Annotated in this window: 45 protein-coding genes and 2 pseudogenes (1 of these 47 running past the window's edge); 15 read left to right on the forward strand and 32 right to left on the reverse strand. The window is 72.3% G+C overall.

From position 1 onward, the window contains the following. Positions 1-102 (forward strand): annotated as a pseudogene (locus ACFVZH_RS18130) (ATP-binding protein); the annotation flags it as partial. Positions 103-269: 167 nt separating this feature from the next. On the opposite strand, the gene ACFVZH_RS18135 reads toward ACFVZH_RS18130, so the two are convergent. From ACFVZH_RS18135 to ACFVZH_RS18150, 4 genes are all read right to left on the reverse strand, one after another. Beyond that, positions 270-470: an acyl-CoA carboxylase subunit epsilon gene (locus ACFVZH_RS18135; protein ID WP_384898357.1), complete on the reverse strand. Its 201-nt coding sequence runs from the start codon at positions 468-470 to the stop codon at positions 270-272. 47 nt (positions 471-517) lie between these two features. After that, entirely contained in the window at positions 518-2101 is a 1584-nt protein-coding gene (locus ACFVZH_RS18140) for an acyl-CoA carboxylase subunit beta (protein ID WP_384898358.1), read from the reverse strand. Between the two features lie 237 nt (positions 2102-2338). Then, positions 2339-6199 (reverse strand): endo-alpha-N-acetylgalactosaminidase family protein, encoded by a 3861-nt coding sequence (locus ACFVZH_RS18145; RefSeq protein ID WP_384898359.1) that lies wholly within the window; start codon positions 6197-6199, stop codon positions 2339-2341. A gap of 135 nt (positions 6200-6334) precedes the next feature. Then, positions 6335-6844, reverse strand: a complete 510-nt coding sequence (locus tag ACFVZH_RS18150; protein ID WP_384898360.1) for a hypothetical protein — start codon at positions 6842-6844, stop codon at positions 6335-6337. Positions 6845-7069: 225 nt separating this feature from the next. Between ACFVZH_RS18150 and ACFVZH_RS18155 the strand changes: the two genes are divergently transcribed. After that, positions 7070-7681 carry a YceI family protein gene (locus ACFVZH_RS18155; RefSeq protein ID WP_384898361.1) on the forward strand — a complete coding sequence of 204 codons (612 nt, stop codon included), beginning with the start codon at positions 7070-7072 and terminating at the stop codon, positions 7679-7681. 228 nt (positions 7682-7909) lie between these two features. Here the strand turns inward: ACFVZH_RS18155 and ACFVZH_RS18160 are convergent, their stop codons facing one another. Further along, a complete protein-coding gene (locus ACFVZH_RS18160; protein ID WP_384898362.1) occupies positions 7910-9061 on the reverse strand; it encodes a serine hydrolase domain-containing protein in 1152 nt (383 codons plus the stop codon). Positions 9062-9233: 172 nt separating this feature from the next. Here ACFVZH_RS18160 and dnaN point away from each other — a divergent pair, with 172 nt between their 5' ends. Continuing rightward, a complete protein-coding gene (gene dnaN, locus ACFVZH_RS18165) occupies positions 9234-10337 on the forward strand; it encodes a DNA polymerase III subunit beta (RefSeq protein ID WP_384898363.1) in 1104 nt (367 codons plus the stop codon). Between the two features lie 29 nt (positions 10338-10366). Here the strand turns inward: dnaN and ACFVZH_RS18170 are convergent, their stop codons facing one another. The 5 genes and pseudogenes from ACFVZH_RS18170 to ACFVZH_RS18190 all read right to left on the reverse strand — a co-directional run. Beyond that, entirely contained in the window at positions 10367-11704 is a 1338-nt protein-coding gene (locus ACFVZH_RS18170) for a hypothetical protein (protein WP_384898364.1), read from the reverse strand. A 42-nt stretch (positions 11705-11746) separates the two neighbouring features. Then, on the reverse strand, positions 11747-13363 hold the full coding sequence (gene cimA / locus ACFVZH_RS18175; RefSeq protein WP_384898365.1) for a citramalate synthase: 1617 nt from the start codon (positions 13361-13363) through the stop codon (positions 11747-11749). Between the two features lie 435 nt (positions 13364-13798). Next, positions 13799-14338 (reverse strand): TetR/AcrR family transcriptional regulator, encoded by a 540-nt coding sequence (locus ACFVZH_RS18180; protein WP_384898504.1) that lies wholly within the window; start codon positions 14336-14338, stop codon positions 13799-13801. A gap of 117 nt (positions 14339-14455) precedes the next feature. Beyond that, positions 14456-15472, reverse strand: coding sequence for an agmatine/peptidylarginine deiminase (locus ACFVZH_RS18185; RefSeq protein ID WP_384898366.1), 1017 nt, complete (start codon positions 15470-15472; stop codon positions 14456-14458). Positions 15473-15489: 17 nt separating this feature from the next. Further along, positions 15490-15756, reverse strand: a pseudogene (locus tag ACFVZH_RS18190) (urease subunit alpha); the annotation flags it as partial. Positions 15757-16011: 255 nt separating this feature from the next. On the opposite strand from ACFVZH_RS18190, the gene ACFVZH_RS18195 reads away from it, so the two are divergent. Continuing rightward, positions 16012-17433, forward strand: a complete 1422-nt coding sequence (locus ACFVZH_RS18195; protein ID WP_384898367.1) for a cytosine permease — start codon at positions 16012-16014, stop codon at positions 17431-17433. 3 nt (positions 17434-17436) lie between these two features. On the opposite strand, the gene ACFVZH_RS18200 is transcribed toward ACFVZH_RS18195, so the two are convergent. The 3 genes from ACFVZH_RS18200 to ACFVZH_RS18210 form a co-directional block, all read right to left on the reverse strand. Further along, on the reverse strand, positions 17437-18525 hold the full coding sequence (locus ACFVZH_RS18200; RefSeq protein ID WP_384898368.1) for a branched-chain amino acid aminotransferase: 1089 nt from the start codon (positions 18523-18525) through the stop codon (positions 17437-17439). A 256-nt stretch (positions 18526-18781) separates the two neighbouring features. After that, positions 18782-19822 (reverse strand): 3-isopropylmalate dehydrogenase, encoded by a 1041-nt coding sequence (locus ACFVZH_RS18205; protein WP_384898369.1) that lies wholly within the window; start codon positions 19820-19822, stop codon positions 18782-18784. A gap of 89 nt (positions 19823-19911) precedes the next feature. Beyond that, entirely contained in the window at positions 19912-20043 is a 132-nt protein-coding gene (locus ACFVZH_RS18210; RefSeq protein ID WP_017235997.1) for a hypothetical protein, read from the reverse strand. 300 nt (positions 20044-20343) lie between these two features. Between ACFVZH_RS18210 and ACFVZH_RS18215 the strand changes: the two genes are divergently transcribed. Further along, positions 20344-20685, forward strand: coding sequence for a PadR family transcriptional regulator (locus ACFVZH_RS18215; protein ID WP_384898370.1), 342 nt, complete (start codon positions 20344-20346; stop codon positions 20683-20685). Beyond that, entirely contained in the window at positions 20682-21401 is a 720-nt protein-coding gene (locus tag ACFVZH_RS18220) for a hypothetical protein (protein WP_384898371.1), read from the forward strand. Before ACFVZH_RS18215 ends, ACFVZH_RS18220 begins: the two co-directional genes overlap by 4 nt. A 16-nt stretch (positions 21402-21417) precedes the next feature. Here the strand turns inward: ACFVZH_RS18220 and ACFVZH_RS18225 are convergent, their stop codons facing one another. Next, entirely contained in the window at positions 21418-21954 is a 537-nt protein-coding gene (locus tag ACFVZH_RS18225) for a GNAT family N-acetyltransferase (protein WP_384898372.1), read from the reverse strand. A gap of 112 nt (positions 21955-22066) precedes the next feature. Here ACFVZH_RS18225 and ACFVZH_RS18230 point away from each other — a divergent pair, with 112 nt between their 5' ends. Then, positions 22067-22945 carry an alpha/beta fold hydrolase gene (locus ACFVZH_RS18230; protein ID WP_384898373.1) on the forward strand — a complete coding sequence of 293 codons (879 nt, stop codon included), beginning with the start codon at positions 22067-22069 and terminating at the stop codon, positions 22943-22945. A 55-nt stretch (positions 22946-23000) separates the two neighbouring features. Here the strand turns inward: ACFVZH_RS18230 and ACFVZH_RS18235 are convergent, their stop codons facing one another. Beyond that, the gene (locus ACFVZH_RS18235; RefSeq protein WP_384898374.1) at positions 23001-23456 is read right to left on the reverse strand and encodes a MarR family winged helix-turn-helix transcriptional regulator; all 456 of its coding nucleotides are present in this window, start codon (positions 23454-23456) and stop codon (positions 23001-23003) included. A 131-nt stretch (positions 23457-23587) separates the two neighbouring features. Between ACFVZH_RS18235 and ACFVZH_RS18240 the strand changes: the two genes are divergently transcribed. Beyond that, a complete protein-coding gene (locus tag ACFVZH_RS18240) occupies positions 23588-24604 on the forward strand; it encodes a zinc-binding alcohol dehydrogenase family protein (RefSeq protein WP_384898375.1) in 1017 nt (338 codons plus the stop codon). Between the two features lie 95 nt (positions 24605-24699). Here ACFVZH_RS18240 and pruA read toward each other — a convergent pair whose 3' ends face one another. Beyond that, the gene (pruA, locus tag ACFVZH_RS18245; RefSeq protein ID WP_384898376.1) at positions 24700-26340 is read right to left on the reverse strand and encodes an L-glutamate gamma-semialdehyde dehydrogenase; all 1641 of its coding nucleotides are present in this window, start codon (positions 26338-26340) and stop codon (positions 24700-24702) included. Positions 26341-26370: 30 nt separating this feature from the next. Next, positions 26371-27297, reverse strand: coding sequence for a proline dehydrogenase family protein (locus ACFVZH_RS18250; RefSeq protein WP_384898377.1), 927 nt, complete (start codon positions 27295-27297; stop codon positions 26371-26373). A gap of 183 nt (positions 27298-27480) precedes the next feature. Here ACFVZH_RS18250 and ACFVZH_RS18255 point away from each other — a divergent pair, with 183 nt between their 5' ends. Then, positions 27481-28593 (forward strand): PucR family transcriptional regulator, encoded by a 1113-nt coding sequence (locus ACFVZH_RS18255; RefSeq protein ID WP_384898378.1) that lies wholly within the window; start codon positions 27481-27483, stop codon positions 28591-28593. Between the two features lie 36 nt (positions 28594-28629). Here the strand turns inward: ACFVZH_RS18255 and ACFVZH_RS18260 are convergent, their stop codons facing one another. Next, complete coding sequence (locus ACFVZH_RS18260; RefSeq protein WP_384898379.1) at positions 28630-31647, reverse strand: CHAT domain-containing protein; 3018 nt, start codon at positions 31645-31647, stop codon at positions 28630-28632. Between the two features lie 96 nt (positions 31648-31743). Between ACFVZH_RS18260 and ACFVZH_RS18265 the strand changes: the two genes are divergently transcribed. Continuing rightward, entirely contained in the window at positions 31744-32094 is a 351-nt protein-coding gene (locus tag ACFVZH_RS18265) for a hypothetical protein (protein WP_384898380.1), read from the forward strand. Further along, positions 32091-32924, forward strand: coding sequence for a hypothetical protein (locus tag ACFVZH_RS18270; protein WP_384898381.1), 834 nt, complete (start codon positions 32091-32093; stop codon positions 32922-32924). Before ACFVZH_RS18265 ends, ACFVZH_RS18270 begins: the two co-directional genes overlap by 4 nt. Before the next feature lie 13 nt (positions 32925-32937). Here the strand turns inward: ACFVZH_RS18270 and ACFVZH_RS18275 are convergent, their stop codons facing one another. From ACFVZH_RS18275 to ACFVZH_RS18305, 7 genes are all read right to left on the reverse strand, one after another. Further along, complete coding sequence (locus tag ACFVZH_RS18275) at positions 32938-33519, reverse strand: TetR/AcrR family transcriptional regulator (RefSeq protein WP_384898382.1); 582 nt, start codon at positions 33517-33519, stop codon at positions 32938-32940. A 78-nt stretch (positions 33520-33597) separates the two neighbouring features. Beyond that, complete coding sequence (serA, locus tag ACFVZH_RS18280) at positions 33598-35187, reverse strand: phosphoglycerate dehydrogenase (RefSeq protein ID WP_384898383.1); 1590 nt, start codon at positions 35185-35187, stop codon at positions 33598-33600. Between the two features lie 237 nt (positions 35188-35424). Further along, positions 35425-36426: a ketol-acid reductoisomerase gene (ilvC, locus tag ACFVZH_RS18285; RefSeq protein WP_384898384.1), complete on the reverse strand. Its 1002-nt coding sequence runs from the start codon at positions 36424-36426 to the stop codon at positions 35425-35427. Between the two features lie 119 nt (positions 36427-36545). Next, positions 36546-37073 carry an acetolactate synthase small subunit gene (ilvN, locus tag ACFVZH_RS18290; protein ID WP_030216183.1) on the reverse strand — a complete coding sequence of 176 codons (528 nt, stop codon included), beginning with the start codon at positions 37071-37073 and terminating at the stop codon, positions 36546-36548. Between the two features lie 41 nt (positions 37074-37114). After that, on the reverse strand, positions 37115-38965 hold the full coding sequence (locus tag ACFVZH_RS18295) for an acetolactate synthase large subunit (RefSeq protein WP_384898385.1): 1851 nt from the start codon (positions 38963-38965) through the stop codon (positions 37115-37117). 228 nt (positions 38966-39193) lie between these two features. Next, positions 39194-42031: a putative bifunctional diguanylate cyclase/phosphodiesterase gene (locus ACFVZH_RS18300; protein ID WP_384898386.1), complete on the reverse strand. Its 2838-nt coding sequence runs from the start codon at positions 42029-42031 to the stop codon at positions 39194-39196. Positions 42032-42584: 553 nt separating this feature from the next. Beyond that, positions 42585-43550 carry a 2-hydroxyacid dehydrogenase gene (locus ACFVZH_RS18305; protein ID WP_384898387.1) on the reverse strand — a complete coding sequence of 322 codons (966 nt, stop codon included), beginning with the start codon at positions 43548-43550 and terminating at the stop codon, positions 42585-42587. Positions 43551-43625: 75 nt separating this feature from the next. Here ACFVZH_RS18305 and ACFVZH_RS18310 point away from each other — a divergent pair, with 75 nt between their 5' ends. From ACFVZH_RS18310 to ACFVZH_RS18320, 3 genes are all read left to right on the forward strand, one after another. After that, positions 43626-44648: an aldo/keto reductase gene (locus ACFVZH_RS18310; RefSeq protein WP_384898388.1), complete on the forward strand. Its 1023-nt coding sequence runs from the start codon at positions 43626-43628 to the stop codon at positions 44646-44648. A gap of 100 nt (positions 44649-44748) precedes the next feature. Beyond that, entirely contained in the window at positions 44749-45885 is a 1137-nt protein-coding gene (locus tag ACFVZH_RS18315) for a PQQ-dependent sugar dehydrogenase (protein WP_384898389.1), read from the forward strand. A gap of 14 nt (positions 45886-45899) precedes the next feature. Then, a complete protein-coding gene (locus ACFVZH_RS18320) occupies positions 45900-46205 on the forward strand; it encodes a DUF6191 domain-containing protein (protein WP_384898505.1) in 306 nt (101 codons plus the stop codon). Here ACFVZH_RS18320 and ACFVZH_RS18325 read toward each other — a convergent pair. From ACFVZH_RS18325 to ACFVZH_RS18355, 7 genes are all read right to left on the reverse strand, one after another. Continuing rightward, complete coding sequence (locus ACFVZH_RS18325) at positions 46089-49145, reverse strand: AAA family ATPase (protein ID WP_384898390.1); 3057 nt, start codon at positions 49143-49145, stop codon at positions 46089-46091. The two genes, ACFVZH_RS18320 and ACFVZH_RS18325, sit on opposite strands and share 117 nt — an antisense overlap. Positions 49146-49152: 7 nt before the next feature. Further along, positions 49153-49350, reverse strand: coding sequence for a hypothetical protein (locus ACFVZH_RS18330; RefSeq protein ID WP_384898391.1), 198 nt, complete (start codon positions 49348-49350; stop codon positions 49153-49155). Positions 49351-49510: 160 nt separating this feature from the next. Further along, positions 49511-50107 (reverse strand): hypothetical protein, encoded by a 597-nt coding sequence (locus ACFVZH_RS18335; protein WP_384898392.1) that lies wholly within the window; start codon positions 50105-50107, stop codon positions 49511-49513. Positions 50108-50142: 35 nt separating this feature from the next. Continuing rightward, positions 50143-50706, reverse strand: coding sequence for a GNAT family N-acetyltransferase (locus ACFVZH_RS18340; RefSeq protein WP_384898393.1), 564 nt, complete (start codon positions 50704-50706; stop codon positions 50143-50145). After that, positions 50684-52930, reverse strand: coding sequence for an MMPL family transporter (locus ACFVZH_RS18345; RefSeq protein ID WP_384898394.1), 2247 nt, complete (start codon positions 52928-52930; stop codon positions 50684-50686). Before ACFVZH_RS18345 ends, ACFVZH_RS18340 begins: the two co-directional genes overlap by 23 nt. Positions 52931-53115: 185 nt before the next feature. Further along, positions 53116-55206 carry a phosphocholine-specific phospholipase C gene (locus ACFVZH_RS18350; RefSeq protein ID WP_384898395.1) on the reverse strand — a complete coding sequence of 697 codons (2091 nt, stop codon included), beginning with the start codon at positions 55204-55206 and terminating at the stop codon, positions 53116-53118. A 157-nt stretch (positions 55207-55363) separates the two neighbouring features. After that, positions 55364-55942 (reverse strand): isochorismatase family protein, encoded by a 579-nt coding sequence (locus ACFVZH_RS18355; RefSeq protein WP_384898396.1) that lies wholly within the window; start codon positions 55940-55942, stop codon positions 55364-55366. A gap of 164 nt (positions 55943-56106) precedes the next feature. On the opposite strand from ACFVZH_RS18355, the gene ACFVZH_RS18360 reads away from it, so the two are divergent. After that, positions 56107-57032: the 5' portion of a protein kinase gene (locus ACFVZH_RS18360; protein WP_384898397.1), read on the forward strand. It continues 1009 nt past the right edge of the window; only the first 926 of its 1935 coding nucleotides appear in the window; it begins with the start codon at positions 56107-56109; the stop codon falls past the right edge of the window.

The raw sequence follows: 57032 nt of genomic DNA on the forward strand, positions 1-57032 counted from the left end.
CCCGACACCCCCATCATCACCACCGACGCCCGCCACCGCGCGGACGCCAAGAGCGCGCTCATCACCCTCGTCGAGCACGCCCTCATGGCGCGACTGCGGTAAGTCCCGGCGGACGTCCGTAAGGATGTGAGAGGCCCCGCGCACCGGACCGGTGCGCGGGGCCTCTTCCGTGTCCGCCCGTACCCGCCCGTACGCGCCCGTACGCGCCCTCATACGCGCCGAAAGGCCCCCGCTCCGGGTGGAGCGGGGGCCTTTCGGCGCGTCGGGGGTCAGCGCCAGCTGTGCGGGGCGCGGAAGCCGTGCTCGCGCTCCAGGCGGCGCCAGCCGGCCGTGGTGCGGGCGCGGTGCTCCGTGGCGGCGTCGTCGGGCCGGGCGGCCGCGCGGGCGAGCAGCACGGCCGTGATGGCGGCGAGCTCCTCGGGGTCGGCGTGGCCCTTTTCGACGCGGAGGAGGTTGGCTGATGTGGTCACGTGGATGACTCCTCTGGCTGGGAAGTCCTGCGGAGGGCGGGGAAGTCCTACTGCGGCGGGTTGCCGTGCTTGCGCGACGGCAGGTCCGCGTGCTTCGTGCGGAGCATCGCGAGGGACCGGATGAGCACCTGGCGGGTGTCGGCGGGGTCGATGACGTCGTCGACCAGGCCGCGCTCCGCCGCGTAGTACGGGTGCATCAGCTCGGCCTTGTACTCCTTGACCATGCGGGCGCGCATGGCCTCGGGGTCCTCGGCTTCGGCGATCTGCTTGCGGAAGATCACGTTGGCGGCGCCCTCGGCGCCCATGACCGCGATTTCGTTGGTGGGCCAGGCGTACGTCAGGTCGGCGCCGATGGACTGGGAGTCCATGACGATGTAGGCGCCGCCGTATGCCTTGCGCAGGATCAGTGAGATCCGGGGGACGGTCGCGTTGCAGTACGCGTAGAGCAGCTTCGCGCCGTGGCGGATGATCCCACCATGCTCCTGGTCGACGCCGGGCAGGAAGCCGGGTACGTCCAGAAGGGTGATGATCGGGATGTTGAAGGCGTCGCACATCTGCACGAAGCGGGCGGCCTTCTCGGACGCCTCGATGTCCAGGACACCGGCCAGCGTCTGGGGCTGGTTGGCGACGATGCCGACGACCTGGCCGTCGAGGCGGGCCAGGGCGCAGATGATGTTGCGCGCCCAGCGCTCGTGGATCTCCAGGTAGTCGCCGTCGTCGACGAGCTCCTCGATGACCTTGTGCATGTCGTACGGGCGGTTGCCGTCGGCGGGGACCAGGTCGAGCAGGACCTCGGAGCGGCGGTCCGCCGGGTCCTCGGAGGCGACGGTCGGCGGGTTCTCGCGGTTGTTCTGCGGGAGCATCGAGAGGAGGTAGCGGACCTCGGCGATGCAGGTCTCCTCGTCGTCGTACGCGAAGTGCGCGACGCCGCTGGTGCCGGCGTGGACGTCGGCGCCGCCGAGGCCGTTCTGGGTGATCTCCTCGCCGGTGACCGCCTTGACGACGTCCGGGCCGGTGATGAACATCTGCGAGGTCTCGCGGACCATGAAGACGAAGTCCGTCAGGGCGGGCGAGTAGGCCGCGCCGCCGGCGCACGGGCCGAGCATCACCGAGATCTGCGGGATGACTCCGCTCGCGCGGGTGTTGCGCTGGAAGATGCCGCCGTAGCCGGCGAGGGCGGAGACGCCCTCCTGGATGCGGGCGCCGGCGCCGTCGTTGAGGGAGACCAGCGGGGCACCGGCCGCGATGGCCATGTCCATGATCTTGTGGATCTTCGTCGCGTGGGCCTCGCCCAGCGCGCCGCCGAAGATCCGGAAGTCGTGTGCGTAGACGAAGACCGTCCGGCCCTCGACCGTGCCCCAGCCGGTGATGACACCGTCGGTGTACGGCTTCTTCGTCTCCAGGCCGAAGCCGGTGGCGCGGTGCCGGCGCAGCTGCTCGACCTCGCTGAAGGAACCGGGGTCGAGCAGCAGCTCGATGCGCTCGCGGGCCGTCAGCTTGCCCTTGGCGTGCTGGGCCTCGGTGGCGCGGTCACTCGGGCCGCGGAGTGCCTGCTCACGCAGGACGTGCAGCTCGGCCACTCGGCCACGGGCGTCAGCGGGCTCGCTCGGGATCTGGTCCACAACGGTCATGTACCGACCCTACGAACTCACCCAAGAAAACTCCGCCGTCGACTCCGTACAGTCTCGCGTGTCGATTCCTGGTGGGGCTGGACAGAACCATCACCTGCCCCGGCCGAGTCGACAGCCAGGCACCCCCTGTGTTTGTAGGGGTTCCACATAGACGGGAAAGACGGAAAGACGATCACTTCCCGGTGGCCCGGGAGAGCGACCGCCTGACCATAACGCCTCACGGGCGCCGCGGTGGGCTCAGTCCGCGCAGTGGAAGCGCGCGTTCCCCCAGTCGGCGTGGTCGTTGCCGTTGCCGTCGCCGCCGTCGTCGACCACCAGGTCGACGTAGGAGGCTCCGGTGACGTCCGCCGTGAGCTGCCAGGCGCTGTCCGTGGCCTTCAGGCCCGGGGACTGCGCCTTCTGCGTGCCGTCGGCGAGGACGCCGAACCGGACGCTGCCGCGGCTGGTCTGGACGTCGTCGACGCCGACCTCGGCCGTGAGCGAGGTGCACCGGCCGCCCAGGTAGTAGCGGACCCTGGCGGGGGCGTGGCTGCCCAGGCCCTTGGCGTACGCCACTCCCCCGACGCGCAGCGGGGAGCCGTCGCCGGTGCCGGTCTCCCCGTTGGAGAGGTCGCGCTCGACGGGTCCCCAGCCGTTGGTCGCCGAGGTCCACTCCAGGTCGCTCGCCCAGCTGTCGGCGGTGGGCGGCGGGGGCAGGGTGCGGACGGTGGTGGCCCGCGTCAGGCTCCGCGCGCCTCCCCCGACGGTGTAGGTGAGGCCGGCGCCCAGCGTGTACGGCTGGTGGGCGGCGTCCGCCGGCGGGGTCACCTGCCAGGTGGCGGTGGCCCGCGCGCCCGGGGCGACCGTGCCGAGGTCGACGGGTGCGGCCGGTTCGGCCGTCCAGCCGGCCGGGAGGGTGAGGGCGGCGACGGCGCCGGTGGCGTCGGCGGCCTCGTCGTTGGCGAAGGTGGCCGTGACCTCGTTGGGCCGGCCGGGCTCCAGGGTCTCGGGCGCGGTGACGGTGAGCGTGCCGCAGGCGGCGCGCTCGGCGGCCGGGCCGAGGTCGGTCACGGTGAAGGCGTCGAGGACGAAGTCGGCACCTTCGGGGGCGTCGTCGCGCTTGCGCAGTCCGGTCCAGGTGTCGCCGCAGCCGGCCGTGACGGTCTCGGCGAAGTGTCCGGTGGTCCGCTGCTGCCCGATCGGGGTGCGGCGGGTCTCGACGGGCGCCCCCTGGCCGTGCGTGCGGTCGTAGCCGGTGACCCACTCGTACGCGCCCGCGTGGCTGGACTGGTAGTCGTACTCCACTCGGTAGTCGTGGCCGTCCTTCATGGGGACGGTCCAGGGCGCGGTCCGGTAGACCAGGCCGCTGTTCTCGTCGTGCGACTTGAGCGACTCGGCGCCGCCGATGACGTCGTCGATCGGCTTTCCGTTCCAGCCGGCCTGGGTGTACGGGGCGTGCAGCTGGGCGATGTGGGTGCGCGGGTCGGTCGTGCCGCCCGCGTCGCCCTTGAGGAAGGGGCCCCAGCCCTGGTCGACGGCCTCGAAGTCCTCGTACACCGCGGCTCCCGCCTTGGCGGCGGGGGCGTTGGCGACGATCCGTACGTCGTCGATCCGGACCGCGGCCGCGCTGCCGGCCGCCGCCTGGACCGTGAGCCGGGTGGAGCCGTCGGCCGGTGCGGTGAAGGTGACCTTGGCGCGCTGGAAGCGGGTGCCGTTCCGGTCGGAGGCGGCGACGCGGTCCTCCAGCGAGGACCGCTCGACCGTGACGGCCCGGCCGCCGACGGTCAGGGTGGTGGGCCGGGTGGCGCCGGGCTCGACCTCGATCAGGGCGGAGGCGGTGTACCGCGCGCCGGGGACGAGTCCGGTGATCTGCTGGCGGACCGAGGCGGCGGCGGTGCCGGTGAGCTTGGCGCTGTTGCGGCCCTGGTCGTCGGTGTCACGGGTGACGGTGCCGGTCTTGCGCCAGCCGCCGAGCTTCGCGTCGTTGAAGCCCGGGTCCTTCACCGGGGTGCCCTGGCCCCAGCGCGGGGCGGTCTGCGCCGGGGCGCTGTCGGGGTAGACGACGTAGGGCTGTCCGGCGACGGCGTCGAGGGTGATCCGGCCGGCGACGGGCCGTACGGTCGCGGTCTTCACGCGGCCGTTGTCGGTGAGCCGGTACACGGAGTACGAGCGCGCCCCCGCGGGGACGGCCCAACTGGTCGTGCCGCCGGACTTGTTGTAGTGGTAGAGCTTCTTCCCGCCGTCCCAGGGGAGCAGGTAGTCCTCGCCGTCGAGGACCTTGCGGCCGTTGTCGTAGAAGGTGCGGCGGCCGTTCTCGACGGTGCCGCGGACGCCTCCGGTGAAGGTGAGGTCGTTGCCGTTCCAGCGGGTGATGCGCTGCTGCTGGAGGTACTTGGCGGGCAGGTTGCGCTGCCAGATGTTGGCGGTGAAGGCGTTCCAGTCGGTCTCGCCGGTCCAGCCCTCGAAGTCGACGAGCGCGGTCTGGCCGAGGACCGGGTGGTTGTTCCAGACGTCCTTCTCGCCGTTGCGGATGAAGCGGATGATCTGCGAGTTGAGGCCCTTGTTGGTGGCGCCGCCGTAGTCGAGGTCGTTGGCCCAGTGGGACCAGAGGGAGGCCCGTTCGAACTTCTCGGCCCACTCGGTGGCGACGTTCCAGCCCTGGGCCTGGACGGCCTGCATCGTCTTGTCGGCGATCCAGCCGTGCGTGTAGTAGACGTCGATGTAGAGCATGGACAGGTTCGGGTCGGTCTCGTCGCGCAGCTGCCGGAAGCGGCGGGCGAGGTCGCCGCTGTTGACGTCCCGGCGCTGGTCGATGTAGTAGCTCTGGTTGAGCCAGTTCCAGCCGGGCTTCGTCCGGTCGACGAGGGTCTCGCTGAAGTTCTTCGCCTCGGGGTACGACTCGGTGGCGTTCACGTGGACGCCGAAGCCGGCGCCCCACTTCCCGCCCTCCTCGAGGAGGGTGTTGAGGTCGGCGAGGCCGCCGGCCCGCTTGTTGTAGTTGCCGCCGTAGTCGGGGTGGGCGGAGTCGTGGCCCTCGGAGCCGTACCCCTTGAGCAGCGCGAACTGGCCGAGTCCGTCGGTGGCGAGCGAGATCCGCTTGACGTCGTCGAGGGTGCGCAGGAAGGGGTGGGTGGCCTGGGAGGCGAAGTTGAACGGGATGTGGGTGACGACCCGGCGGGGGGTCTGCTCGCTGCCGGGGGCCTTGATCCCGATCGTGCGGAAGGCGATGGCGCCGTCCTGCCAGTCGGTGACGCCGTCGGCGTTGGCGTCGGGGGTGACGACGACCTTGGCCCAGGGGAGGCCGTCGCCGCTCTCCGGCTGCGGGGCGCCGGCGCCGCGGTAGGTCCACTGGCCGGACCAGACGCCGACGCGGGTCTCGGTGCCGCTGCGGCGGGCCTGGTGCCAGAAGCGGGCGCCGTCGCGGGCGGACGCGCCGGCGGGCTTGTCGTAGCTGGAGTTGGACTCGACGGCGGCGGCCAGCTGCCCGGTGCTGACGATCGCGTAGCTCGCTCCGACGGGGTTCGCCTCGGCGGCGGTGGCGTCGGTGACCTGGGCGAAGACGTCGGCGGTGCGGGTGGAGTCCGGGTCGAGGCGGGTGAAGGCGGTGGCGGCGGCGCCGTCCGAGGAGCCGACGGAGACGAGGTCGTGGCCGGGGATGTCGAGGGTGCCGACCCGGAAGGTCTCGGTGTCGCGGACGGCGGTGACCCGGAAGGTGGTGCTCCGGCCCGTCACGCTCAGGCTCGCGTCGATCTCGACGCCGGGCAGCTCGGGGAAGGCGAGCGTGTACGCGGCCGAGCCGGCGGTGAGGACGGGGGCGCCCTTGGCCAGGACGGTGTGGGCGGCGCCGTTGAGGAGGACCTGCGTGACCGGGGCCGTACTGCCGAGGAGCCGGGCGCCGGTCGCGCGGTCGGTGTACGACAGGACGCGGGGGAAGTCCTCGGCGACGGCGACGGAGAGCTGGGCGGAGGTGAGGACGGGGGAGGCTTCCGCGGTGGCGGCTGCGGCGCCCCCGGCCGTGGCGTCCTCGGCCAGGGCGGGCCCGGCCAGGGCGAACACGACGGAGGAAGCCACGGCGAGCGCGCAGGCCGCACGGATTCTTCGTGAAGGGGGGAGGGACATGCGGACCAGTCAGCCCCGCCCCGGAAGGACCGTCAACAAGATCGCGCCGCTCGGGGCCCTCCAGTCCAAGAACCCCTTCCGGTTAGTCCAAGTGACCGCCGGAAGGGGCGTCTTGGCCGATTCCGGGCGCGGTGGTCAGCAGCCGCCGCAGTTGTAGAAGGTCACGTCCCAGTGGTTGCCCTCGTCGGCGTAGACGTTGCCGGCGCCGGACTTCCACTGCGGGGCTCCGTCGCCGCGCAGCCCGATGTAGGTGAAGGTGTTCTTGATGTAGTTCCCGACGCAGGTGTACTTGGCGAAGTCGAGCTTGTAGCCGTTCCAGTGGGAGTACGTGCCGCTCGCGTGGCCGGTCTCGGTGCCGCCGGTGATGTTGAGGGCGCAGCCGCTGGCGCTCTTGAGGGTCTGGGCGCCCTGGGCGGTGGCGAGGTTGAGCTGGTCGAAGGACGTGCAGGTGGAGTTGTTCCGGTCGGAGCAGCCGCCGGACGAGGACCAGGTGATGCCGGAGGAGCGGAACATCGAGGTCGCGGTGGCGTGGCTGATCTTGGTGACGGCGTGGGCGTCGGTGGCGGTGGAGAGGGCGCCGAAGCCGGGGGCGAAGAGGGCGCCCAGGACGAGGGCGACTGCGGTGAGGACGGAGCGGAGCTTCACGGGGGGTTCCTCCTGCGGGTGACCGTGACGGGTGGGGACGGCTGTGCAGGTGGTGCTCGTCGCGCAGGGAGATGGTGCCGCAGTTCTACGCGCGTCCGCCAGAGGGCGTCGGCATCTCCGTGGTGCCGTCCGGATGAACATCCTCCCTAGATGTTGAATGTTGAACGGAATAGGGTTACAGTCGTTCTCGTTGAAGGTTCAACAAACACCGACAAGGAGCACGTCATGGGTCTCTTCACCCGCAAGAACAACGAGTCCGCCGTCGCCGTCGCCACCCTCCCCGTGGACCCCGCCCTGGCCGCCCTGACCGGCGAGTACAGCATCGACCCGGCCCACAGCAGCATCGGCTTCACCGTGCGCCACGCGATGGTCACCAACGTCCGCGGCAGCTTCGCCGAGCACGAGGGCGCGCTGAAGCTCGACGGCTCGGACCCGGGCTCCTCCACCGCCTCCATCGACGTCAAGATCGCCTCCATCGACACGGGCATCGGCGACCGCGACGGCCACCTGCGCGGCGGTGACTTCTTCGACGCCGAGCAGTTCCCCCTGATGACCTTCCGCTCCACGGAGGCCGCGCAGCTCGGCGGCGACAAGTACCGGATCACCGGCGACCTGACCATCAAGGACGTCACCAAGCCGCTCTCCATCGACCTGGAGTTCAACGGCACCGCCACCGACGTCTACGGCAACGAGCGCGTCGGCTTCGAGGGCTCCGCCGAGATCCTGCGCTCCGAGTGGGGCCTGACCTGGAACGCCGCCCTGGAGACCGGTGGCGTCATGGTCAGCGACAAGGTCAAGCTGAACTTCGACATCTCCGCCATCAAGAACGCCGCCTGACCCCGGACCCCCCTCCGGCCCCACACGAGCGCGCCCGCCCTCCGCAGCAGCGGAAGGCGGGCGCTCGGCGTTTCCCGGGGCGTCGGGGTCAGCCGCGCTTCTCCTGGCCCTGGGCGTACGACGGCGAGGTGGTGTCCACGGAAAGGGTGATCATGGCGCGGATCGTAAGGGCGGGAGGGTCCCGCGCCGGTTGCGGTCCCGCGTCACCCGTCGCCACGATCGCGCAGGTCAGGCGGCCTTTGCGGCCGCCTCGACGACCGTCGGGACCAGGCGGTCGTTCTCGGCGGCGCCCGGGCCGGCCAGGAAGCCGAAGCGGCGTCGGGCGTAGCTGTAGGCGAGGCCGGTGGCGGGGTCGGCGAAGGACTGGGAGCCCGGGGCGCCGCTGTGGCCGACGGCCGCGGGGGTGAGCGAGGGGTAGCGGGTGGCCAGCGGGACGAAGCCGAGGCCGAAGGCGTTCTCTTCGCCGGTCACCAGGTCGGTGCCGCGGGAGTGGATCCGGGCGGCCTCGGCCAGCGTGCCGGCGGTGAGGAGCGGGGGCCTGCCGTCGAGTTCGCCCGCGATCGCCGCGTACATCCGGGAGAGGCCGCGGGCGGTGCCGACGCCGCCGGCGGAGAGCGGCGCGTTCGCCCGTACGGCCCGGGAGTTGGCATAGCCGACGATGTCGAAGGGCGGATCGGCGTGGAGGTTGAAGGCGACGGCCATGAAGCCGTCCGGGTCGACCGGGTTCTCCGCGAGGAACGCCTCCTCCTCGGGCGTGGGCCGCAGCGGCAGGGCCGTACGGAAGCGGGGTTCGAGCGCCTCGGGGAGGCCCAGGTAGTAGTCGAGGGCGTACGGGGCGCGGACCCGCTCCTCGAAGAGCTCCTGGCCCGTCCGGCCGGTGGCCCGCAGGATCACCTCGCCGACGAGGGCGCCGATGGCCAGGGCGTGGTAGCCGTGGCCGGTGTCCGGCTCCCAGAAGGGGCGCTGGCCCGCGAGGCGGGCGGCGATCAGGCGGTCGTCGGCGAGCTCCTCGACCGAGAGGCCGCCGTCCGCGCCGATCACGCCGGAGCGGTGCGCGAGCAGCTGCCGCAGGGTGATGCCGGCCTTGCCCTCGGCGGCGAACTCGGGCCACCAGGAGGCGACCTCGCGGTCCAGTTCGAGGACGCCGTCCTGGACGAGGAGGGCGGCGACCAGGGCCATGGCGCCCTTGGCGGACGAGTAGAGCCCGAGCAGCGTGTCCCCGTCGACGCCGTCGCCGCCCCAGAGGTCGACGACGAGCCGGCCGTGGTGGTGGACGGCGAGCTGCGCGCCGCCGTCCCGTGCCTCGTTCGCGGCGATGTCCGCGAACGCGTCCCGTACGGACTCGAATCCGGGTTCCACCGTGCCGTGGACGTCTGTCATCGCTCTTCTCCCCCTGCTGTGGCCGTCGTTCTCGGACAGGAGAACCACCGGGGGCGCGCAGACCTTCCCGTCCGCCGGTGTCCGGTCCGCCGGTGTCCGGACGAGGTCGCCGAAAGGCGTGTGAAACCGCCGGTCAACGCCGTTGTCAGTGGCGGCGGCTAGCGTCGTCGGCATGGAATTCCGTATCGACAGCGCCGTGTTGACCGACGCCGTGGCCTGGGCCGCCCGGGTCCTGCCGACCCGCTCCCCGATGCCCGTCCTCGGCGGTCTGCTCCTGGAGGCGGCGGACGGACGGCTGCGTGTCTCGGGCCTCGACCACGAGGCTTCGGCCCGCGTCGAGGTCGAGGCCGACACCGCCACCGGCGGCCGCGCGCTGGTCCTCGGCCGGCGCCTGCTCGACATCTGCAAGGTGCTCCCCCGGGGCCAGGCGGAGCTCGCCGTCGAGGGCGCCCGGCTCTCGGTGACCTCCGGCGACGCCCGCTTCGGTCTCTCCCTGCTGCCGCTCGACGACTATCCCGCCGCCCCCACGCTGCCCGAGGTCCGCGGCCACGTGGACGGCGACGCCTTCGCCGCGGCGGTCGGCCAGGTGGCGGTCGCGGCGGGCCGGGACGACTCGCTGCCGGTCCTGACCGGGATACGGCTCGCCCTGGACGGCGACACGATGACGCTGGCCGCCACCGACCGCTACCGGTACGCGGTCCGCACCCTGGAGTGGAAGCCCGAGGCCGGTGCCCGCACGGACCCCGCCGACGTGGTCGTCCCGGCCCGCCGCCTCACCGAGATCGCCCGCTCGCTGGCCGGCGCCGGACCGGCCCGCCTCGCCCTCGACTCCGGCTCCCTGGGCTTCGAGAGCGCCGGCACGCGCTCCACCACCCGGCTGCTCGACGGCCGGCTCCCCCGCCACGACAAGCTCTTCGCCCTCGGCGACCACGCCCTCGCGGTGACCGAGCGGACCCCGCTGACCGAGGCCGTCAGACGGGTCGCGGTCGTCGCCGAGGGCGACAGTCCGGTCCAGCTGGCCTTCACCCCCTCGGGCCTCCACCTCCAGGCCGGTTACGAGGACGACGTGGCCTCCCAGCGCCTCCCCGCCACCCTCACCGGAGCGGAGTCCCTCACCGTCGCCTTCAACCCGGGCTACCTCCTGGACGCCCTGGGCTCCCTGGACGCGCCCGAGGTCCGCTTCCACCTTCTCGGCCCCGGCCAGCGCGCCCTCCTCACCGACGGCCCGGCCGCGACCCACCGCCACCTGCTGATGTCGGTCAAGCCGCTGGTCTGAGCGGGGATCCGGCCTCGCGGATCCCCCGGTCAGAACCCGCCGCCGCCGTCGAATCCGCCGCCGCCGCCGAAGTCCCCGCCACCGCCGAAGTCGCTTGAGCCGAAGTCTCCGGAGCCGAAGTCGGCGCCGGAGAAGTCGCCGCCCTGGAAGTCGCCGCCGCCGTATTCGGAGGCGTAGGCAGGGGTGGCGAGGGCGGAGCCGAGCATGGTGCCGACGAGGAGGCCGGGGAGCATGCCGCCGCCGAAGTAGCCGCCGGCCCAGGGGCCGTAGGCGGGGCCCGCTTCCCAGTAGGGGCGGCGGCCGCCGTCGGTGTCGACGGTGCGGGCGACGGGGTCGAGGCCGTCGTCGAGGCGGGCCGCGTCGGCGGCGCAGACCGGGACCTGGCGGGGGGCGCCGCCGCCCGGGGTCCAGGTGCGGTCCTCGGTGGCGGGGCCGTGCCGGGGGTCGAAGAAGCACGGGGGCCGGCGCTCGGGAAGCGGCCGGGACTCGCGGCGGGCGGCGAGGACGGCGAGCGAGTAGCGGCCGTCCTCCAGGGCCTCGGTGACGGGGCGCACGTCGTGGGGGCGGGCGGCGGCGGCCATCGTGGACTTGGCCTGGTCGTACGAGTCGAGGGCGCGTTCGTAGTCGCCGCGCATGGCGTCGTCGGCGCCGGCCTCGGCGGGGTGGAAGTCGAGGCGTTCGAGTTCCTCGCCGAAGGCGGTGATGTCCTCGTCGACGACGACCCGCAGCCTGTCGAGGGCGGCCCGCTCCTCGGCCTCCTTGCGGAGCCGGTTGCGGCGGACCACGGCGTAGGCGCCGGCGCCGCCGGCCACGACGACCGCGCCGAGGGTGACGAGCCCGGCGACCGGGACGCCGGAGTCGGTGCCGACGGAGCCCCAGGACGCGGGGGCGGAACCGCGCAGCACGGGCAGGGCCTGGTCGACGAAGTTGTTCAGCTCGGTGGCCGCGTCGGCGCCGGGCTGGCGTACGGAGGTGACGAGGTTGTCCACGGCGTCCCGGGACATCACCGCGCGGTCGGCTCGGGCGTCGAAGCCGTCGCCGAGGCGGATCGCGTACAGGCCCGTGATGCCGGTCTGCGTGCGCAGGTTCTGGAAGAGGTCCTCCGGCGGGAACTGCCCGTTCGCGGGGAGGACCGCCACGAAGAGCGGCTTGTCCGCGTCCTTGATCTTCTGCGCGAGGGCCTTCGCGTCGGCCGCGGAGAGCTGGTCGGCGGCGCCCGGGTCGACGTAGACCGGGCCCTGCTTCAGGGCGGCGGCCGCGTCGGGTACGCCCGTGGCCCTGGCACCCGCGAGGGGTGCCAGGACCAGAAGCAGGAGCACGGCCAGCCCAGCGAGGGCCGACCCTACGGAAATCGCCCTGGTCCTCATGGTTCGACGCTACCCGAACAGCATCAAACAGGACATAGCGGGTTATTCGGCGGGGTCGATCCCGGCCCGCAGCAGCCCGTACGTGAAGGCGTCCTCCAGGGCCTGCCAGGAGGCGGCGATGACGTTCTCGCCGACACCGACCGTGGACCACTCGGTGTGGCCGTCGCTGGTGGTGACCAGGACCCGGGTCGTGGACTCGGTGCCGTGGCGGCCCTCCAGGATGCGGACCTTGTAGTCGACCAGCTCGAACTTGGCCAGCGGCGGGTACATCCGCTCGAGCGCCACCCGCATCGCCCGGTCCAGGGCGTTGACGGGGCCGTTGCCCTCGGCGGTGGCGACGATCCGCTCGCCCTTGGCCCAGAGCTTCACGGTCGCCTCGTTGGCATGGGTGCCGTCGGGGCGGTCCTCGACGATCGCGCGCCAGGACTCCGTACGGAAGTAGCGGCGGGCCCGGCCCTCGGCCTCCTCGCGGAGCAGCAGCTCGAAGGAGGCGTCGGCGGCCTCGTACGTGTAGCCCTGGAGCTCGCGCTCCTTGACCCGCTCGACGACCCGGCCGACGAGCGCGCGGTCGCCGCCCAGGTCGACGCCGAGCTCCTTGCCCTTGAGCTCGATGGAGGCGCGGCCCGCCATGTCGGAGACGAGCATCCGCATGGTGTTGCCGACCAGCTCGGGGTCGATGTGCTGGTAGAGGTCGGGGTCGACCTTGATCGCCGAGGCGTGGAGTCCGGCCTTGTGGGCGAAGGCGGAGACGCCGACGTACGGCTGGTGGGTGGAGGGGGTGAGGTTGACGACCTCGGCGATCGCGTGCGAGATCCGGGTCATCTCGGCGAGTGCGCCCGCGGGGAGGACCTTCTTGCCGTACTTGAGTTCCAGGGCCGCGACGACCGGGAAGAGGTTGGCGTTGCCGACCCGCTCGCCGTAGCCGTTGGCGGTGCACTGGACGTGGGTGGCGCCCGCGTCGACGGCGGCGAGGGTGTTGGCGACGGCGCAGCCGGTGTCGTCCTGGGCGTGGATGCCGAGCCGGGCGCCGGTGTCGGCGATGACGGTGCCGACGACGGCCTGGATCTGGGCGGGGAGCATGCCGCCGTTGGTGTCGCAGAGGATGACGACGTCGGCGCCGGCCTCGTGCGCGGCGCGGACGACGGCCTTGGCGTAAGCGGGGTTGGCCTTGTAGCCGTCGAAGAAGTGCTCGCAGTCGACGAAGACGCGCCGGCCCTGGGAGGTCAGGTGGGCGACGGTGTCGCGGACCATCTCCAGGTTCTCGTCGAGCGTGGTGCGCAGGGCCAGCTCGACGTGCCGGTCGTGGGACTTGGCGACCAGGGTGATGACCGGAGCGCCGGAGTCGAGGAGCGCCTTGACCTGCGGGTCCTCGGCGGCGTTGCCACCGGCCCGGCGGGTGGCGCCGAAGGCGACGAGCTGCGCGTTCTTGAACGCGATCTCCTGCTGGGCGCGGGCGAAGAACTCCGTGTCGCGCGGGTTGGCACCGGGCCAGCCGCCCTCGATGAAGCCCACGCCGAAGTCGTCGAGGTGTCGCGCGATGGTCAGCTTGTCCGCGACGGTGAGGTTGATGCCTTCACGCTGCGCCCCGTCGCGCAGCGTCGTGTCGAAGACATGGAAGCTGTCGTCGAGGGGCGCGCTCTCGGCGTTCTCCGTGGTCATGACTGTGATGGCTCCTGTCGGATGTGGCTCCGGAAGGTCTGGATCCACTTGCCCCCATTCTCACGCGTCGTCCGTTTCCGGCAGGGGTGGGGCCGGAAAACGAAAAAACCCCTCGCGGGTGCGAGAGGTCTGCGCGCGGGTCTGGGGCACGGTGTCCACTGCCGCGGGGGTCGTGCCGCGATTCAGTGGCCACTGCGGACCGGCGCGCTGCTGCCGATAATCATCGTGGTAGCAAGCACGCCGGAAGTCTGACACAGGTGGCGGTTCAGCGGGACGGTGGTCTCACGATACGGGCAGCCGTCCGGCGACCTGCCCGGGCAGGTCGCCGGCGCCCTCACCGCCCCGGGGCCAGGCCGGTGTCCCGGGTCTCGCGCATCGCGCCGGATCGCCACGGCGAGGAGGGCGGAGCCGACGGCGAAGGTGACGGGGAGGGGGTCACGGAAGCAGGGTTTCGGCGATGAACTCCCGCACATGGTCGAGGACGTGCCCCCGCCCCGTCCCCGGGATGCCCACGGCGACATGGACGCTGAAGCCGTCGAGCAGGGCCCGCATCCGGGTGGCGACCCGGTCCGGGTCGACCGGGCGGAACTCCCCCCGCGAGACCCCCTCGGCCAGGATCGCGACGAGGTCCCGGTGCCAGGCCCCCTCGATGGCGGCCTGCCGGGCCCGGGCGTCGTCGTCGGCGTTCTGCGACCGGTTCCAGACCTCCAGCCACAGCGTCCAGTGCGGGTCGCGCGGCCCGTCGGGCACGTAGACGTCCACGTACCCGTCGAGCCGCTCCCGCGCGGTTCCCGGCCCGGACAGCAGCGCGCTGCGCTGCGCCCCGAGCCGCCCCTCGCTCCACTCCAGGATCCGCAGCAGCAGCTCGTCCTTGGTGCGGAAGTAATACAGCAGATGCCCGCTGCTCATCCCCACCTGCCGCCCCAGCCCGGCCATGGTCAGCCCGTCGAGACCCCGCTCGGCGATCGTGTCCATGGCCGCGGCCAGCACGTCCTCACGGGGCGGCGCGGCCTGGTTGCGGCGGCGGGGGTGGGGTGGGGTCGGGTCGCTGCTCTGACTCACTCGTACGTTCTACCTCATGGTCCGTCCGGGTCAGACCTTCGGCTGCTGCTGGGTGATGCAGTGGATGCCGCCGCCGCCGGCGAAGATCGTGCGGGCGTCGACGAGGGTGACCGTGCGCTCGGGGAAGAGACGGCGGAAGATCTCGGCGGCGAGCTCGTCGTGCGGGTCGTCGAAGGCGCAGAGGACGACGCCGCCGTTGCAGAGGTAGTGGTTGATGTAGGAGTAGTCGACCCAGTCGCCCTCCTCGTCCTTCAGGACGGTCGGGGCCGGGACCTCGATGACCTCCAGGGGGCGGCCCTGGGCGTCGGTCCGGCCGCGGAGGAGGTCGACGTAGAGACGGGAGCGCTCGTAGTCGGGGTGGGCCGGATCCTGCTGGCTGTGGACGAGGACGGTGCCGGGGCGGGCGAAGGCGGCGACGATGTCGACGTGGCCCTGGGTGCCGTAGAGGCCGTAGTCGCCGGCGAGGCCGTGCGGGAGCCAGATGGCCTTCGTCGTGCCGAGCCTGGCGTGGATCTCGCTCTCGACCTGCTCGCGGGTCCACTCGGGGTTGCGGCCGGAGCCGAGCTGGACGGTGTCGGTGAGGAGGACCGTGCCCTCGCCGTCGACGTGGATGGCGCCGCCCTCGTTGACGAGGGGGCTGTGGACGACGGGGACGCCGGCGACGTCCGCGACATGGCGGGCGATCTTGGAGTCGTGCTCCCAGCGGGCCCAGTCCTGGGCGCCCCAGCCGTTGAACACCCAGTCCACGGCGGCGAGCTCGGTGCCGTTCGTGACGAAGGTCGGGCCGATGTCCCGCATCCAGGCGTCGTCGAGCTCCCGCTCGACGAGGTCGATCCCGGCGCCGAGGAGTTCCCGGGCCGACTCGGCGTCGCCGGGCGCGACCACCACCGTCACCGGCTCGAAGCGGCGGACGGCGCGGGCCACCGACGCCCAGGCGGTACGCGCCTCGGCGAGCTCCTCCGCGTTGGTGAAGGTGGGGTTGGGGCTGGGCCAGGCCATCCAGGTGCGCTCGTGGGGCATCCACTCGGCGGGCATACGGAAGGTCATCAGAGGTCCTAGGAAGGTCAGAGGAAGTAGAGCCGGTCGAGGGAGACGGAGTCGGCCGCCTCGGAGCGGAGCGGGGAGCCGTCGAGCGAGACGAGGCCGGTCCGGCCCTCGACCTGGACGTCTCCGGTCCGGGAGTTGAGCAGCAGGTCCGCGGGGCCGATGCCGCGTGTACCGCGCACCGCGATCCGGCGGCGCCGGGTCGGCATCGCGTCGGAGCCGAGATCGACGGCGGCCCGGGCGACGAACGCGACGGAGATGTCGGCGGCCGTGGTCCCGTGCGCGCCGAGGTCGTGCAGGACGTTGAACCGCAGGCCCCTGGCCCGGCGGGCACGGGGCGAGCTCGGCCGCGCCGAAGAGCAGCAACCGGTCGCGTTCCGTGGGGGTCAGTCGCACGCCTCAAACACCTCCTGCAAGGGCGGCCGTTTGAGTGTCACTCTAAATGTTGGGAAGCAGTCTTCCAACCATTGACGCGCAGTACAGGCTCAGGTCACATTGAGCGTCACTCTAAATATGTACCGCTCCCCTCCCCAGGAGACCCCATGCCGATAGAACAGCGCGGAGTCGACACCATTCCCGAGGCCGAACGCACCAGCGGCCCCCGCGATCTGATGTCGATCCTGCTCGGCTCCAACCTCTGTCTGGGGGTGATCGTCTTCGGCTGGCTCCCCGTCTCCTTCGGCCTCGGCTTCTGGGCCTCGGTCACCTCCGTCGTGACCGGCACCCTCGCCGGAGTCGCCGTCACCGCCCCGCTGGCGCTGGTGTCCCTCCGTACCGCCACCAACCTCTCCACCTCCTCCGGCGCCTTCTTCGGCGTCCGCGGCCGGCTCGTCGGCTCGGTGGTCGGACTGCTGCTCTCGCTCGGCTACACCGCGCTGACCCTCTGGATCGGCGGCGACGTCATGGTCGGCACGCTCGCCCGGCTGACCGGCCTGCCGACCGGCGGCGCCTCGCACACCCTCGTGTACGCGCTCCTCGCCGCCTGCACGGCCGTCGGCGCCGTGTTCGGCTACCGGCTGCTGCTGCGGCTCAGCAAGGCGCTCACGGTGGGCATGACCCTCCTCCTCGCCCTCGGCGTGTTCGCGTACGCCGGGGACTTCACGGCGGCGCCGGTGCCGGACACGCCGTACCTGCTGGGCTCGTTCTGGCCGACCTGGCTGCTCTCGGCGGTCGCGGCGGGGCTCAGCGGACCGGTCGCCTTCATCACCCTGCTCGGCGACTACACCCGCTACATCTCCCCCGCCCGGCACAGCGCGCGGACGGTCTGGGGGGCCACCTGCCTCGGCCTGGTCGCCGGCCTGCTGATCCCGCAGCTCTTCGGCACCTTCACCGCTCTCGCGGCCCGCGGCGGACTCGACTACGCGGGGCCGCTCGTCGCCGCCTCGCCGGCCTGGTACCTGGTCCCGCTGCTGATCGCGGCCACCGCCGGCTCCGTCGGCAACGCCGGTCTGATGCTGTACTCGATGGGCCTCGACCTGGACGCCATCCTGCCCCGCGCCACCCGGGCGCACGCCACGCTGGTGGTCGCGGCGGTGGCCACGGCCTTCGTCTTCCTCGGCCACTTCGCCTCGGACGCGCAGACGGCGATGACCTCGTTCGTCCTGCTGCTGACCGCGATCGGCACCCCGTGGGCGGTGATCACCCTGATCGGGCACGCGCGCTGCGGCGGGACCTACGACCCGGAGGCGCTCCAGGTCTTCAACAACCGCTCGCGCGGCGGGATCTACTGGTTCTCGGCGGGCTGGCACCCGCGCGCCACCGCCTCCTGGGCGATCGGCGCGGCGGTCGGCCTGGCCGGTGTGTCGACGCCCCTCTACGTGGGGCCGCTGCTCACCCTCACGGGCGGGATCGACTGCAGCTTCGTGCTGTCGGGAATCGTGGGTGGCGCCCTGTACGCCGTACTGACGCCGAAGAGGGCTCCCGGGGCCGTGTCCGCCCCGGAAGCCCTGGCCGCCGTGGAGTAGCGACTAGCCGAGCTCGTGCATCCAGCCGTGTGCGTCCTCGGCCCTGCCGGTCTGGACGGCGAGCAGCGCGTCGCGCAGCTTCATGGTGACCTCGCCGGGCTCGCCGCCGGACTGCTGCCACTCGCCCCGCTCGGACTTGACGGTGCCGACCGGGGTGATCACGGCGGCGGTGCCGCAGGCGAAGACCTCGGTCAGGGTGCCGTCGGCGGAGTCGGCCTGCCACTGGTCGATGGAGACCCGGCCCTCCTCAGGCTCCAGGCCGAGGTCCGCGGCCAGCTTGAGCAGCGAGTCGCGGGTGATGCCGGCGAGCAGCGAGCCGGTGAGGGTGGGCGTGACCAGCTTGTTCCCGTACACGAAGTACAGGTTCATGCCGCCGAGCTCCTCGACCCACTTGTGCTCGACGGCGTCGAGGTAGGCGACCTGGTCGCAGCCCTTCGCCGCCGCCTCGGCCTGCGCGAGCAGGGAGGCCGCGTAGTTGCCGCCGGTCTTGGCGTCGCCGACGCCGCCGGGGACGGCGCGGACGCGGTTCTCCGAGAGCCAGATGGAGACGGGCTTCACGCCACCGGGGAAGTACGGGCCGGCCGGGGAGGCGATGACGACGAAGAGGTACTCGTTGGCCGGGCGGACGCCCAGCCCGACCTCGGTCGCGATCATGAACGGACGCAGGTAGAGCGACGCCTCGCCGCCGTGCGCCGGAACCCACGCCTTGTCCTGCCGGACGAGCAGGTCGCACGCCTCGACGAAGGTCTCGACGGGCAGCTCCGGCATCGCCAGACGGCGGGCGGACGCCTGGAAGCGGCGGGCGTTGGCGTCCGGGCGGAAGCTGGCGACGGAGCCGTCGGGGCGGCGGTACGCCTTCAGGCCCTCGAAGATCTCCTGCGCGTAGTGCAGGACGTTGGTGGCCGGATCCAGGTGCAGCGGGCCGTACGGCACGAGCTGGCCGTCGTGCCAGCCGCGGCCCTCGGTCCACCGGATGGTGACCATGTGGTCGGTGAAGTGGCGGCCGAATCCGGGGTTGGCCAGGATCGCCTCGCGCTCCGCGTCGGACAGCGGGCTGGAGGAGGGCTTGAGCTCGATCGTGGGCGTCGTCATGAGTGCGTGTCCTTCACCGTTTGTGTGTGTCGGACCGCGCTCACGCCTCAGTCTGCGGCTGACGTCCGAGGTGCGTGGACGTCCGAGCATGCCCGCATGCCGCGGCCCCACGTTCGATTATCGCTCGTGGGGGCCGGTGCACGAAAACGGGTGAACACGGTCCAGGGTTCGATGGTGGCACCCTGCGGCCGCACAGGTACAGCCGCCGGGCGCTGAGGCGACCCGGCGGCTGCTGTGGAAAGTCAGTCAGCGCGGGTCAGCTCGCTACTCGCGCGGCGAGCGCGTCGCCGATCTCGTCCGTCGTGCGGACGGCGTCGCCCCGCTCGGTGAGGTCGGCCGCGACGGCCTTCTCGACCCGGGCGGCCTCGGCCTCGTAGCCGAGGTGGCGCAGCAGGAGGGCGACGGAGAGGACGGTGGCCGTGGGGTCGGCCTTGCCCTGACCCGCGATGTCCGGCGCGGAGCCGTGGACCGGCTCGAACATGGACGGGAACTCGCCGCTCGGGTTGATGTTGCCCGAGGCGGCGACGCCGATGCCGCCGGAGACGGCGGCGGCGAGGTCGGTGATGATGTCGCCGAAGAGGTTGTCGGTGACGATCACGTCGAAGCGGGCCGGGTCGGTGACGAGGAAGATCGTCGCGGCGTCGACGTGCAGGTAGTCGGTGGTGACCTCGGGGAACTCGGCCGCGACCTTGGCGAAGATGTTCGTCCAGAGGTGGCCGGCGAAGGTCAGCACGTTGTTCTTGTGGACCAGCGTCAGCTTCTTGCGCGGACGGGCCTGGGCGCGGGCGAAGGCGTCCCGGACCACACGCTCGACACCGAAGGCGGTGTTGACCGAGACCTCGGTGGCGACCTCGTGCGGGGTGCCCTTGCGGATGGTGCCGCCGTTGCCCGTGTAGGGGCCCTCGGTGCCCTCGCGGACGACCACGAAGTCGATCGCGGGCTGCCCGGCGAGCGGGGTGGCCACGCCGGGGAGCAGCTTCGACGGACGCAGGTTCACGTGGTGGTCGAAGGCGAAGCGGAGCTTCAGCAGGAAGCCGCGCTCCAGGACGCCGGACGGCACCGACGGGTCGCCGATGGCGCCGAGCAGGATGGCGTCGTGCTTCTTGAGCGAGTCGAGGTCGGCGTCGGTGAGGGTCTCACCGGTGGCGTGGTAGCGCTTGGCGCCGAAGTCGTACTCCTCGGTCTCCAGCTTCACGTCCTGGGGAAGGACGGCCGCGAGGATCTTGAGGCCCTGGGCCACGACCTCCTGGCCGATGCCGTCGCCGGGGATGACTGCGAGATTGATGCTGTGAGACATGTCGGCACCCTACTCTTCGTCCCATCGTCTGACACGCTCCGTCCGCCATGTGGACGAACGGACAGTCGGACGCATGCGGACCGAGCGGGTCAGTGGCCGGTGGATCCGCCGTTGTCACGGCGGTCGAGGGCGCGCTGGAGGGCGGCGGCGGCGTTCTGCCGGGCCTCGTCGCTGGGGCGGTTGGCGGAGTGGCGGACGCGGGGGGCGGTCTGAACGGCCATGGGGGATCGACTCCTTGAGATCAGTGGTGATCCGGGCGTGCGGAGATCAGTGGTGATCGAAGGCGCCGGAAGGGGCGGGGAGCGCCGCCGCAGGGGTTGCCTGCACAGGGCATCGCGCTCTCGGCCGCCCTTCGCTTGATGAAGCGAGACGTTCGGCTTCTACAAAGCTAGGGCAGCTCTCCTCATCTGTCTCCACAATTACTCGGACTTCCTACTATCTGAGACGGCGGCCGGCCCGGCCGCCTGCATGGGATCGCGATCTAGATTGCATTCCTACCTAGGTAGTGCTGAGATGTACCCATGGCCGCAGACCGCAGATCCAGCTGGCTCAAGGGAGTCCTCGACCTGCTCGTCCTCTCCTGCCTGACCCACGGTGAGAGTTACGGGTACGAGATCGCCAAGGCACTCGCCGAGGCGGGCCTCGGCGAGATCAAGGGCGGGACGCTCTATCCCGTCCTGAACCGGCTGGAGCAGGCCGGGCTGGTCGAGGCCGAGTTCCGCGCCGCCGAGCGCGGACCCGGACGCCGCTACTACCGGCTCACCGGCCCGGGCCGCACCCGGCTCGCGGAGGAGGGCGCGGCCTGGACGGAGTTCCACCGGGCCGTACGGACGCAACTGCACGCAGGGGGAACCGCACCATGACCACCGACGCCTACTTCGCCGAGCTGACGGAGGCGCTGCGCGCCGCGGGCGTGCCCGAGGAGCAGATCGCGCGGACGACCGACGAGCTGCGCGGGCACCTCGCGGAGACGGGGACCGCCCCGGAGGAGGAGTTCGGGCCCGCCGCGCGGTTCGCGGAGGGGTTCGGCGGCCTCGCCCCGACCCCCGGCGAACCGGACGACGCGGCGGAGCACTGGACGTGGACCGCCGACCTCTTCAACGACCGCCGGATGCTGGCCGTCCACGGCGACCAGGGCTGGGAGGTCGAGTCGCTCGACGCGCTCGGCCGGTTCGTCTGCCGCCGGGCCCCGGGGATCGCGCTCGCCTGGGAGTACCGCCGCGAGGTGATCAAGGGCGGGCGGCGCGGGCAGGTCCTGGGCGAGCTGGAGCCCGAGGGCTGGGAGCTCTGCGGCGAGTGGCTGGTGTACGGCTACTTCAAGCGCCCGAAGGCGGCGACCGACGGGCCCGCCGGGGCGCGGCCCGCCGTCCCGGCGACCCCCGCGAAGTGGCTGTTCCTGAGCCGGCGCGGGAAGGCGCTGCTCGGCGCGTGGTGCCTGATCGTCGCGGCCGCCTACTTCGCCCTGGGCCTGCCGGGGTACGCGGTGGTCTTCATCGCCCTGGGCAGCGCGGTCACGGCGGCGCTCACGGCGAAGCTGGAGACGGAACGCGGGCGCGTGGAGGCGGCCCGCAAGGAGTGAGCTCCCCGGCGGGCCGTCACATCACGTCGCCGTCCCGCCAGTCGAAGGCCAGCGGGTGAGCCGGGTCCGGGAGGGTCCGGCCGGCCGCCGGGCGCAGGAGGACGGACCCCTCCTCCTCGGCGAGGCGGACGATCCCCTCGGGCCCGAGGACGTCGAGCCGACCCTCCCAGACCCGCCAGCCGCGCGCCCGGTAGAGCGCGGCCCCGTCGTCCGAGGCGCTGAGCGCCCCGAAGGCGTACGCGCCGTCGATCACCCGCTCCAGCTCGGCCATGAGCGCCCCGCCGAGCCCCCGCCGCCTGCGGTCGCCCCGCACGGCGACCCCCTCGACGTAGCCCACGCGGTACGAGCGGCCCCGGTACAGGGCGCGCCGCATGACGACGGCGCCGTGGGCGGCGATGCCCCGGTCGTCCTCGATCCAGGCGTGGACTCCGCCGAGGGCGTGGTCCCAGTCCTCGTCGGCGAAGTCGCCACCGAAGGCGGTGTCGAGCATCTCGCGCACGGAGCGGAGCCGGGCCGCTCCGAGTTCATGGGTGGGCGCGGTCCTCACGGTCATGCGCCCAACCCTGCCACAGCCATCTCTAACCATTCACTTTCCCTTGACAGGTTAGTTGTGGCCTGATTGAGTTTCCTCATAACCAGTGAGACGCACCTAAGGGGTTAGAACGATGTCCGTGCTGCCGACCCACCACCGCACCGTCACCGTCCGGGGCCACGAGATCGCGTACCGCGAGGCCGGCCCCGCCGACGCCCCCGCACTCCTCCTGCTGCACGGCTTCCCCACCAGCTCGCACATGTTCCGCGACCTGATCCCGCTGCTCGCCCCCCGGTACCGGCTGATCGCCCCGGACCACCTCGGCTTCGGCCGCAGCGCCGCCCCCTCCGCCGCCGACTTCGACTACACCTTCGACGAACTGGCCGCACTCACCGACGAGTTCACCCAGGCGATCGGCCTGGAGCGGTACGCGCTCTACATCCAGGACTACGGCGCCCCCATCGGCCTGCGCCTCGCCCTCGCCCACCCCGAGCGGGTCACCGCGATCATCAGCCAGAACGGCAACGCGTACGAGGAGGGCCTCGGCGCCGACGCCTGGGCCCCGGTCCTCGCCCTGATCGCGGAGCGCACCCCCGAGACCGAGGAGCCGGTCCGCGCCATCCGCTCCCTCGACGGCATCAAGTGGCAGTACGAGACCGGCGTCCCGGCCGGCTACCGCGACCGCCTGAGCCCCGACGCCTGGCACCACGACGCCGCCCTGATGGCACGCGAGGGCCAGGACGGGATCCAGCTCGGCCTCATCGCCGACTACGGCGCCAACTTCGCCCTCTACCCGGCCTTCCAGGAGTACTTCCGCACCAGCCGGGTCCCGCTCCTCGCCGTCTGGGGCGAGGGCGACCAGGTCTTCGTCCCCGCGGGCGCCGAGGCGTTCCGCCGCGACCTCCCGGACGCCGAGATCCACCTGCTCCCCACGGGCCACTTCGCCCTGGAGACCCACGCGCCCCGGATCGCCGAGCTGATCGGCGACTTCCTGAAGCGGAACGCGGCCTGACGGAACGCCCGCCCGACCCGATCCGCCCCACCCGCCGAACTCCGGCCCGGACCCGTCAGCGGGTGCGGGCCGGCGGCGTCTGGTCGACGAGAACGGCCGTCGTACGGTCGAGGAGCTCGCACAGGGCGGCGTGCTCGGCCGGCGTGAACGCGTCCGTGAGCGCCCGCTCCAGGACGATCACCTCCCCGTACGCCCGGTCCAGCACCGCCCGGCCCTCGCCGGTCATCGTGACGATCTGCACCTTGGCGTGCACGGGCGACGGGTCGCGACGGATGAGCCCCTTGCCCTCCATGGTGGACAGGACGCTGGCCATGCTCTGCTGGGTCACCCCGCAGGCGCGTGCCGCCTGAGCGGCGGACATGCCTCCGTCCCGCGAGAGGGTGAGCAGCACGGTGTACTGCGTCATGGTCAGCCCGTGCCCGCGCAGCACCGCTTCGTGGTGCGCCATCAGGGCCTGTTCCGCGCGCCTGATCCGACTGCAGAGGTACTCCTCGACGGGCATGTCCGCCATGCGCTCGCTCCCTTGCTTCCCGTGCGGCACCCACATTCACAGAATCCTGTGTTGACTCAGGTACCTGTTACATCTACCGTTCCCGTGACGATGTGACACAGGATACTGAGTCAGCACAGGAGGCTGCTTCCATGAGGGCGATCGTTCTCGACAGCGACGACCAATACCGGATCACCGAGCTCGACGAGCCCGCACCCGGCCCCGGCGAGGTCGCGGTCCGCGTGGCGTACGCCGGCGTCCAGTGGGGCGACACGATGGTCAAGGACGGCCTCTTCCCCGTGCCGCGCCCCTTCGTCCCCGGCTTCGAGGCGTCCGGGCACATCGTCGCGGTCGGCCCGGGCGTCGACGGCGGCCGCGTCGGGGAGCGCGTCACCGCGCTCGCCACGGGCGGCGCCCACGCCGAGGTCGTCGTCGTGCCCGCCGTCCTCGCGCTCGCCGTCGGCGAGCTGTCGCTGCGGACGGCGGCGGCGTTCGGCTGGGGCACGCCGACCGCGTACGACCTCGTCCACACCGTCGCCCGCGTGCGCGAGGGCGAACACGTGCTCATCCACGGCGCGGCCGGCGGCGTCGGCGGCGCCGCCGCCCAGTTCGCCCGGCTGGCCGGTGCCGGCCGGATCGTCGGCGTGGCCGGCAGCGCCGACAGGGCGGCCTACGCGGCCCGGTCCGGCTTCGACCGGATCCTGCTCCGCGAGGAGTTCCCCGCCGGGCTCGGCGACGAGCGGTTCGACGTCGTCCTCGACCCGGTCGGCGGCCCCACCCGGCAGGCCGGACTGCGCGCGCTCGCACCGCACGGCCGCCTGGTCGCGTACGGCGCCCTCGGCGGCCACGCACCCGTCCTCGCCGACGCCGACGACCTCCTCGGGGACGGCCGGTCGCTGATGACCTACAACGGCAACCTGCTGAGCCGGACCCACCCCGAGCGCCTCGCCGACTCCGCCCGCCGGGCTCTCGACCTGCTGACCGCGGGGCGGATCCGGATCGACGTCACCGCCGAGTACGACCCGGCCGACCTCGGCCTCGCCGTACGGCGGCTGCGGGAAGGCGCCACCCACGGCAAGAGCGTGCTCCGCGTCGCCGGCCGGCTCACCCCCCTCCCGGCCTCCCCCACCGGCGCGGACACCCGCCCGGCCACCCCGGCCGGCACATGAGAACCGCCCCCGTCCTCGAGTTGGGGGAACCGAGGAGGGGGGCGGTGTCAGGGGGCCCTCAGGAGGCCGGGGGCCTCTGCGGGGGCGGGAGGGCGTCAGCCCATGTGCGGGTAGCCGTACTCGGTCGGCGGGACCAGCGTCTCCTTGATGGCGCGGGTCAGCGTCCAGCGCATCAGGTTCTGCGGCGCGCCGGCCTTGTCGTTCGTACCCGAGGCGCGGCCGCCGCCGAAGGGCTGCTGGCCGACGACGGCGCCGGTCGACTTGTCGTTGATGTAGAAGTTGCCCGCGGCGAAGCGGAGCTTCTCCATCGTGTACGCGGTGGCGGCGCGGTCACCGGAGATGACCGAGCCGGTGAGGGCGTAGTCCGAGACCGACTCCATCTGGGTCAGCATCTCGTCGTAGGCGTCGGCGGAGCTGTCGTCGTACACGTGGATCGCGAGGATCGGGCCGAAGTACTCGGCCTTGAAGACCTCGTTCTCCGGGTCGGTGCAGGCGATGACGGTCGGGCGGACGAAGTAGCCCACCGAGTCGTCGTAGGTGCCACCGGCGACGATCGTGCAGCTCGGGTCGGCCGCGGCACGGTCGATCGCCGCCTTGTTCTTGGCGAACGAACGCTCGTCGATGACGGCGCCGATGAAGTTCGACAGGTCGGTGACGTCACCCATGGTGATGCCGTCGACCTCGGCCGCGAACTCCTCCTTGAAACCGTCGTTCCAGATGGAGGCCGGGACGTACGCACGCGAGGACGCGGAGCACTTCTGGCCCTGGAACTCGAAGGAGCCGCGGGTCAGCGCGGTCTTCAGGATGGCGCGGTCGGCGCTGGGGTGGGCGACGACGAAGTCCTTGCCGCCGGTCTCGCCGACGATCCGCGGGTACGAGCGGTACTTCTCGATGTTGGTGCCGACCGTCTTCCACAGGTGCTGGAAGGTCCGGGTCGAGCCGGTGAAGTGGATGCCGGCCAGGTCGCGGTGGTTCAGGGCCACCTCGGAGACGGCGATGCCGTCGCCGGTCACCAGGTTGATGACGCCCTTCGGCAGGCCGGCCTCCTCCAGGAGCTCCATCAGGAGCACGGCGGAGTGGGTCTGCGTCGGGGACGGCTTCCAGACCACGACGTTGCCCATGAGGGCGGGGGCGGTGGGCAGGTTGCCCGCGATGGCCGTGAAGTTGAACGGCGTGATCGCGTAGACGAAGCCCTCCAGCGGGCGGTGGTCCAGACGGTTCCACACACCCGGGGAGTTGGCCGGCGGCTGCTCGGCCAGGATCTGGCGGGCGTACGCCACGTTGAAGCGCCAGAAGTCGACGAGCTCGCACGGGGTGTCGATCTCGGCCTGCTGGGCGGTCTTCGACTGGCCGAGCATGGTGGACGCGGCCAGCGTCTCGCGCCACGGGCCGGCCAGCAGCTCGGCGGCACGCAGGATGATCGCGGCACGGTCGTCGAAGGACATCGCGCGCCAGGCCGGCGCCGCGGCCAGGGCCGCGTCGATCGCGTCCTGGGCGTCCTGCTCGGTGGCGCCGCGGAAGGTGCCGATGACGGCCTGGTGGTTGTGCGGCTGGACGACCTTGAACTCCTCGCCGCCGCCGAGACGCTTCACGCCGCCGATGGTCATCGGCAGCTCGCGCGGGTTCTCGGCCAGCTCCTTGAGCTTGGTCTCCAGACGGGAGCGCTCGGCGGAGCCGGGGGCGTAGCTGTGCACCGGCTCGTTGACCGGAGCGGGGACCTGGGTGACAGCGTCCATGAGTCTCGATACTCCTTGTGAGAGGTGGGCTCAGCCCTTGGTGAGGATGGAGCGGACGAAGAAGAGCAGGTTGGCCGGCTTCTCCGCGAGGCGGCGCATGAAGTAGCCGTACCAGTCGGTGCCGTAGGCGGTGTACACGCGCATGCGGTGCCCCTCGGCGGCGAGCCGGTTCTGCTCCTCGGTGCGGATGCCGTACAGCATCTGGAACTCGTACTCGTCCAGCTTGCGCCCGGCGCGGCGGGCCAGCTCCTGGCCGACGGAGATCAGGCGCGGGTCGTGGGACCCGATCATCGGGTAGCCCTCGCCGTCCATCAGGATCTTCATGATCCGGACGTACGCCTTGTCGATCTCGGGCTTGTCCTGGATGGCGACGGAGGCGGGCTCCTTGTAGGCGCCCTTCACGATCCGGACGCGGGAGCCGTTGGCGGCCAGGCGGCGGGCGTCGTCCTCGGTGCGGAAGAGGTACGCCTGGATGACGCAGCCGGTCTGCGGGAAGGACTTCCGCAGCTCCTCGTGGATGGCGAACATCGAGTCGAGGGTGGTGTGGTCCTCGGCGTCCAGGGTGACCGTGGTGCCGATCTCGGCGGCGGCCTCGACGACCGGGCGGACGTTCGCGAGGGCCAGCTCGTGGCCGTTGTCCAGCGACTGCCCGAACATCGACAGCTTGACGGACATCTCGGCGCGGGCGCCCAGGCCCAGCTCCTTGAGGCGGCCGATGAGCTCCAGGTAGGCGTCCCGCGCGGCGTAGGACTGCTCGACGGTGGTGATGTCCTCACCGACGACGTCGAGGGTGACCTCCAGGCCGCGGTCGCTCAGCTCCCGGACGATCGGGACGACGTCGTCGACCGACTCACCGGCGATGAAGCGGGCGACGACCTGCTTGGTCCCGGGGGCGGCCGACACGAAACGGCGCATCTTGTCGCTGCGCGACGCGGCGAGGATCACGGGACCCAGCACGGGGCACCTCCAGAGGGGCATGAGGAGAACGGGGCCGTACACGGACGAAAGGAACGAACCGGGAACAGCACGGAGAACCACCGTGAAACCTATGGATCGCTCCGATCCTCTGCCATCGACAGCTGTCACGCATCCGTGCGCGGCATCTCATACACATGTCTGAAGAGGTGCGAGAATGGCGCCGTGAAGGGTGACTACCAGGAACTGGTCGACGAGATCTCCGCGCTGCTTGCCACCCCGGCGACGCTGGAGAACCGCGATTTCGGGCTGATCGCCTTCGGCGCGCACGACAGCGACGACGACACCGCGATGGACCCCGTCCGGACCCGCTCGATCCTGACCCGGAAGTCCACCCCGGCGGTCCGCGCCTGGTTCGAGGGCTTCGGCATCACCCGCGCCACCGGCCCGGTCCGCATCCCGGCCGCCCCGGACGCGGGCGTGTTCCGGGACCGCATCTGCCTGCCGGTACGCCACCGGGGGGTCGTCCTCGGGTACGTCTGGCTGCTCGACGCGGAGCCGGGCCCCTCACCCGAACAGCTGACCGCCGCCATGGACGTCGCCGCCCGCGTCGGCGACCTCCTCGCCGACGAGGAGCGCGCGGACGCCGACCTCTCCCGCGAGTTCGTCGCGGTGCTCACCGCCGGGCGCGGCTGGCAGAGCGACATGGCCGTCGCGGCCCTCCGGGCGGCCCTCGGCCCCAGCGCGGACGGGCTGCACACCGTCGTCTGCGTGACCCCCTGGCAGGGTGAGGCCCCCTCCATCCGCACGGTGCCCGGCGCGGCGGCGGTCGCCACGCTCCCCGAGGCCGAGGCCCTCGCCGTCCTCGTACGGCTGCGCACGGCCGAGGACCTCTCCCCCGCCCACACCGCCGCGGACCGGCTGCGCGCCGCCGCGCCGGCCGGCATCGCGAACCCCCGCCGGGGCCTCACGGAGCTCCCGGCGGCCTGGCGCGAGGCGAACACGGCGGCCCGCGCCGCCTCGGCGCAGCCGACGCTCGGCCCGGTCGCGGAGTGGTCCGGGATCGGCCCGTACCGCCTGCTCGCGGCGCTCTACCACCCCGAGATCGACCCCGTCGTCGCGCCGCTGCTCGCCCCCGCCCACGCCGAACTGGCCCGCACCGCCGAGGTGTTCCTCGACAACGCGGGCCAGGCGGGCCGCACGGCGGCGGCCCTGGGCATCCACCGGCAGACGCTCTACTACCGGCTGTCCCGGGTCGAACAGCTCACGGGCCTGGACCTGGACGACGGCGAGGACCGCCTCCTGCTCCACATGTCCCTGAAGTCGGCCCGGCTCTGACCGGCCCGCCCCTGCCGGGCCCCGTCGTCCCGTCGGTCAGGGGCCCACGTGGACGTAGGCCCCCCAGCTCACCACGGCGTTCGGATGTCGTGTCCGCACCTCGTGCAGCGCCCCGTGCAGGGCGGCCGCCGGGTCGGGGGCGCTCTGCCGGGACAGCCGGGCGTGGACGAGGTCCGCGACCTTCGGGGCGAGGACGTCGTCGATCGACCACTGCGTGCCGACGACGTCCCGGAAGCCCGCCAGCTGGACGGCGGCGGCGAAGCTGATCGCCTCGTCCGCCAGGACGAACCCGCCTCGCGAGGTCTCGCAGGCGGAGAGATACGCGAACTCCGCCCGCGGCAGCCGGAGGTTCACGACGTCCCGCAGGGTCAGGGGACCGTCGTGCAGGATGAGCGCGCCCCGGGAGGGCTGTGCGACGTCCTGCGTGCCGTGGCAGGCGAAATGAGCCCAGGAGCAGCGGGCGAGCGCCTCCAGCACCGTCGGCGCGGTCGCGGCGGGACCGGTGAGGAGCCGGGCGTCCGGGTGGCGCCGGCGCAGGTCCCGTGCCTCGTCCTCGGCGGCCGGGAGGTCCCGGAAGTCGGGGGTGGCGGGCATGGACACGATGAGGCCCCGGGGGCCGGGTCCGGCGGGCGGGCGGGGCCGGCCGCGGGTGTGGAGCAGGGCCCGCAGCGTCGGGGTGTACGAGGAGACGACCCGGTCGAGGACCGTGGCGCCGCCGGGCCCGTGACGCCCGGCCGCGTGCAGCGGCAGCTGCGAGAAGATCCCGGTGGGGCACCACCACAGACGGGGCCCCTCTCCGTCCGGACCGACCGGCTCCGTACGGCCCAGTGCGTCGAGCACCGGCCCGGCCACGGCGTCCCACAGCCAGGCCAGGGTCTCCCGGACCGTCCTGCGTGCCCTGACCGGCGAATGGCCGGGGTCGAGGGCCACGGCGAGAACCACGGCCCGTGCCCCCAGTTCCTCGGCGCTCGTTTCGAGGTCGAGCACCTCCACCCCGGCCTCGGTGAGGAGGAGGACCGAGCAGCCGTACGGGCTCACGACGGGAAGCACCACGGGGCCGCCCGCCGCCGCGGCGCGCAGGGTCGCGAAGGACGGCGGCCGCAGGAAGCCTTCGAGGCCGCGCACGGCACGGATCTCCGTGAGGACCTTCTCTCGCTGCCGGGCCAGGTCGACCCGTCTCTCGTCGGCCTGCCGGTGGTCCCGCCGGTCGTCCCGTAGCGCCGCGCCGGACGGACGGCCGGGCAGGCGCTCCAACTCGCCGAGGACCTGTGCGAGCCGGTCGGCGAGTTCCGACGCCCGGGCGCGCAGCTGCCAGTGGTCGGTGCGGGTCTCCAGGGCCTGGGCGAGCAGGATGCCGCGGCCCTGTTCGAGCAGTTCCACCGCGCGCTCCGGCTGTCCGGCCCGTACGGCGCAGGTCGCCGCGTTCGCGGCCAGGCCGGGGAACTGGGCGATGAGGCGTTCGCGGTCGGCCCGCTCCAGGCCGGGCCAGGCCGTCAGTTCGAGCTGCTCCAGGGCGAGGGCGTAGCAGCCGGTGGCGGCGGCGAAGTCCTGGGCCTCGGCGAGGACGTCCCCCGCCGCCGAGGCCGCCCGTGCCCGGGTCCGGGCCGGCGCGGAGAGGACGGCGGCCGCTGCGCACAGTGCCCGGACGGCGCCTTCACGGTCGGCGGGGTCCTCTCCGGTCCTGAACCGGTCCCGCAGCAGGAACCCCAGATCGGTCAGGATCTCCGTGCGCTCCGGATGCCTCGGGGGAAGCAGCGTGTCGGCCTCGCGGAGCGCCGTCACGGCCGTTTCGAGCAGCCCACCGGCGTCCGGGAAGCGATCGGTGACGGCCTTCAGGGAGCGGGCGAACCCTCTCAGCATCATCGGCCGGCGGTAGAACCCGGCCGCGCTGGCCTCGACCGCCGACACGCCCGCCTCGGCGGCGGCGACCAGGTCGAGCGGTTCGTCCGTCAGCCGGTACCGGCTCTCGTACGCGGAGTTCAGGGTGTTCAGGCAACCGGGCCGGTCGGGGTGACCGTCGGGGAGCAGGGACAGGGCGTCGTCGAGCATGCCGATCGCCAGGTCGTACCGGTCGGCTTCCGCCGTGATCTCGCCGGGGTGGCTCAGGATGAGGCCCGCCAGGTTCACCAGGCGGCTCGGCAGATCGGGATGGTCACGAGGAGTGTCGCCCACCGCCTCGAACTGCGCCTGCAGCGCCTCGGTGGCCGCGTCGAAGCGGCCGGTGGCCTCGTACCGCGCGGTCAGGGCGGCGGTGAGATTGGTCAGGACGGCGGCGCGCAGCGGCTCGTCGCCGGGGGCTTCGTACGCCCCCTCGCGCAGGATGCGGACCGCTTCGTCGAGCAGGTCGAGGTCGCCGTTGCGCTGGAACATCCGGATCGCGATGTGCCCGAGACCCGAACAGAACTTCAGGCGGCACGGGTCACCCTCCGGAATCATCTCTTCCGCCATGCGTGTGACGACGAGGGCGCGCTCCAGGTCGTCGTCCTCACCCACGAACTCGTATCTCCGGGTGAGGATGTTCCCGAGCGTGACGAGGGCCTCCGCCTTCACCACGTCCTCCTGCGGGCTCGCCCGCGCCACGAGCAGGCACAGCTCGGCGGCGTCGTCGAGGAGCCTCGGATCCCCCGTCGCCTCCGCCTCCTTGAGCCGGTTGACGCCGAGCTGCGTGTACGTCGCCAGGGGGGTCGCGGACGTCAGCTCGACGACGGGGTCCGCGCTCTGCACGTAGACGTTCATCACGACCTCGGGGACGAGGTGCGGCGCCACCTGGCACACCACCTTGTAGAGGAACGTGGCGCGCCTCGCGTCCTCCCGCTGGATCTCCTCCTCGACGTACTCGCAGCGGTGCCAGTGGAAGCCCGCCACGAGGAGAGCGACGTTGAACATCCGCGCGCCCTCGGCCACATCGGATTCCGGGGCGTACCAGTCGATCGCGTGGTACAGCCGGTCCGCCAGCCGCTGGGCCTCCGGTTCCCACAGCAGAGCCGGATCGCAGGTGGAGTAGAAGGCGGCGAGCCGCTGCTCCATCTCCAGGGCGAGATCCCTGATGTTCACGGCACCCCCGACTTCCCATGGACCGAACCGAATCCATGACGCTCCCGAATGAACGATGAGACTATTCCGTGAAGGTCGGGTAAGGGGGAGGAATACGTGGAAAACACCGCCGAGGACGCTCGCGAACTGACACAGTTCTGCACTGACCTGCCGGAGACGCGCGCAGAGGCGAGCGGGATGGGCCGCTCGGCCGAACTGGAGCGGCTCCTGGTCGAGTTGAGAGCGGGAACCCGCCCGGCGGTCGCCGTACTGGAATCGGTCCGCGTGCTTCTGGACATGCCGGCGCGGCCACGGGGGTACGCCCCCTTCCCGGGCCAGGAGTCCACGCCGCCACCGGCCGGCTCCTACGCCTGCCCGGGCAGGCGGTGCTCGCGTACACAGGACCGCACGCCGGGCAGCCCGCTTCCCGAGTGCCCCGTGTTCGACGAGCCGTTCGCCTTCGGATGAACACCCTCCTGTCCGCGCTGGGCAAGAGCCTCGCGGAACGCTGGGTGCAGCTGCTGGCCCTGCCGGGCGCGCTGTTCACCGCACTCGCCGCGACGGCGTCCGTACTCGGCCACCGGCACGCCCTCGACTGGCGGCGGCTGAGCCGGGCCGCCGAGGACCTGGTGGCCCGCTACGACCAGCGTCCCGTGTCGGCCCTGCTCCTCACGGTGGTACTCCTGCTGGTCGGGGCGGCGGTCGGACTGCTGGCGCGCGGGCTCGGCTCCGCGGTCGAGGATGTCTGGCTGACGTCCGGCCCGCGGTGGCTGGTCGGCGGGCTCGTCCGACGACGCCAGGAGCGGTGGAACAGCGCGAACACCGGCGGCGCCTCCCAGGTCGCGACCCGTAACGCCGTCGCGCTCGCCGAGCCGGCCAGGCCCACGTGGATCGGCGACCGGCTGCGCGCCGTGGGAGTCCGCGTCCAGGGCCAGTACGGGCTCGACTTCACGTTCACCTGGCCCCGGTTGTGGGTCCTGCTGCCGGAACTCTGCCGGGGCGACCTGATCGCGGCGCGGGGGGCGCTGGCGAGTGCCGCGACACTGAGCGGCTGGGGCCTGCTCTACCTGTGCCTGGGTGCCCTGTGGTGGCCGGCGGCCCTGGCCGGCGTCGCCCTGCTGCTGCTCGGCCGGCGGCGCGGCCGCGACGCCGCGGGCGACCTGGCGGACCTCGCGGAGTCGGCGGTCGACCTGTACGCCGTCGACCTGGCCAGGGCCCTGGGAGAGGACCCGCGGTCGGGCCAGGTCCCCCCGGCCATGGGCCGGCGGCTCAGCGAACGCTTCCGCAAGGGGATGTGAGCCCGGCGACGGGTCAGCCCCGCTCCCCCATCAGGACCCTGAGCCCCTCGGTGAGGTCGTCGGCGCTCGGCGCGGTGTCCGGGTCGACCATCCACTGGATCATCACGCCGGTCGCCAGCGCCTGGCAGAGCAGCCCGGCGACCCGGGCCTTCTCGGGGTCGGCCTCGGGGTCGATGCCGAGGAAGCCCTCGGCCATCCCGAGCCGCCCCTCGCGCTGCGGCTCCTTGATGGCGTCGCGCAGCTTCTCGTCGTCGTCGAGCCGGGTGACGATCTCGGTCTGGAGCTTCCACACCGGCCGGCTCGCCTCGGCCGCGCCGATGACCTGCTCCCAGACCGCGTGGAAGCGCTGGTACGGGTCGGCGGGCAGCTCCCGCTTCTCCTCGCCGGAGCCCGCGGGGCCGACCTGCTCGCCCCACTCCTCGGTGAGCGTGAGGAATGCCTGCTGGAGCAGGGCGTCCTTGGAGCCGTAGTGGTAGCCGATGGAGGCGAGGTTGGTGCCGGACGCGGCGACGATGTCGCGTGCCGTGGTGCGCCCGTACCCCTTCTCCAGGAGGCAGCGCTTGGCGCCTTCGAGGAGGTCTTCCTTGTGTCCCATGACAGCACTGTACCCGGTCGATAGACAATCGTGTAAGACGAGCGTCTATCGACCGGGTACGGACTACGGGGTCGTGCGTCAGATCAGGTTGACGGAACGGGCCGAGGTGGCACCGATCTCCTCCGCGATCTCCGCGAGCACCGGCGCCGGCAGCGTGTCGTCCACGGTGAGCACGACGAGCGCCTCGCCGCCCTCCTCCACACGCGAGACCTGCATGCCCGCGATGTTCAGACCGGCCTCGCCGAGGATCCGGCCGACGGTGCCGACGACACCCGGACGGTCCTCGTAGCGCAGCACGACCATGTGGTCGGCGAGCGCCAGGTCCACGTCGTAGTCGCCGACCGCGACGATCTTCTGGAGGTGCTTGGGGCCGGCCAGCGTGCCGGAGACCGCGACCTCCTCGCCGCTGGACAGCGTGCCCCGGACGGTGACCACGTTGCGGTGGTCGGGCGACTCGGAGCTCGTCGTCAGCCGGACCTCGACACCGCGCTCCTGCGCGAACAGCGGGGCGTTGACATACGACACGGTCTCGTCGACCACGTCCTCGAACACGCCCTTGAGCGCGGAGAGTTCGAGCACCTTCACGTCGTGCTGGGTGATCTCGCCGTACACCTCGACGTCGAGACGGGCCGCGACCTCGCCCGCGAGCGCGGTGAAGATCCGGCCGAGCTTCTCGGCCAGCGGCAGACCCGGCTTCACGTCCTCGGCGATGACACCGCCCTGGACGTTGACCGCGTCCGGGACCAGCTCGCCGGCGAGCGCCAGGCGCACCGAGCGGGCGACCGCGATACCGGCCTTCTCCTGGGCCTCGTCCGTGGAGGCGCCGAGGTGCGGGGTGCAGACGACCTGGTCGAGCTCGAACAGCGGGGAGTCCGTGCAGGGCTCCTTCGCGTAGACGTCGAGGCCCGCGCCGGCGACCCGGCCCTCCTTGAGGGCGGTGAACAGCGCCGCCTCGTCCACGATCCCGCCGCGCGCGGCGTTGACGATCCGGACCGAGGGCTTGACCTTGTGCAGCGCCTCGTCGCCGATGAGACCGAGGGTCTCCGGGGTCTTCGGCAGGTGGACGGTGATGAAGTCCGCGACCTCCAGGAGCTCGTCCAGGGCCAGCAGCTTCACCCCCATCTGGGCGGCGCGGGCGGGCTGCACGTAGGGGTCGTACGCGACGATCTTCATGCCGAAGGCCGACATGCGCTGGGCGACCAGGACGCCGATGCGGCCGAGGCCGACGACACCGAGGGTCTTCTCGCTGAGCTCGACACCCGTGTACTTGTTGCGCTTCCACTCGCCGTTCTTCAGCGCGGTGTTGGCCTGCGGGATGTTGCGCGCGGTGGCGACGAGCAGACCGCACGCGAGCTCGGCGGCGGTGACGATGTTCGAGGTCGGGGCGTTGACGACCATGACGCCGGCCTTGGTGGCGGCGGAGACGTCGACGTTGTCCAGACCGACACCGGCACGGGCGACGACCCGGAGCTTCTTCGCGGCGGCGAGGGCCTCGGCGTCGACCTTGGTCGCGGAACGGACCAGGATCGCGTCCACGTCGGCGATGGCGGGGATCAGCTCGGCACGGTCGGCACCGTTGCAGTGCCGGATCTCGAAGTCCGGGCCCAGCGCGTCGACGGTGGCGGGCGACAGCTCTTCAGCGATGAGTACGACAGGTTTCGAGCTCACGTGAGTCCTCACAGGTCCAGTGCGGACGGCCGTCCCGACGGCCGCAGGCGGTGGAGGGGGCTTGCCGCGTGAAAGCGCACGACGCTGTGGGCCTGACGCGTATGTTGTTGAGCAGTGTAGTGGTGCGTCGGCGCACTTCATGCGCCTCGTTGGAAGGATCACCCGTCCGTGGTTGGACGAGGTGTCCAACGATGCGGGAAGGGGCCGGACATGCCGTCCGGCCCCCGCCCCAGAGGCTTACGCCTCCTCGTCGTTCACCCAGCTCATGAGCTTCCGCAGCTCCTTGCCGGTGGTCTCCAGGAGGTGGTTCTCGTCCTGGGTCTTGTACTCGTTGTACTTCTTCAGACCGCCGTGGTACTCGGCCATCCACTCCTTGGCGAAGGTGCCGTCCTGGATCTCCGCGAGGACCTTCTTCATCTCGGCCTTGGTGGCGTCCGTGATGATCCGCGGGCCGGTGACGTAGTCGCCCCACTCGGCGGTCTCGGAGACCGACCAGCGCATCTTCTCCAGGCCGCCCTCGTACATGAGGTCGACGATGAGCTTCAGCTCGTGGAGGCACTCGAAGTAGGCGATCTCCGGCTGGTAGCCGGCCTCGGTCAGGGTCTCGAAGCCCGCCTTGACCAGCGCCGCGGTGCCACCGCAGAGGACGGCCTGCTCACCGAACAGGTCGGTCTCGGTCTCCTCCTTGAAGGTCGTCTTGATGACGCCCGCACGGGTACCGCCGATGCCCTTGGCGTACGAGAGCGCCAGCGCGAAGGCGTTGCCGGTCGCGTCCTGCTCGACGGCGGCGATGCACGGAACGCCGCGGCCCTCCTCGTACTGACGGCGGACCAGGTGACCCGGGCCCTTCGGGGCGACCAGGGCGACGTCGATGCCTTCGGGGACCTCGATGAAGCCGTAGCGGACGTTGAGGCCGTGACCGAAGAAGAGCGCGTCGCCCGCCTTCAGGTTGTCCTTGATGGACTCCTCGTAGACCTTGGCCTGGATCGGGTCCGGGGTCAGGATCATGATGAGGTCGGCCTCGGCCGCGGCCTCGGCGACGGAGACGACGCGCAGGCCCTGCTCCTCGGCCTTGGCCTTGGACTTCGAGCCCTCCTGGAGACCGACGCGGACGTCGACACCGGAGTCACGGAGCGACAGCGCGTGGGCGTGCCCCTGGCTGCCGTAGCCGATCACCGCGACCTTGCGGCCCTGGATGATGGACAGGTCTGCGTCGGCGTCGTAGAACAGCTCGGCCACTGGGAATCTCCTTGAGGTGCTGGTGTTGCGTCCCACCGTACGGCGGGGAGCGGAAGGAAGGTTTTCGGGTCTCGTCAGTCGGACCGCCGGATGGACCGGCGGTCGACCTCCGATGACTCTCAGGCGCTGCGGTCGAGGGCCCGCAGGGACCGGTCCGTGATGGACCGGGAACCACGCCCTATGGCGATCGTGCCGGACTGCACGAGCTCCTTGACGCCGAACTGCTCCAGCATCTTGAGCATCGCGTCGAGCTTGTCACTCGAACCGGTGGCCTCGATGGTGACCGCCTCGGGCGAGACGTCCACGGTCTTGGCGCGGAACAGCTGCACGATCTCGACGATCTGGGAGCGGGTCTCGTTGTCGGCGCGGACCTTCACCAGGACGAGCTCGCGCTGGATCGCAGCGCTGGGCTCGAGTTCGACGATCTTCAGGACGTTGACCAGCTTGTTGAGCTGCTTGGTCACCTGCTCCAGGGGCAGGTCCTCGACATTGACCACGATGGTGATGCGGGAGATGTCGGGGTGCTCGGTGATGCCGACGGCGAGGGAGTCGATGTTGAAGCCGCGACGGGAGAACAGGGCGGCGATCCGGGCGAGGATGCCGGGCGTGTTCTCGACGAGAACGGAGAGCGTGTGCTTGGTGGACATGGTGTGGGTCTCTTCCTTTTCGCTCTGCTTCGTTCCGCGCTTCAGTCGTCTTCGCCGTCGCCGAAGTCGGGGCGGACGCCCCGTGCGGCCATGACCTCGTCGTTCGAGGTGCCGGCGGCGACCATCGGCCACACCTGGGCGTCCTCGTGGACGATGAAGTCGATCACGACCGGGCGGTCGTTGATGGCGTTGGCCTCGGCGATGACCTTGTCCAGGTCGGCCGGGTCCTCACAGCGCAGGGCGACACAGCCCATGGCCTCGGAGAGCTTGACGAAGTCGGGGACGCGGGTGCCCTTGTTCGCCTGGACGTCGTCCGGGCCGGAGTGCAGGACGGTGTTGGAGTAGCGCTGGTTGTAGAAGAGCGTCTGCCACTGGCGGACCATCCCCAGGGCGCCGTTGTTGATGATGGCGACCTTGATCGGGATGTTGTTCAGGGCGCAGGTGGTGAGCTCCTGGTTGGTCATCTGGAAGCAGCCGTCGCCGTCGACCGCCCAGACGGTGCGGTCCGGCATGCCGGCCTTGGCGCCCATGGCGGCGGGGACCGCGTACCCCATCGTCCCGGCACCGCCGGAGTTCAGCCAGGTGGCCGGCTTCTCGTAGTCGATGAAGTGGGCGGCCCACATCTGGTGCTGGCCGACGCCCGCCGCGAAGATCGTGCCCTCGGGGGCGAGCCGGCCGATGCGCTGGATGACCTGCTGCGGCGAGAGGCTGCCGTCCTCCGGCAGGTCGTAGCCGAGCGGGTAGGTCTCGCGCCAGCGGTTCAGGTCGCTCCACCAGGCGGCGTAGTCGCCCTTGTTGCCCTCGCTGTGCTCGGCCTGGACGGCCTGGACCAGGTCGGCGATGACCTCGCGGGCGTCACCGACGATCGGGACGTCGGCGGCGCGGTTCTTGCCGATCTCGGCCGGGTCGATGTCCGCGTGGACGATCTTGGCGAACGGCGCGAAGCTGTCCAGCTTGCCGGTGACGCGGTCGTCGAAGCGGGCGCCCAGGGCGACGATCAGGTCGGCCTTCTGCAGCGCGGTGACGGCGGTGACCGCACCGTGCATGCCCGGCATGCCGACGTGCAGCGGGTGGCTGTCGGGGAAGGAGCCGAGGGCCATCAGGGTGGTGGTGACCGGGGCGCCGGTGAGCTCGGCGAGGATCTTCAGCTCGGCCGTGGCGCCGGCCTTGATGACACCGCCGCCGACGTACAGCACGGGGCGCTTGGCCGCGGAGATGAGCTTGGCCGCCTCGCGGATCTGCTTGGCGTGCGGCTTGGTCACCGGGCGGTAGCCGGGCAGGTCGGTCTGCGGCGGCCAGCTGAAGGTGGTCTTGGCCTGGAGGGCGTCCTTGGCGATGTCGACCAGGACCGGGCCGGGGCGGCCGGTGGCGGCGATGTGGAACGCCTCGGCGATCGTCCGCGGGATGTCCTCGGCCTTGGTGACGAGGAAGTTGTGCTTGGTGATCGGCATCGTGATGCCGCAGATGTCCGCCTCCTGGAAGGCGTCCGTGCCGATCGCCTTCGAGGCGACCTGGCCGGTGATCGCGACGAGCGGGACCGAGTCCATGTGCGCGTCGGCGATCGGGGTGACCAGATTGGTCGCACCGGGACCCGAGGTCGCCATGCAGACGCCGACCTTGCCGGTCGCCTGGGCGTACCCGGTGGCCGCGTGGCCCGCGCCCTGCTCGTGACGGACCAGGATGTGGCGCACCCGCTTGGAGTCCATCATCGGGTCGTAGGCCGGGAGGATCGCACCGCCGGGAATACCGAAGACGGTGTCGGCGCCCACTTCCTCGAGAGAACGGATGAGGGACTGCGCGCCCGTGACGTGCTCGACGGTGGTGGCGGGCTGCGCGCCGCCACGCGGCCGCGGCTGCGGATGGTGCCCGGTGGCCTGGTCGGTCATCAGCATCTCTTCTCGAAGCAGAGGGTTTTTGCGAGGTGTTTTGCGAGGGTTTGCGTCGATTTTGGGGTGAGCCAGTGCAACAAAAAACCCCTCGTGCCGTGAGGCAAGCGAGGGGAGCGCGTCGGGTGCGTTCTAAGCCGGGCCTACTGTGGCCCCGCTTCAGCCGACGCGCTTTCCAAGTACGAGAATTCGGGTGCGCATGGCACTGACCCTCCCTCTCAGCCCTCGCCACTGTCAAGTGGGTGGGATGGGCGTCTCAGTATGTGAGCCGATCGAGGGACGGTTTCCGGCCGGTACGGGGACCCCGCCGGGCAGCGGATAGTCGTCCCGTACCAGTGCCCTGCGCAGCCGGTACTCGTCGAGCGCGCCCGAGAAGGCCATGCCCTGGGCGTGGCTGCATCCCATCGCCCGCAGGGCGACGACCTGCTCCGGTACGTCGACGCCGTCGGCGACGGTCTGCATCCCCAGCTCGCCGGCGATACGGAGCACCCCACGCGTGATCTTGCGGAGTCGGGGCGACTCGACGACGCCCTCGACGAGCCCCCGGTCCAGCTTCAGTATGTCGACCGGAAGCCGCCGGAGGGCGTTGATCGCCACATGTCCGCCGCCGAATCCGTCGAGTGCGATCCGCACCCCGAGACGGCGCAGGGTCACCAGCCGCTGTTCGAGCTCGTCGAGCGTGGTCATGGCGTCGCTGTCGGCGAGTTCGATGATCAGCGAACCGGACGGCAGGCCGTGCCGGGTGAGCAGGGACTCGACCGATCCGAGCGGCAGCGAGCGGTCGAGGAGACAACCGGCGGAGAGCCGGATGGAGACCGGGGCACGGTGGCCGATTCCCGCCCGCTCGGCGGCCTGCTCCACCGCCTCCTCCAGGAGCCAGCGGCCGAGCTCCGCGGTGCGCTCCCCGTCGTCGGCGACCCGGAGGTACTCGGCCGGGGTGAAGAGGATGCCCTGGGCCGAGCGCCAGCGCGCCTGGGCGCTGACGGCGGAGATCCGGCCGGTGGCGAGGTCGACGACCGGCTGGTGGAGCAGGGCGAACTCGCCGTCGTGGAGGGCGGTGCGCAGCCGGGCGGCCAGCTCCGAGCGCCGCACGACCTCGGCCTGCATCTGGGGCGCGTAGAGCTCGACGCGGTCCTTGCCGGCGGCCTTGGCGCGGTACATGGCGAGGTCGGCGTTGCGCAGGAGGTCGCCGGCCTCGATGTCGTGCTCGGCGAAGGCGACGCCGATGGAGGCGGCGACCCGCACCTCGTTGCCGCCGTCGACGCGGTACGGCTGGGAGAGCGTGAGCCGGAGCCGGTCGGCGATCTCCTGGACCTGGTTCTCGCGGGCCGCCCGGTCGCGGCCGCCGTCGCCGATGATGAGGGCGGCGAACTCGTCGCCGCCGAGCCGGGCGGCCGTGTCCCCGGCCCGGACGGAGTCGTGCAGGCGGCGGGCGGCCTGGACGAGGAGGTCGTCGCCCGCCTGGTGGCCGAGGCGGTCGTTGACCGCCTTGAAGCCGTCGAGGTCGATGAAGAGCACGGCGGTGCCGGGGTCGGAGGCGCGGCGGCCGTGGAGTGCCTGGCGGACCCGCCGGGTGAACAGCGCCCGGTTGGGCAGGTCGGTGAGCGGGTCGTGCTCGGCGTTGTGCTGCAACTGGGCCTGGAGTCGGACGCGTTCGGTCACGTCACGGCTGTTGAAGATGAGACCGCCCTGGTGCCTGTTGACGGTCGACTCCACGTGGAGCCAGTCGCCGCGGCCGGAGCGGAAGCGGCATTCGATCCGCGTGGTGGGCTCCTCGGCGGGCGTGACGGCGAGGAACCGCCGCACCTCGTGGACGACGGCGCCGAGGTCCTCGGGGTGGATGAGGGAGGCGAGCTCGGAGCCGATGAGCTCCTCGGCCTCACGGCCGTACACCCCGCTCGCGGCCGGACTCACGTAACGGAGTATCCCGGTCGGCGCGGCGATCATGATGACGTCGCTCGACCCCTGCACGAGTGACCTGAAGTGGTTCTCCTTCTGGGCCAGTTCGTGGGTGAGCGCGATGTTGTCGAGGAGCATGATGCCCTGCCGCACGACCAGGGCGAGCACCACCGTGCAGCCGGTCAGGACGACGACCTTGTCGACCCTGCGTCCCTCGACCACGTTGTACAGGATGCCGAGGGTGCAGACCGCGGCGGCGAGGTACGGGGTGAGGGCGGCCAGCGAACCGGCGACGGGGCGGCTGTGGAGCAGCGGGCCGCGGCCGGCGACCGCGCTGTCCGGTGGCCGCCGCACTCCCCAGGGCGCGTACGCCAGGAGCAGCGAGCCGGCGAACCAGCCGGCGTCGAGCAGCTGGCCCGAGGCGTAGTTCTCACGGAGCAGCGGCGAGGTGAACAGGGCGTCGCACAGCACGGTGAGGGCGAGCGCGGCGATGGCGGTGTTGGTCGCCGAGCGGTTCGCCTGCGAGCGCCGGAAGTGCAGGACCAGGACCATGCTGACGAGCACGATGTCGAGCAGCGGGTAGGCGAGGGACAGCGCGGCCTGGGCGACGGACTCGCCCTCGAAGTGGGCGGTACGGGCGAGGGCGAGGCTCCAGGAGAGCGTCAGCAGCGAGCCCCCGATGAGCCAGGCGTCGAGCCCGAGGCAGATCCAGCCGGCCCGGGTGACGGGCTTCTTGGCGAGGACGAGGAGGCCGACGATGGCGGGCGGCGCGAAGAGTAAGAAGAAGAGGTCGGCGATGGAGGAGTCCGGTACCTCCGCGCGGAGCACGACCTCGTACCAGCCCCACACCGCGTTGCCCGCGGAGGCCATGAAGGAGGAGAAGGCGAAGAGCAGCCAGGCGGGGCGGGCGCTGCCGCGGTGGGCGCGGCCGTAGAGGAAGCAGGAGACCGCGGCGGTGAGTGCGGCGGCGCTGAGTCCGAAGTCGCCCATGAAGAGCGCGAGCCGCGGGGAGCCCCAGCCGAGCGAGGCACCGGTCGTGTACCCGGCGCAGATCAGTCCCAGGGCGATCTGGGCGAGGACCGACCCGATCCACGGGCGCCCCCGGTCCGGGTGCCGGGAGTCGCCGCCACCGCCGACGGGGCGGCGGGTGAGGACCGCCCCGGGCGCGCTCACCGGAGCCTCCGGTGCCGCACCGCCGCACCCGGCCGCTTCATGCGGGCGCGCCTGCGGCTCGCCGGCGCTGCCGGGGGCGTGCCCGTCGCAGTCGCCGGGACCTGCGTCCGGCGGCGGGGCGGCGTGGCTCTCGGTGCCACCGCCTCCCGTGCCGTGTGTACCGGCTCCGGTGCGCGGTCCGGTGTGCGATCCGCTGTCGGACGGTCCGGCCGCGCGGGGCGCGCGGTGAGGCGCGGCCTGGTCCGGTACCGATCGTGCGAGGCCGGCGGCGAGGCGCGGAAGGCTTGCCGACGGCGGCGTCGCCGCGTCGGTTCGCCGGTCTTCCGGCCGTGCTTCACCCGTCGCCCCCCTCGGAATCTGATGACCCGTCACTTCGCTCCCCAGCGTCAGCCCGTACTCGACGCAGTCCCCCGATCCGGGACGATACACCAGGACCGTCACTCAGGGACAGGGTCGCAGTACTCTGCGTGACGACATCGGGGCTTGCGTGCGGCGCGTGTCGGGGGCGCACACCACCCGTCCGGCCCCGCCGGCCCGCCCGGGCCGGCCCCGTTCAGCCGGTGGTGAGGAGGACGTTGGCCAGCTCCTCGCCGGCCGCGAACCGCCGCAGCTGCCCTGCGATCAGGCGCTTCGCCCGCGGCATGAAGGCCGAGGTCGAACCTCCCACATGGGGACTGATCAGGACACCGGGAGCGTGCCACAACGGGTGCCCGGCCGGCAGCGGTTCCGGGTCGGTGACATCGAGTGCCGCCGTGATCCTGCCGCTCTCGACCTCCTTGAGCAGTGCGGCCGTGTCGACGACCGGCCCGCGGGCCACGTTCACCAGGAGCGCCCCGTCCTTCATCCGCGCCAGGAAACCGGCGTCGGCGAGGTGCCTGGTGGCGGGGGTGAGCGGGGTGGAGAGGACGACCACGTCCGCCTCCGGCAGCAGGGCGGGCAGCTCCGTCAGGGCGTGGACCGGGCCGCGCTCCGTGGTGCGCGCCGAGCGCGCGACGCGCGTCACCCGCGCGCACTCGAAGGGCGCGAGCCGGTCCTCGATGGCGGATCCGATCGAGCCGTACCCCACGATCAGGACGGACCTGTCGGCGAGGGCGGGGTAGAAGCCGGCCCGCCACTCCTCGGCGTCCTGGCCGCGCACGAACCCGGGGATGCCGCGCAGCGAGGCCAGGATCAGCGCGAGCGTCAGCTCGGCCGTGCTGGCCTCGTGGACGCCCTTCGCGTTGCACAGGGCGACGCCCGGCCGCAGCGAGCCGATGCCGGGGGTGACGTGGTCGATGCCCGCGGACAGGGTCTGCACGGCCCGGAGCGAGGTCATCGCGGCCAGCGGCCGGACGGCGATCTCGGACCCCTTCATGTACGGCACGACATAGAAGGCGCACCGCGCCGGATCGGCCGGGAACTCCGGTCCGCCGTCCCAGAAGCGGTAGTTCAGTCCCGACGCGCCCGGCGCGGGGAGTCCCTCGATCTCGTCCGCGGCAACCGGAAGCCACACGTCGGCGGCCGTGTCTTCGAATCTCATGACCGGGAGGCTATGCGAAGAATCCCGTTCGCCATTGGTTACTTTGGGGGACGGCACAGGGAGGGGTACCGGCAGGTGGAGCGCAGGACTATCGGGGCGACGGCGCTCGACGTGGGTGCGATCGGCCTGGGGTGCATGCCGATGAGCTGGGCGTACAGCCGTTCGGAACAGCGCGGGGACCGTTCGCTGCGGACCGTGCACGCGGCGCTCGACGCCGGGGTGAGCCTGCTCGACACCGCCGACATGTACGGACCGTTCACCAACGAGCTTCTGTTGGGGCGGGTGTTGAAGGAGCGTCGGGCGGACGCCTTCGTCTCGACGAAGTGCGGACTGCTCGTCGGCGACGGCGGCGAGCGGCGGCACGTGGTCGCCAACGGCAGGCCGGGGTACGTGCGTCGGGCCTGCGACGCCTCGCTGCGGCGGCTCCAGACCGATGTCATCGACCTCTACCAGCTGCACCGCGCCGACCCCGAGGTGCCGGTCGAGGAGACCTGGGGCGCCATGGCCGATCTGGTGTCGGCCGGCAAGGTGCGGGCGCTCGGGCTGTGCGCGGTCGGCGCCCGCTCGGCCCGCCGCGGCGCGGTCGGCGTCGGCCGTGACGGATACGAGGGAACGATCCGTCAACTGGAGCGGATCCAGCAGGTCTTCCCGGTGGCGGCGGTGGAGGCCGAGCTGTCGGTGTGGTCGCAGGAGGCGCTGGTGCGGCTGCTGCCGTGGTGTGCGGCGCGGGGCGTCGGCTTCCTGGCGGCGATGCCGCTGGGGAACGGCTTCCTGACCGGGACTCTGACGCCCGGCGGCGGCTTCGAGCCGGACGATCCGCGCGCCCGGCACCCCCGGTTCACCGCGGAGATGATGGCCGCGAACCAGCCGCTCGTGGCGGGGCTGCGGCGGGTCGCCGCGCGGCACGGGGCGGACGTCACCCCGGCGCAGGTGGCGCTGGCCTGGGTGCTGGGGCGCGGCTCGCACGTCGTGCCGGTGCCGGGGGCGAAGCGGGAGCGGTGGGTGGTGGAGAACGCGCGGGCGGCCGGGCTGCGGCTGACTCCGGAGGACCTGGCGGAGATCGCGGCGCTGCCGGCGCCCCGGGGCTCCTGGGACTGACGCGCCGCACTCGGATGCGAGGCGGTCGGGAACCCGATCGGGTCGAGCGGTGTATCAAGAGTGAAGGGATGCCGCTCGACTCGTCGAAGGGGACCGGACCATGAGCCGTCCTGCTGTTGTGAAGGCCCTGTGGGGCGCCGCCGTGCTGGTGCTCGTGGCCGGCTGCTCCTCGGGGGACACCGGGGAGCGGCCGAACACGGCGCCGCCGGCGTCGGTCTCCCCGTCCGCACCCCCGTCCGCCTCGGGGTCCGCGCCCCCGTCCGGCGCCGGACGGGTGTCGGTGGCGGGCACGCTCACCGAGGGGCTGAAGTCTCCGTGGGGAGTCGCGGAGCTGCCCGGCGGCGACCTGCTGGTCTCCTCGCGGGACGAGCGGACGATCACCCGGGTGGACGGGCGGACCGGTGCCAAGACGGATCTCGGCGAGGTGCCGGGGGTCGTTCCGGGCGGCGAGGGCGGCCTCCTGGGCCTCGCGGTGCGGGACGGCTGGGTGTACGCGTACCTGACGGCGTCCTCGGACAACCGCATCGTGCGCATGCGGTACGGCGGCGCGGACGGAGACCGGCTCGGGGCGCCGCAGCCGGTGCTGACCGGCATCCCGAAGGGGGTCGTGCACAACGGCGGGCGGATCGCGTTCGGCCCGGACGGCATGCTGTACGCGGGGACGGGCGAGACGGGCCGGACCGGCCTCGCCCAGGACCGGAGCTCGCTGGGCGGGAAGATCCTGCGCATGACCCCGGAGGGGAGACCCGCGCCGGGCAATCCCTTCGCCGGATCGGTGGTCTATTCGTACGGGCACCGCAATGTGCAGGGGATCGCCTGGGACGCGGCGGGGCGGCTGTGGGCGGCCGAGTTCGGGCAGAACACCTGGGACGAGCTGAACCTGGTCGAGCCCGGTCGGAACTACGGCTGGCCGGAGGTCGAGGGGCGGGCGGGACGGGCCGGGTTCGTGGACCCGGTGGCCCAGTGGCCGACCTCGGAGGCGTCCCCCAGCGGGATCGCGTACGCGCGGGGCGCGATCTGGATGGCCGCGCTGAGAGGGGAGCGGCTGTGGCGGGTGCCGCTTTCCGGAGCGGAACGTTCAGGTGACCCGGAGGCGTTCCTGACACAGGAGTACGGCCGTCTTCGCACGGTGGTCTCGGCGGGTGACGGCCGGCTCTGGCTGGTGACCAGCGAGACGGACACCCGGGGGACGCCCGGGCCGGGGGACGACAGGATCCTCCGGCTGGAGGTGAGCTGAAGGAGGCGGTGACCGTGTTCGGCGGACTGGACGAGCTCTTCGCACCGGGGCGCAGGCACACCGAGGACGAGCTGCGGCGGCAGGCGCTCACCCGGGAGGACCCGGGGGACGCCGATCCCTCGCGCGGCCCGATAGACCTGACCTCGGGCCGCGTGACGATACGGCTTCCCCGCCCGGGCACGGAGCCGGCGGCCGGGCCGGGGTCAGAGGGCCGGGTCGAGGAGGTGGAGGCGGTGGGCGAGGGCGGCGGCCTCGCCGCGGCCGGCGACACCGAGCTTGGCGAGGATGTTGGAGACGTGGACGCTGGCCGTCTTGGGTGAGATGAACAGCTCCTCGGCGATCTGACGGTTGGTGCGGCCGACCGCGACCAGGCGCAGGACGTCCTGCTCGCGGGGGGTGAGACCGAAGCCGTCGCCGCCCGGCTCCACCGGGGCCGGGCCCTGCTTCTCGGGCGTGAGGGAGAGGCGGGCTCGGGCGGCGAGGAGTTCCGCGTCCTCGCGGAGCGGGCGGGCGCCGAGCCGGACGGCCTCGGCGTGGGCCTCGCGCAGCAGGGCCGCGGCCTCCTCGCGGCGGCCGCCCTCGACCAGCAGGGCGTCGGCGAGGCGGTGGCGGGCGCGGGCGAGCTGGGCGGGGCGTTCCAGCGGTTCGTAGGCGGCGACGACCTCGGCCCAGCGGGCGGCGGACGCGCGGCCCTCGGCGCGGGCGAGCTCCTCGGAGACCTGCCGGGAGTGGGCCGCCCAGACCGGGGCCGGGGTGGCCAGGCCGAGAAGGCAGCGGCGGATCAGTTCGAGCGCCTCCGCGCGGCCCTCGTCGGCGGCGGGCAGCCCTCGGCTGTCGGCCTCGGCCGCGACGGCGGTGAGGACGAGCGGCCAGCCGTAGCGGTGGGTGCCGGGCGGGAAGCCGCCGTCCGCGGCGGTGGCGACGGCGGCCCGGACGTCGGCGAGGCGCCCCTCGGCGGCGGCCACGGCGATCGCGACCTGGGCCATGGGCAGGGTGTACTGCGGGATCGGGTCGCGGGTGCCGTAGACGGCGCAGGCGTCGGCGAGGTGGCGGGCGGCCGCCTGCAGTTCGCCGCGGGCAGCGGCGAGCTGGGCCAGGCGGAGGGAGGCCGAGCCGCGCGGCTTGGTGCTGGTCGCCCGGCGCAGCAGGCGTTCGGCGGCCTCCTGGGCCTCGTCCCAGCGGCCCAGCGAGAAGAGGGACTCGGCCCGGTTGGCCTCGATCCAGCCGACGCCGTCGACCAGTCCGTAGGAGCGGGAGAGGCGGATGCCGGAGTCGGCCGTCTCGACGGCCTCGTGGGAGCGGCCGAGGGATTCCAGTGCGGAGGAGATGTTGATGTGGGCGCGCGATGCCTCGTTGAACTGGCCCAGCGCGGTGGTCCGTTCGCGCACCTCGTGCATCTCGGCGAGCCCGGCCTCGACGTCGCCGGCCGCGGTCATGATGGTGCCGAGGGTGAGGCGGGCGTTGAGTTCGATCGACTCGGCCTTGACGAGCCGGGCGTACTCGACGGCGCGTTCGGCGGTGGTGAGGGCCTCGGGGCCGGGGTTGCGGAGCATGCCCCAGCCGGCGGCGCCGACCAGGACGGTGGCGTGCACGGCGGACGGCGGCAGGCCCTTGACGAGTTCCTGGGCGCGGGCGATCTCCTCCCAGCCGTCGCCGCGGCCGAGGTTGGACTGGAGACGGGCCCTCTCGGTCCAGAACCAGGCGGCGCGCAGGGGGTCCTTGTCCTCGTCGGTGTCGAGGAGGCGCAGCGCCATCTTGCCGATCTTCACGGCGCGCTCGCGCTCGCCGCTGAGCCGGGCGGCGACGGCGGCCTCGGCGAGCAGGTCGAGGTAGCGCAGCGGGGTGGTCTCGGGGTCGCAGCCGCAGGGCGGGTACGCCTCGGCATAGTCCATGGGCCGGAGCTCGCGGCGGATCTCGGCGGGGGCCTCGTCCCAGAGTTCCATGGCCCGTTCGAGGAGCCGGAGCTGTTCGGCGTAGGCGTGCCGCTTGCGGGTGGCGACGGAGGCGCGGAGGACGGCGGGCAGCGCCTTGGCGGGGTCGTGCGCGTGGTACCAGTAGGTCGCGAGCCGGGTGGCGCGCTCGTCGGCGCGGACGAGCGCGGGGTCGGACTCCAGGGCTTCGGCGTAGCGCCGGTTGAGGCGGGAGCGTTCGCCGGGCAGCAGGTCGTCGCTGACGGCCTCGCGGACCAGGGAGTGGCGGAAGCGGTAGCCGTCGCCGTCGGGGACGGCGAGCAGGATGTTGGCGCCGACGCAGGCCCGCAGCGCCTCGATGAGTTCGTCCTCGGTGAGCCGGGCGACGGCGGCGAGCAGGTCGTACTCGACGGTGGAGCCGCCCTCGGCGACGATCCTGGCGACCCGCTGGGCGTCTTCGGGGAGCGTCTCGACCCGGACGAGCAGGAGGTCGCGCAGGGAGTCGCTGAGCTGGCCGGGGGCGCAGCCGGCCTCGTGGGAGACGACGAGCTCCTCGACGAAGAAGGCGTTGCCGTCGGAGCGCTCGAAGACCTCGTCGACGAGGCCGGGGTCGGGTTCGGCGGCGAGGATGCCGGTGAGCTGGCGGTGCACCTCGGTGCGGGTGAAGCGGGCGAGTTCGACGCGGCGGATGGTGCGGAGCCGGTCGAGTTCGGCGAGCAGGGGGCGCAGCGGGTGGCGCCGGTGGATGTCGTCGGCGCGATAGCTGGCGACGACCACGATCCGGCCGCGGCGCAGGGTGCGGAGGAGGTAGGTGAGCAGGTGCCGGGTGGAGGCGTCGGCCCAGTGCAGGTCCTCCAGGACGAGCGCGATCGTACGGTCGGCGGCGAGCCGTTCCAGGAGCCGTACGGTGAGTTCGAAGAGGCGGGCGGTGGAGTCCTCGTCGGAGGTCTCGTGGCTGCCGGGGTCGCCGAGTTCGGGCAGCAGGCGGGCGAGTTCGGCCTGGTGGCCGTCGGCGGCGGCGGTCAGTTCGTCGGGGAGTCTGCGGCGCAGCGAGCGCAGGGCGGTGGCGAAGGGCGCGAAGGGCAGGCCGTCGGCGCCGAGTTCGACGCAGCCGCCGACGGCGACCACGGCGCCCCGGTCGCAGGCCGTGTCGAGGAACTCCTCGATGAGCCGGGTCTTGCCGACCCCGGCCTCGCCGCCGATCAGCAGGGCCTGGGGCTCTCCCGCGGTCGCGCGGGAGAGCGCCTCGGTGAGGGCGGTGAGTTCGCCGGCCCGGCCGACGAAGACGGGACTGACTGACCTGGTCTCCACGGCGCCGAGCATCGCACAACCATCCGTACGGTCGCTCATACGGGGGTCACGCGGCCCGGACGAAGTGGCCGCGGTCGCCGCCGCTCACCTGCCCCTCCGTGCCATGGCTGCCGTGCCGGCGGCCGAAGAGCCGCAGCCCCCGGGTGGCCCCGGTGGTCTCGGCGGCCTCGTGCGACAGGCGCTGGGCGGCGGCCTCACGGACGAGCTGGGCGTGGTTCATGCGGTGGAGTTCGTACGCGAACATCGGGTGCTCCCTGGTTCTTCTCGGTTTCGGTATCGCTCCTTGCGATGCCTCTACTTTCGTTTCCCAGGGGGTGCGGTCACATCGGGCGTGTGCCGCATGTTCGGGGTACGGGGGGCCTTAGGCGGGTCCCAGGGGGGCCTTAGGCGGACCGGGGCGGGCCTCAGGACCCGGTGGTGGGCAGGCTCAGGAACAGGTCGAAGTAGGTACCGACCGACAGGAGCAGCCCGAGGCCGCCGAGGACGGCGCCGGCGACGGCGACCGCGCGGAACGGGCCGGTGCGCCGGGGAAGGGTGAGCACGACCACGGCGACGATCAGGGCGATCAGGGCGAAGACGCCGTTCACCAGGGCGGTGCTGTGCCAGGCGTCTCCGTAGATCTCGGAGATCTGCTGGGCCGGGGAACCGCTCTGGGAGGTGGTGATCTGCCCGATGAGCGTCTCGCGCTCGGAGACGACCTTGCCGGTCCAGGTCCCGGTGAGGGCGACGGCGCCGAGGGCGGCGGAGACCACGGCGGCGGCGCCGGCCCCGATCCCGGCGGCCTCGGGGGCGGGTGCCGGGGCTACCGCCTCGTCGTCGTCCTCGTCGTCGTCCAGCCCGTCGGGCGCGGTGGTCCCGTCGAGCGGGTCCACGGTGTCCACGGCGTCCTCGGCGGGCTCGGCGGCCCGGGCGTCCACCGCCGCGTCCCCGGTCTCCGGAGCCGCGTCGGCCTCCGGCCGCGACGGCTTCTCTTCGGTCTTCTCGGTCGTCTTGATGTCCATGCGGCGCACGCTAGGGGGCCCACATGAGAGCGGTCTTAAGAGGCGGTCGCCTTCGCCGCGCGCCACTCGGGGGCGAGGACGGCCCAGACCTCGGTGTCCGCGCGGGTGCCGCGGTACAGGTAGTTCTCCCGCAGCACGCCCTCCTTCGTCATGCCGAGGCGGCGGGCGACGGCGATGCTCGGCGCGTTCGCGGCGGAGGCGAACCATTCGACGCGGTGGATCCCGCGCTCCTCGATCGCCCAGTCGACGATGACCCGGCAGGCCCGGGTGATCAGGCCCTTGCCGGCGGCGGAGGGCTCCAGCCAGCAGCCCGCCTCGGCGGTCCCGTTCGCGACGTCGAAGATCCGGAAGAGGACGCCGCCGACGAGCGTGCCGCCGCTCCAGATGCCGTACAGCCGTCCGGTGTCGTTCGCGGCCTTCTCGGCGTACGAGGTGAGGTAGGCGCGGGCGGAGTCGAGGTCCGCGACGAAGTCGGGGAGCGCGATGTGCTGCCCGATGAACTCCCGGCCCCGGTCCATGTGGGCGAGGAGCTCCTCCGCCTGCCAGGGCTCCAGGGGCCTCAGCTCGGCACCGTCGTCACCCAGCGATATCGCGAACATCGTCGTTCCTCTCCTCCGCGGCCGAAGCCGTCACACGCTGTCCTGGGATCTTCGCACGCTCGTCGGCGGCCTCGCGGCACTCGGGCGGCTCGATGCTGATCCGGGGCAGGATCCGGTCGAGCCGCTTGGGCAGCCACCAGTTCGCCCCGCCGAGCAGGTGCATGAGCGCGGGGACGAGGAGGGTGCGCAGGACGAAGGCGTCGAGGGCGACGGCCGCCGCGAGCGCGATGCCGAACATCGCGATGACCCGGTCGCCGGAGAGCACGAAGGCGAGGAAGACCGAGATCATGATGACGGCGGCGGAGTTGATCACGCGGCTGGTCTCGGCGAGCCCGACGCGGACCGCCCGCCGGTTGTCCCCGGTCTCCAGCCACTCCTCGTACATCCGGCTGACCAGGAAGACCTGGTAGTCCATGGAGAGCCCGAAGAGCACGGAGACCATGATCACGGGGAGGAAGGGTTCGATCGGTCCGGCGCTGCCGAGACCGAGGAGCTCGCTCCCCCAGCCCCACTGGAAGATCGCCACGACGATGCCGAAGGCGGCGGCGACGGCGGCGACGTTCATGGCGGCGGCCTTGAGCGGGATGCCGATCGAGCGGAAGGCGAGCAGGAGCAGCAGGCAGCCGAGGGCGATGACGACGCCGACGAAGAGCGGCAGCTTGCCGACGATGATCTCGGCGAAGTCGTCGTACGAGGCGGTGACGCCGCCCACGTTCACGTCGAGGGAGGTGCCGGCCTCGGCCTCCGGGAGGACGTCCTGGCGGATCCGGTCGACCAGCTCGCTGGTGGCCTTGGACTGCGGCGAGGAGTCGGGGACGACGGTGAGGACGGCGGTGTCGCCGGAGCTGTTGTACGTGACCGGGGAGACGGAGGCGACCCCGCGGGTGGCGGAGAGCGCGGCCGGGAGCTGGTCGAGGGCGACCCGGTCGTCGGCGCCGTCGAGCCCGGCGACGAGCGTGAGGGGCCCGTTCATGCCCGGCCCGAAGCCCTCGGCGATCAGGTCGTACGCCTGGCGCGTGGTCGCGGTGGCCGGGTTGTTGCCCTGGTCGGAGGTGCCGAGGTGGAGCGAGAGGGTGGGCAGCGCGAGAACGCCCATGACGACGGCGGCGACGGCCCCCAGGAGCTTGGGGTGGCGCTCGACGAAGGCGGACCAGCGGGCGGCGAAGCCGGTGGGGAGCTCGAGCTGCGGCCCGTGCTCGACGAGCGTCCGCCGCTCGCGCCGGGAGAGCGCCCGCGGGCCGATGAAGGAGAGCAGCGCGGGCAGCAGGGTGACGGCGGCGGCGACCGTGAGGACGACGGTGAGGGAGGCGGCGATGGCGACGCCGTTGAGGAAGCCGAGCCGCAGGATCAGCATGCCGAGCAGCGCGATGCAGACGGTGGCCCCGGCGAAGACGACGGCGCGGCCGGTGGTGGCGACGGCGGTCTGGGCCGCCTCGGCGACGGAGAGCCCCCGTTTGAGGCCCTTGCGGTGCCGGGTCACGATGAAGAGCGCGTAGTCGATGCCGACGCCCAGGCCGACGAGCATGCCGAGCATGGGCGCGAAGTCGGCGACGGTCATCAGATGGCCGAGGAGCACGATCCCCGAGTACGCGATGCCGACGCTGACGAGCGCGGTCGCGATGGGGAGCGCGGAGGCGGCGAGCGAGCCGAAGGCGAGGAAGAGGACCACGCCCGCGACGGCGACGCCGACGACCTCGGCGATGTGGCCGCCGGGGGCCTCGGTGAGGGCGACGGCGCTGCCGCCGAGCTCGACCTGGAGCCCCGCGGACTCGTCCGCCGCGGCCTTCGCCGTGTCGACGAGGGCGCGGGCCTGGGCCTCGGGGATGTCGTCGGCCTGCTCGTCGAAGGTGACGGTGGCGTAGGCGGTGCGCCCGTCCTCGCTGATCTGGCCCTGGGTGTCGCCGTACGGCGAGGTCACGGCGGCGATGCCGGGCAGGTCGGCGACCTTGTCGAGCATCGCCGTCATGCGCTGCTCGACGGCGTCGCCGCGGACGCTGCCGCGGTCGGTGTGCCAGACGACGGTGTCGCTGTCGCCGCCGAGGCCGTGGAAGCCCCGGTCGAGGAGGGCGGTGGCCCGCCCGGACTCGGTGCCGGGGACCTCGTAGTCGTTGGAGTACGCGTTGCCGGCGACGATCGCACCGGTGCCGACCCCGCCGAGCGCGAGGAGCCACAGGAGAACGACGACGAGACGGTGCCGGATGCACCATCGGGCGATGGCTGCCAAAGGACGTGCTCCCTGGGTGGTTCGTGGATCGTGCACGGGAACAGCCCGAGCAGAACGCGCGTGACCTACGTGCGCCCACTCTTACAGCCAAACGTGATCGTTTGTCCGTTTCGTGTCGATGCTCACAGGCGTGTGCGGAGGTTAAAGGACCGAGGTCCCGCCACCCCCGCACCCCGCCCCCGGGATCACCCGGAGACGCTGGGACGCCCGTTCTCGACGTGGCCCATGAGCCGGCGGCGGAAGCCGCCGGGCGCGGTCACCTCGACGTCGTACCAGCCGTGCGCGTCGGCTGCCGAATGGACGACGGTACGGGTCCTCCCGGGCTTCACGGTGACGGTGCGGGTCCAGTCGGCGAGGTCGTCCTCGTCGCCGTACCCCAGCGGACGCACGGTGAAGGCGAGCGGCTCCTTGCCCGTGTTGCGGACGGTGAGGTGCAGGTCACGGTCGTGGTGGTCGATCCGGGAGGCCAGCTCGGCGCCGCCCGTCGCGGGGCCCTCGAACTCGCGGCGGAAGCCGTTCGGGCCGGTGATCGTGAAGCGGTAGCGATCACCCGGAACGGGGACGGTCCACTCCCCCGTCCCCCTGACGTCCCGGTGCTGCGGGACGTCGAACTCGCCCGCGTACGGGTAGAGGGCAAAGTGCGCGCTCGCCTTCCCCCGGTTGCTCAGCGCGACCGTCACGGCACCGGTCCCGGTGGTCGCGGCGGCGTCCGGCTGGTACGGCAGGGGGCGGGCGGGGCGCACGCCGGGCTCCTGGAGCGGCATCCGCTGCACGGCCGGGGGCTGCGGTCGCCAGCGGCCGGTGAACGGCGGGATCGGGCCGGGCTGCTCGACCTCGGGCCGCCGGCGGCCGCGCTTGAAGTCGAAGGCGGAGGTGAGGTCGCCGGTGACGGCCCGGCGCCAGGGGGTGATGTTGGGCTCGCGGACGCCGGTGAGCCGCTCCAGGAAGCGGATCACGGAGGTGTGGTCGAAGGTCTCGGAGCAGACGTAGCCGCCGGTCGACCACGGGGAGACGACGAGCAGCGGGACCCGGATGCCGAGGCCGGTGGGCCGGCCCTGCCAGCGCTCGTCCGTGTTGTCGGCGGGCGGTACCGGCGGCGGGACGTGGTCGAAGAAGCCGTCGTTCTCGTCGTAGTTGATCAGGACGACGGTGTGGCGCCACACGTCCGGGTGCGCGCCGAGCGCGTCGAGCACCTTGTAGACGAGGGTGGCGGAGGCGATCGGCGAGGAGGAGCCCGGATGCTCGGAGTCGATCGCGGAGGGGACGAGGTAGGAGACCTCGGGCAGCGTGCCGGCGGCGACGTCGGCGCGGAACGCGTCGGCGAGGGTGCCGGACTCGACGCGGCGCAGCCCGCGCTCGAAGAGGGAGCGCTCGGCCGCGGTGAGGCCGGCGACGCCCTCCTCCAGGAGGCCGAGGAGCCGGGTCCGCTCGGCGAGGTCGTCGGTGTCGCGGACGGCGGCGTAGAAGGACTCCATGAAGGTGTGCCCGCCGGTCCCGGCGAGCGCCTTGCGGGCGATCTTCTTGAAGGTGGTGAAGAACTCGATGTTGTTGTCGGTGAAGTTCTCCCACTCGGTGTACGTCTTCCAGCTGCGCCCGGCGGCTTCGAGCCGCTCGGCGTAGGTGGACCAGCCGTAGCCGGGGTGGGTGCCCTCGGCGTAGGCGGCGTTGGTGACGGCCCGGCTGCCGTCGGCCTCGAAGCCGGTCCAGCCGGACCAGAGGTGGTTGCGGTTGGGGCTCGTCGAGGTGTGGACGGACGAGTGGTAGGCGTCGCAGACGGTGAAGGTGTCGGCGAGCTCGTAGTGCAGGGGGATGTCCTGCCGGTCGTAGTACGCCATGGTGGCGGCGGTCTTGGCCGAGACCCAGCCGTCCATCCAGCCGCCGTGCCATGCCTTGGCGCCGCCGCCCCAGGAGTGGTCGAGGTCGCCGATGTACTGGAGGTCCTTCTGCTGGGTCTCGGCGGCGCCGCGGACCGGGAAGGGCAGCACGGTCCGGCCGAGCGCGGCCGGCTGCTCGAACACGGGCCGGCCGGAGGGCAGCTCGATCGCGTTGCGGTCGCCGAATCCGCGGACGCCGCGGAGGGTGCCGAAGTAGTGGTCGAAGGAACGGTTCTCCTGCATCAGGATCACCACGTGCCGGACCGCCGCCATCCCCCCGGCCGGGGGCTCCGCGGCCATCGCCGCCTGCAGCGACGGCGGCAGCAGCGAACCTGCCGCGGCGGCGCCGAGGGCGCCTCCGCCCAGCGCGAGCAGCCTTCTGCGGGACATCTCGGATGACAAGACCGACCTCCAGTCGACGTCCAATGGTTCGCCTTCGAGCCATTGGGTGGTACGCCGGGGACGGTAGTGAGCCAGGATGACGGAAAGAAGACCCGCCGGAGGCCCGGTGGTGAACGTCCAAGAGAACGTGCCGGGAGCCCGGGCGACGCTCGGCCCGTCAACCTCGGCCCTGCTCCAGGAGCGCGAGGATCTCGGCGGTCGTCGCCGTCTCGCCGAGACGCGGGAAGATCCGCTCCACGCTGTTGCGGTGGGCGTCGACGCTGGTGTCGGTCATGGCGTCCGTGGCCAGGACCACGTGGTAGCCGTGCTCGAAGGCCGCGCGGGCCGTGGTCTCGACGCCGATGCTGGTGTTGATGCCGGTGAACACGAGCTGGGTGACCCCGGCGGCGCCCAGCCGCTCGTGCAGGTCCGTGGCGTGGAAGGCGCCCCAGCACCGCTTGGTGACCCGGAGGTCGTCCGGGCGGGCGCCCAGTTCGGGCATGAGGTCGGACCAGCCCGCCGGCGGCTCCTCCTCGTCCTCGTCCACCGCGGCCGCGGACTCGTCCGTACGGCCCGGGGCGCCGCCCGTGACGTTCACGAGGACGACCGGCAGGCCGTGCCTCCGGAAAGCCTCGGCGAGCGCGACGGAACGCTCCACCACCACCCCGAGCGGGTGCGCCGTGTCGCGCTCCCACATCCCCTTCTGCAGATCGATCACGACCAGGGCGGGTGTGGGATCGACAGTGGTCACGGGCATCGCCGGGGGCCTCCTCCGAACGGGTGACAACGCGGTCCCGTCCCATGATAGGGAGCGCCGGGAAGCGCCACCGAACCAATTCCGGTGACCCTTCCCCGCGTTGACCGCGGGCATGCCGGAACGGCAAGCTGACCCCCTGTCAATCACTGTGCCCTGGGGGAAACTTGAGCAACACGGCACACCACATCGGGCCCGACGCCACACCTGACCGGTACCGGCTCCTCCGCTCCATCGGGCGGGGCGGCGAGGCCGTGCTCTATCTCGCGGAGATCGAGCTCGCCGGCGGCACCGAGCCCGTCGTCGTCAAGGTCCTCGACTCCAAGACCACGATCACTCCCGAGGTCTTCGAGCGGATCAGCCAGAAGTGGAACGAGCAGGCCGAGCTGCTGCGCTTCGTCCACCGGCCGGGCGTCGTCGGCGTACGGGAGCACTTCCAGGGCCCGCCGATCCACCGGCCCGGCGAGTCCGGGACGATCACCGGCCGGGCCCTGGTGCTCGTCATGAACCATGTCGACGGCCTCGACCTGCGCGACTGGCGGGCCGAACGCACCCTCGCCACCGCGGCCGAGCGGCGCGAGGTCATGCGGACCCTGGAGCAGCTCGCCGACGTCCTCGACTGGCTGCACTCCGGCAAGGCCACGCCGTCCGGGCGGACGGTCGTCCACGGCGACCTGTCCCCCGGCAACGTCATGGTCGACGAGCACGGCCAGGCGACCCTCGTCGACTTCGGCCTGAGCAAGCTGACGGCCGACCACCAGACCGCCGAGGTGTGGTTCACCCCCGGTTACGCGGCACCGGAGATCTTCGAGGGCAAGCGCAGCCCGGCCACCGACCGCTACGCCTTCGGCGCCATCGCGTACTTCCTGCTCAGCGGGCAGTCCCCGCCCACCGCGCCCGAACAGCTCGTCGCCGCGCTCGGCACGCTGCCGCAGATCGCGGGGCTGCCGGACGAACAGCGCGAGCGGGTCCTGAGCATCGCGGCGGCCGACGCCGGCCGCCGCCCGCCGGCGCTGTCGGGCTGGGTGAAGGACGTACGGCACGGGGTGGTGTCCACCACTACCTCCCGCCCGGCGACGGTCGAGGACGCGGT

It is taken from the genome of Streptomyces sp. NPDC059534, from assembly GCF_042743475.1.
Taxonomy (GTDB): Bacteria; Actinomycetota; Actinomycetes; order Streptomycetales; family Streptomycetaceae; genus Streptomyces.

What these genes read in the sequence shown, in the direction of transcription:
- ACFVZH_RS18140 (WP_384898358.1), bottom strand. Translation starts at nt 2,101, where the DNA reads ATGACCGTTGTGGACCAGATCCCGAGCGAGCCCGCTGACGCCCGTGGC.
- ACFVZH_RS18145 (WP_384898359.1), bottom strand. Translation starts at nt 6,199, where the DNA reads ATGTCCCTCCCCCCTTCACGAAGAATCCGTGCGGCCTGCGCGCTCGCC.
- ACFVZH_RS18155 (WP_384898361.1), top strand. Translation starts at nt 7,070, where the DNA reads ATGGGTCTCTTCACCCGCAAGAACAACGAGTCCGCCGTCGCCGTCGCC.
- ACFVZH_RS18160 (WP_384898362.1), bottom strand. Translation starts at nt 9,061, where the DNA reads ATGACAGACGTCCACGGCACGGTGGAACCCGGATTCGAGTCCGTACGG.
- dnaN (WP_384898363.1), top strand. Translation starts at nt 9,234, where the DNA reads ATGGAATTCCGTATCGACAGCGCCGTGTTGACCGACGCCGTGGCCTGG.
- ACFVZH_RS18170 (WP_384898364.1), bottom strand. Translation starts at nt 11,704, where the DNA reads ATGAGGACCAGGGCGATTTCCGTAGGGTCGGCCCTCGCTGGGCTGGCC.
- cimA (WP_384898365.1), bottom strand. Translation starts at nt 13,363, where the DNA reads ATGACCACGGAGAACGCCGAGAGCGCGCCCCTCGACGACAGCTTCCAT.
- ACFVZH_RS18180 (WP_384898504.1), bottom strand. Translation starts at nt 14,338, where the DNA reads ATGGACACGATCGCCGAGCGGGGTCTCGACGGGCTGACCATGGCCGGG.
- ACFVZH_RS18185 (WP_384898366.1), bottom strand. Translation starts at nt 15,472, where the DNA reads ATGACCTTCCGTATGCCCGCCGAGTGGATGCCCCACGAGCGCACCTGG.
- ACFVZH_RS18195 (WP_384898367.1), top strand. Translation starts at nt 16,012, where the DNA reads ATGCCGATAGAACAGCGCGGAGTCGACACCATTCCCGAGGCCGAACGC.
- ACFVZH_RS18200 (WP_384898368.1), bottom strand. Translation starts at nt 18,525, where the DNA reads ATGACGACGCCCACGATCGAGCTCAAGCCCTCCTCCAGCCCGCTGTCC.
- ACFVZH_RS18205 (WP_384898369.1), bottom strand. Translation starts at nt 19,822, where the DNA reads ATGTCTCACAGCATCAATCTCGCAGTCATCCCCGGCGACGGCATCGGC.
- ACFVZH_RS18210 (WP_017235997.1), bottom strand. Translation starts at nt 20,043, where the DNA reads ATGGCCGTTCAGACCGCCCCCCGCGTCCGCCACTCCGCCAACCGCCCC.
- ACFVZH_RS18215 (WP_384898370.1), top strand. Translation starts at nt 20,344, where the DNA reads ATGGCCGCAGACCGCAGATCCAGCTGGCTCAAGGGAGTCCTCGACCTG.
- ACFVZH_RS18220 (WP_384898371.1), top strand. Translation starts at nt 20,682, where the DNA reads ATGACCACCGACGCCTACTTCGCCGAGCTGACGGAGGCGCTGCGCGCC.
- ACFVZH_RS18225 (WP_384898372.1), bottom strand. Translation starts at nt 21,954, where the DNA reads ATGACCGTGAGGACCGCGCCCACCCATGAACTCGGAGCGGCCCGGCTC.
- ACFVZH_RS18230 (WP_384898373.1), top strand. Translation starts at nt 22,067, where the DNA reads ATGTCCGTGCTGCCGACCCACCACCGCACCGTCACCGTCCGGGGCCAC.
- ACFVZH_RS18235 (WP_384898374.1), bottom strand. Translation starts at nt 23,456, where the DNA reads ATGGCGGACATGCCCGTCGAGGAGTACCTCTGCAGTCGGATCAGGCGC.
- ACFVZH_RS18240 (WP_384898375.1), top strand. Translation starts at nt 23,588, where the DNA reads ATGAGGGCGATCGTTCTCGACAGCGACGACCAATACCGGATCACCGAG.
- pruA (WP_384898376.1), bottom strand. Translation starts at nt 26,340, where the DNA reads ATGGACGCTGTCACCCAGGTCCCCGCTCCGGTCAACGAGCCGGTGCAC.
- ACFVZH_RS18270 (WP_384898381.1), top strand. Translation starts at nt 32,091, where the DNA reads ATGAACACCCTCCTGTCCGCGCTGGGCAAGAGCCTCGCGGAACGCTGG.
- ACFVZH_RS18275 (WP_384898382.1), bottom strand. Translation starts at nt 33,519, where the DNA reads ATGGGACACAAGGAAGACCTCCTCGAAGGCGCCAAGCGCTGCCTCCTG.
- ilvN (WP_030216183.1), bottom strand. Translation starts at nt 37,073, where the DNA reads ATGTCCACCAAGCACACGCTCTCCGTTCTCGTCGAGAACACGCCCGGC.
- ACFVZH_RS18295 (WP_384898385.1), bottom strand. Translation starts at nt 38,965, where the DNA reads ATGCTGATGACCGACCAGGCCACCGGGCACCATCCGCAGCCGCGGCCG.
- ACFVZH_RS18305 (WP_384898387.1), bottom strand. Translation starts at nt 43,550, where the DNA reads ATGAGATTCGAAGACACGGCCGCCGACGTGTGGCTTCCGGTTGCCGCG.
- ACFVZH_RS18315 (WP_384898389.1), top strand. Translation starts at nt 44,749, where the DNA reads ATGAGCCGTCCTGCTGTTGTGAAGGCCCTGTGGGGCGCCGCCGTGCTG.
- ACFVZH_RS18325 (WP_384898390.1), bottom strand. Translation starts at nt 49,145, where the DNA reads ATGAGCGACCGTACGGATGGTTGTGCGATGCTCGGCGCCGTGGAGACC.
- ACFVZH_RS18330 (WP_384898391.1), bottom strand. Translation starts at nt 49,350, where the DNA reads ATGTTCGCGTACGAACTCCACCGCATGAACCACGCCCAGCTCGTCCGT.
- ACFVZH_RS18335 (WP_384898392.1), bottom strand. Translation starts at nt 50,107, where the DNA reads ATGGACATCAAGACGACCGAGAAGACCGAAGAGAAGCCGTCGCGGCCG.
- ACFVZH_RS18340 (WP_384898393.1), bottom strand. Translation starts at nt 50,706, where the DNA reads ATGTTCGCGATATCGCTGGGTGACGACGGTGCCGAGCTGAGGCCCCTG.
- ACFVZH_RS18355 (WP_384898396.1), bottom strand. Translation starts at nt 55,942, where the DNA reads ATGCCCGTGACCACTGTCGATCCCACACCCGCCCTGGTCGTGATCGAT.